Annotated in this window: 60 protein-coding genes, 1 tRNA gene and 4 pseudogenes (1 of these 65 cut by a window edge); 27 read left to right on the top strand and 38 right to left on the bottom strand. The window is 58.1% G+C overall.

Annotated features, from left to right (window positions below):
- Positions 1–1614: the 5' portion of a Cna B-type domain-containing protein gene (locus SOR61_RS05920; RefSeq protein WP_320611747.1), read on the bottom strand. 1503 nt of this gene lie to the left of the window's left edge; only the first 1614 of its 3117 coding nucleotides appear in the window; its start codon is at positions 1612–1614; the stop codon falls past the left edge of the window.
- A 288-nt stretch (positions 1615–1902) separates the two neighbouring features.
- Here SOR61_RS05920 and SOR61_RS05915 point away from each other — a divergent pair.
- A pseudogene (locus SOR61_RS05915) lies at positions 1903–2148 on the top strand (transposase); the annotation flags it as partial.
- A 104-nt stretch (positions 2149–2252) separates the two neighbouring features.
- On the opposite strand, the gene SOR61_RS05910 reads toward SOR61_RS05915, so the two are convergent.
- The 3 genes from SOR61_RS05910 to SOR61_RS05900 form a co-directional block, all read right to left on the bottom strand.
- Positions 2253–3488: a mechanosensitive ion channel gene (locus SOR61_RS05910; protein ID WP_320611746.1), complete on the bottom strand. Its 1236-nt coding sequence runs from the start codon at positions 3486–3488 to the stop codon at positions 2253–2255.
- 257 nt (positions 3489–3745) lie between these two features.
- The gene (locus SOR61_RS05905; protein ID WP_320611745.1) at positions 3746–3940 is read right to left on the bottom strand and encodes a hypothetical protein; all 195 of its coding nucleotides are present in this window, start codon (positions 3938–3940) and stop codon (positions 3746–3748) included.
- Between the two features lie 36 nt (positions 3941–3976).
- A complete protein-coding gene (locus SOR61_RS05900) occupies positions 3977–4270 on the bottom strand; it encodes an HU family DNA-binding protein (protein ID WP_320611744.1) in 294 nt (97 codons plus the stop codon).
- Positions 4271–4811: 541 nt separating this feature from the next.
- On the opposite strand from SOR61_RS05900, the gene SOR61_RS05895 reads away from it, so the two are divergent.
- The 3 genes from SOR61_RS05895 (at position 4812) to SOR61_RS05885 (ending at position 6459) form a co-directional block, all read left to right on the top strand.
- Positions 4812–5381 (top strand): 50S ribosomal protein L25/general stress protein Ctc, encoded by a 570-nt coding sequence (locus SOR61_RS05895; RefSeq protein WP_320611743.1) that lies wholly within the window; start codon positions 4812–4814, stop codon positions 5379–5381.
- Between the two features lie 78 nt (positions 5382–5459).
- Entirely contained in the window at positions 5460–6263 is an 804-nt protein-coding gene (locus SOR61_RS05890; protein WP_320611742.1) for a hypothetical protein, read from the top strand.
- Complete coding sequence (locus SOR61_RS05885) at positions 6247–6459, top strand: hypothetical protein (RefSeq protein ID WP_320611741.1); 213 nt, start codon at positions 6247–6249, stop codon at positions 6457–6459. The genes SOR61_RS05890 and SOR61_RS05885 overlap by 17 nt, the downstream gene beginning before the upstream one ends.
- Before the next feature lie 95 nt (positions 6460–6554).
- On the opposite strand, the gene SOR61_RS05880 is transcribed toward SOR61_RS05885, so the two are convergent.
- From SOR61_RS05880 to SOR61_RS05870, 3 genes are all read right to left on the bottom strand, one after another.
- Complete coding sequence (locus SOR61_RS05880) at positions 6555–7370, bottom strand: methyltransferase domain-containing protein (RefSeq protein WP_320611740.1); 816 nt, start codon at positions 7368–7370, stop codon at positions 6555–6557.
- A 54-nt stretch (positions 7371–7424) separates the two neighbouring features.
- Positions 7425–7622: a hypothetical protein gene (locus SOR61_RS05875; RefSeq protein WP_320611739.1), complete on the bottom strand. Its 198-nt coding sequence runs from the start codon at positions 7620–7622 to the stop codon at positions 7425–7427.
- A 222-nt stretch (positions 7623–7844) separates the two neighbouring features.
- Complete coding sequence (locus SOR61_RS05870) at positions 7845–8408, bottom strand: hypothetical protein (protein ID WP_320611738.1); 564 nt, start codon at positions 8406–8408, stop codon at positions 7845–7847.
- A gap of 176 nt (positions 8409–8584) precedes the next feature.
- Between SOR61_RS05870 and SOR61_RS05865 the strand changes: the two genes are divergently transcribed.
- The 3 genes and pseudogenes from SOR61_RS05865 (at position 8585) to bsh (ending at position 11510) form a co-directional block, all read left to right on the top strand.
- Positions 8585–8938 carry a BlaI/MecI/CopY family transcriptional regulator gene (locus tag SOR61_RS05865; RefSeq protein ID WP_320611737.1) on the top strand — a complete coding sequence of 118 codons (354 nt, stop codon included), beginning with the start codon at positions 8585–8587 and terminating at the stop codon, positions 8936–8938.
- 4 nt (positions 8939–8942) lie between these two features.
- Positions 8943–10307 (top strand): annotated as a pseudogene (locus SOR61_RS05860) (M56 family metallopeptidase).
- Positions 10308–10532: 225 nt separating this feature from the next.
- Positions 10533–11510, top strand: a complete 978-nt coding sequence (gene bsh, locus SOR61_RS05855) for a choloylglycine hydrolase (RefSeq protein ID WP_320611736.1) — start codon at positions 10533–10535, stop codon at positions 11508–11510.
- A 46-nt stretch (positions 11511–11556) separates the two neighbouring features.
- Here the strand turns inward: bsh and SOR61_RS05850 are convergent, their stop codons facing one another.
- The 5 genes and pseudogenes from SOR61_RS05850 to SOR61_RS05830 all read right to left on the bottom strand — a co-directional run bounded on the left by SOR61_RS05850 (position 11557) and on the right by SOR61_RS05830 (position 14186).
- A complete protein-coding gene (locus tag SOR61_RS05850) occupies positions 11557–11781 on the bottom strand; it encodes a hypothetical protein (RefSeq protein ID WP_320611735.1) in 225 nt (74 codons plus the stop codon).
- A gap of 110 nt (positions 11782–11891) precedes the next feature.
- Positions 11892–12380: pseudogene (locus SOR61_RS05845) on the bottom strand (LysR family transcriptional regulator); the annotation flags it as partial.
- Between the two features lie 119 nt (positions 12381–12499).
- Entirely contained in the window at positions 12500–12658 is a 159-nt protein-coding gene (locus SOR61_RS05840) for a hypothetical protein (RefSeq protein ID WP_320611734.1), read from the bottom strand.
- A gap of 386 nt (positions 12659–13044) precedes the next feature.
- Complete coding sequence (locus tag SOR61_RS05835; RefSeq protein ID WP_320611733.1) at positions 13045–13758, bottom strand: DUF6198 family protein; 714 nt, start codon at positions 13756–13758, stop codon at positions 13045–13047.
- Positions 13755–14186, bottom strand: a complete 432-nt coding sequence (locus tag SOR61_RS05830; RefSeq protein ID WP_320611732.1) for a MarR family transcriptional regulator — start codon at positions 14184–14186, stop codon at positions 13755–13757. Before SOR61_RS05830 ends, SOR61_RS05835 begins: the two co-directional genes overlap by 4 nt.
- Before the next feature lie 197 nt (positions 14187–14383).
- Here SOR61_RS05830 and SOR61_RS05825 point away from each other — a divergent pair, with 197 nt between their 5' ends.
- Together SOR61_RS05825 and SOR61_RS05820 are read left to right on the top strand one after the other, a co-directional pair.
- Complete coding sequence (locus tag SOR61_RS05825; protein ID WP_320611731.1) at positions 14384–14926, top strand: carbonic anhydrase; 543 nt, start codon at positions 14384–14386, stop codon at positions 14924–14926.
- 88 nt (positions 14927–15014) lie between these two features.
- Positions 15015–15345 (top strand): annotated as a pseudogene (locus tag SOR61_RS05820) (CGGC domain-containing protein).
- A gap of 74 nt (positions 15346–15419) precedes the next feature.
- Here the strand turns inward: SOR61_RS05820 and SOR61_RS05815 are convergent.
- The 9 genes from SOR61_RS05815 to SOR61_RS05775 form a co-directional block, all read right to left on the bottom strand.
- On the bottom strand, positions 15420–16811 hold the full coding sequence (locus tag SOR61_RS05815; RefSeq protein WP_320611730.1) for an MATE family efflux transporter: 1392 nt from the start codon (positions 16809–16811) through the stop codon (positions 15420–15422).
- A 170-nt stretch (positions 16812–16981) separates the two neighbouring features.
- A complete protein-coding gene (locus tag SOR61_RS05810) occupies positions 16982–17818 on the bottom strand; it encodes a MetQ/NlpA family ABC transporter substrate-binding protein (RefSeq protein WP_320611729.1) in 837 nt (278 codons plus the stop codon).
- 31 nt (positions 17819–17849) lie between these two features.
- Complete coding sequence (locus SOR61_RS05805; protein ID WP_320611728.1) at positions 17850–18530, bottom strand: methionine ABC transporter permease; 681 nt, start codon at positions 18528–18530, stop codon at positions 17850–17852.
- Positions 18523–19521 (bottom strand): ATP-binding cassette domain-containing protein, encoded by a 999-nt coding sequence (locus SOR61_RS05800; RefSeq protein ID WP_320611752.1) that lies wholly within the window; start codon positions 19519–19521, stop codon positions 18523–18525. The genes SOR61_RS05805 and SOR61_RS05800 overlap by 8 nt, the downstream gene beginning before the upstream one ends.
- A 428-nt stretch (positions 19522–19949) precedes the next feature.
- The gene (locus SOR61_RS05795) at positions 19950–20555 is read right to left on the bottom strand and encodes an ABC-2 transporter permease (RefSeq protein ID WP_320611727.1); all 606 of its coding nucleotides are present in this window, start codon (positions 20553–20555) and stop codon (positions 19950–19952) included.
- Positions 20556–20618: 63 nt separating this feature from the next.
- On the bottom strand, positions 20619–21467 hold the full coding sequence (locus tag SOR61_RS05790) for an ABC transporter ATP-binding protein (protein WP_320611726.1): 849 nt from the start codon (positions 21465–21467) through the stop codon (positions 20619–20621).
- 18 nt (positions 21468–21485) lie between these two features.
- The gene (locus SOR61_RS05785) at positions 21486–21863 is read right to left on the bottom strand and encodes a GntR family transcriptional regulator (RefSeq protein ID WP_320611725.1); all 378 of its coding nucleotides are present in this window, start codon (positions 21861–21863) and stop codon (positions 21486–21488) included.
- A 122-nt stretch (positions 21864–21985) separates the two neighbouring features.
- Complete coding sequence (locus tag SOR61_RS05780) at positions 21986–22564, bottom strand: putative ABC transporter permease (RefSeq protein ID WP_320611724.1); 579 nt, start codon at positions 22562–22564, stop codon at positions 21986–21988.
- 195 nt (positions 22565–22759) lie between these two features.
- Positions 22760–23323, bottom strand: a complete 564-nt coding sequence (locus SOR61_RS05775) for a hypothetical protein (protein ID WP_320611723.1) — start codon at positions 23321–23323, stop codon at positions 22760–22762.
- Positions 23324–23834: 511 nt separating this feature from the next.
- On the opposite strand from SOR61_RS05775, the gene SOR61_RS05770 reads away from it, so the two are divergent.
- From SOR61_RS05770 to SOR61_RS05760, 3 genes are all read left to right on the top strand, one after another.
- The gene (locus SOR61_RS05770; protein WP_320611722.1) at positions 23835–26153 is read left to right on the top strand and encodes an Ig-like domain-containing protein; all 2319 of its coding nucleotides are present in this window, start codon (positions 23835–23837) and stop codon (positions 26151–26153) included.
- Positions 26154–26457: 304 nt separating this feature from the next.
- Positions 26458–28785: a SpoIIE family protein phosphatase gene (locus tag SOR61_RS05765; protein ID WP_320611721.1), complete on the top strand. Its 2328-nt coding sequence runs from the start codon at positions 26458–26460 to the stop codon at positions 28783–28785.
- A 202-nt stretch (positions 28786–28987) separates the two neighbouring features.
- Positions 28988–29524, top strand: coding sequence for a QueT transporter family protein (locus tag SOR61_RS05760; protein ID WP_320611720.1), 537 nt, complete (start codon positions 28988–28990; stop codon positions 29522–29524).
- A 45-nt stretch (positions 29525–29569) separates the two neighbouring features.
- Here SOR61_RS05760 and SOR61_RS05755 read toward each other — a convergent pair whose 3' ends face one another.
- The 6 genes from SOR61_RS05755 to rpsF all read right to left on the bottom strand — a co-directional run bounded on the left by SOR61_RS05755 (position 29570) and on the right by rpsF (position 32558).
- The gene (locus tag SOR61_RS05755) at positions 29570–30076 is read right to left on the bottom strand and encodes a shikimate kinase (RefSeq protein ID WP_320611719.1); all 507 of its coding nucleotides are present in this window, start codon (positions 30074–30076) and stop codon (positions 29570–29572) included.
- Positions 30077–30172: 96 nt separating this feature from the next.
- The gene (locus SOR61_RS05750; protein ID WP_320611718.1) at positions 30173–30454 is read right to left on the bottom strand and encodes a translation initiation factor 2; all 282 of its coding nucleotides are present in this window, start codon (positions 30452–30454) and stop codon (positions 30173–30175) included.
- Positions 30455–30526: 72 nt separating this feature from the next.
- Entirely contained in the window at positions 30527–31336 is an 810-nt protein-coding gene (locus SOR61_RS05745) for a carbon-nitrogen hydrolase family protein (protein WP_320611717.1), read from the bottom strand.
- 117 nt (positions 31337–31453) lie between these two features.
- On the bottom strand, positions 31454–31696 hold the full coding sequence (rpsR, locus tag SOR61_RS05740; protein ID WP_021919047.1) for a 30S ribosomal protein S18: 243 nt from the start codon (positions 31694–31696) through the stop codon (positions 31454–31456).
- A 72-nt stretch (positions 31697–31768) separates the two neighbouring features.
- Positions 31769–32248 (bottom strand): single-stranded DNA-binding protein, encoded by a 480-nt coding sequence (locus tag SOR61_RS05735; RefSeq protein ID WP_320611716.1) that lies wholly within the window; start codon positions 32246–32248, stop codon positions 31769–31771.
- Between the two features lie 13 nt (positions 32249–32261).
- Complete coding sequence (gene rpsF / locus SOR61_RS05730; protein ID WP_320611715.1) at positions 32262–32558, bottom strand: 30S ribosomal protein S6; 297 nt, start codon at positions 32556–32558, stop codon at positions 32262–32264.
- 262 nt (positions 32559–32820) lie between these two features.
- Between rpsF and SOR61_RS05725 the strand changes: the two genes are divergently transcribed.
- Positions 32821–33189: a SpoVA/SpoVAEb family sporulation membrane protein gene (locus SOR61_RS05725; protein WP_320611751.1), complete on the top strand. Its 369-nt coding sequence runs from the start codon at positions 32821–32823 to the stop codon at positions 33187–33189.
- Positions 33190–33235: 46 nt separating this feature from the next.
- Here the strand turns inward: SOR61_RS05725 and SOR61_RS05720 are convergent, their stop codons facing one another.
- The 5 genes from SOR61_RS05720 to SOR61_RS05700 all read right to left on the bottom strand — a co-directional run bounded on the left by SOR61_RS05720 (position 33236) and on the right by SOR61_RS05700 (position 35751).
- Positions 33236–33547, bottom strand: a complete 312-nt coding sequence (locus SOR61_RS05720; RefSeq protein ID WP_320611714.1) for a YbjQ family protein — start codon at positions 33545–33547, stop codon at positions 33236–33238.
- A complete protein-coding gene (locus SOR61_RS05715) occupies positions 33528–33767 on the bottom strand; it encodes a hypothetical protein (RefSeq protein WP_320611713.1) in 240 nt (79 codons plus the stop codon). Before SOR61_RS05715 ends, SOR61_RS05720 begins: the two co-directional genes overlap by 20 nt.
- A gap of 42 nt (positions 33768–33809) precedes the next feature.
- Entirely contained in the window at positions 33810–34022 is a 213-nt protein-coding gene (locus tag SOR61_RS05710) for a PTS ascorbate transporter subunit IIC (protein ID WP_320611712.1), read from the bottom strand.
- 4 nt (positions 34023–34026) lie between these two features.
- On the bottom strand, positions 34027–35043 hold the full coding sequence (locus tag SOR61_RS05705) for an SPFH domain-containing protein (protein WP_320611711.1): 1017 nt from the start codon (positions 35041–35043) through the stop codon (positions 34027–34029).
- A 117-nt stretch (positions 35044–35160) separates the two neighbouring features.
- On the bottom strand, positions 35161–35751 hold the full coding sequence (locus SOR61_RS05700; RefSeq protein WP_320611710.1) for a TetR/AcrR family transcriptional regulator: 591 nt from the start codon (positions 35749–35751) through the stop codon (positions 35161–35163).
- A 96-nt stretch (positions 35752–35847) separates the two neighbouring features.
- Here SOR61_RS05700 and SOR61_RS05695 point away from each other — a divergent pair, with 96 nt between their 5' ends.
- Positions 35848–36702 (top strand): DegV family protein, encoded by an 855-nt coding sequence (locus SOR61_RS05695; RefSeq protein WP_320611709.1) that lies wholly within the window; start codon positions 35848–35850, stop codon positions 36700–36702.
- Between the two features lie 156 nt (positions 36703–36858).
- Positions 36859–37389, top strand: a complete 531-nt coding sequence (locus SOR61_RS05690; RefSeq protein ID WP_320611708.1) for a DegV family protein — start codon at positions 36859–36861, stop codon at positions 37387–37389.
- A gap of 50 nt (positions 37390–37439) precedes the next feature.
- On the opposite strand, the gene SOR61_RS05685 is transcribed toward SOR61_RS05690, so the two are convergent.
- The 6 genes from SOR61_RS05685 to SOR61_RS05660 form a co-directional block, all read right to left on the bottom strand.
- Positions 37440–38132 carry a response regulator transcription factor gene (locus tag SOR61_RS05685; protein WP_320611707.1) on the bottom strand — a complete coding sequence of 231 codons (693 nt, stop codon included), beginning with the start codon at positions 38130–38132 and terminating at the stop codon, positions 37440–37442.
- Positions 38129–39286, bottom strand: coding sequence for a HAMP domain-containing sensor histidine kinase (locus tag SOR61_RS05680; protein ID WP_320611706.1), 1158 nt, complete (start codon positions 39284–39286; stop codon positions 38129–38131). Before SOR61_RS05680 ends, SOR61_RS05685 begins: the two co-directional genes overlap by 4 nt.
- A gap of 30 nt (positions 39287–39316) precedes the next feature.
- Positions 39317–40069 carry an ABC transporter permease gene (locus tag SOR61_RS05675; RefSeq protein ID WP_320611705.1) on the bottom strand — a complete coding sequence of 251 codons (753 nt, stop codon included), beginning with the start codon at positions 40067–40069 and terminating at the stop codon, positions 39317–39319.
- 15 nt (positions 40070–40084) lie between these two features.
- Positions 40085–40816 carry an ABC transporter ATP-binding protein gene (locus SOR61_RS05670; RefSeq protein WP_320611704.1) on the bottom strand — a complete coding sequence of 244 codons (732 nt, stop codon included), beginning with the start codon at positions 40814–40816 and terminating at the stop codon, positions 40085–40087.
- 141 nt (positions 40817–40957) lie between these two features.
- Positions 40958–42106 (bottom strand): hypothetical protein, encoded by a 1149-nt coding sequence (locus SOR61_RS05665; RefSeq protein ID WP_320611703.1) that lies wholly within the window; start codon positions 42104–42106, stop codon positions 40958–40960.
- A 227-nt stretch (positions 42107–42333) separates the two neighbouring features.
- A tRNA-Leu gene (locus tag SOR61_RS05660) sits at positions 42334–42420 on the bottom strand.
- Positions 42421–42586: 166 nt separating this feature from the next.
- Between SOR61_RS05660 and SOR61_RS05655 the strand changes: the two genes are divergently transcribed.
- The 12 genes from SOR61_RS05655 to SOR61_RS05600 all read left to right on the top strand — a co-directional run bounded on the left by SOR61_RS05655 (position 42587) and on the right by SOR61_RS05600 (position 54397).
- The gene (locus SOR61_RS05655) at positions 42587–43930 is read left to right on the top strand and encodes a hypothetical protein (protein ID WP_320611702.1); all 1344 of its coding nucleotides are present in this window, start codon (positions 42587–42589) and stop codon (positions 43928–43930) included.
- Positions 43931–43985: 55 nt separating this feature from the next.
- Positions 43986–44669 carry a response regulator transcription factor gene (locus SOR61_RS05650; protein ID WP_320611701.1) on the top strand — a complete coding sequence of 228 codons (684 nt, stop codon included), beginning with the start codon at positions 43986–43988 and terminating at the stop codon, positions 44667–44669.
- Positions 44670–44693: 24 nt separating this feature from the next.
- On the top strand, positions 44694–46127 hold the full coding sequence (locus tag SOR61_RS05645; protein WP_320611700.1) for a HAMP domain-containing sensor histidine kinase: 1434 nt from the start codon (positions 44694–44696) through the stop codon (positions 46125–46127).
- Positions 46128–46203: 76 nt separating this feature from the next.
- Complete coding sequence (locus SOR61_RS05640; protein ID WP_320611699.1) at positions 46204–47199, top strand: DUF1385 domain-containing protein; 996 nt, start codon at positions 46204–46206, stop codon at positions 47197–47199.
- A 65-nt stretch (positions 47200–47264) separates the two neighbouring features.
- Positions 47265–48203 (top strand): peptide chain release factor N(5)-glutamine methyltransferase, encoded by a 939-nt coding sequence (gene prmC / locus SOR61_RS05635; RefSeq protein WP_320611698.1) that lies wholly within the window; start codon positions 47265–47267, stop codon positions 48201–48203.
- A gap of 33 nt (positions 48204–48236) precedes the next feature.
- Positions 48237–49379, top strand: coding sequence for a recombinase RecA (recA, locus tag SOR61_RS05630; RefSeq protein ID WP_320611697.1), 1143 nt, complete (start codon positions 48237–48239; stop codon positions 49377–49379).
- Positions 49369–49983 carry a regulatory protein RecX gene (locus tag SOR61_RS05625; RefSeq protein WP_320611696.1) on the top strand — a complete coding sequence of 205 codons (615 nt, stop codon included), beginning with the start codon at positions 49369–49371 and terminating at the stop codon, positions 49981–49983. Before recA ends, SOR61_RS05625 begins: the two co-directional genes overlap by 11 nt.
- A 19-nt stretch (positions 49984–50002) precedes the next feature.
- Positions 50003–51349, top strand: a complete 1347-nt coding sequence (rimO, locus tag SOR61_RS05620; protein WP_320611695.1) for a 30S ribosomal protein S12 methylthiotransferase RimO — start codon at positions 50003–50005, stop codon at positions 51347–51349.
- Positions 51346–51873 (top strand): CDP-diacylglycerol--glycerol-3-phosphate 3-phosphatidyltransferase, encoded by a 528-nt coding sequence (gene pgsA, locus SOR61_RS05615; protein WP_320611694.1) that lies wholly within the window; start codon positions 51346–51348, stop codon positions 51871–51873. The genes rimO and pgsA overlap by 4 nt, the downstream gene beginning before the upstream one ends.
- Before the next feature lie 36 nt (positions 51874–51909).
- On the top strand, positions 51910–52428 hold the full coding sequence (locus tag SOR61_RS05610; protein WP_320611693.1) for an RNA polymerase sigma factor: 519 nt from the start codon (positions 51910–51912) through the stop codon (positions 52426–52428).
- Positions 52425–53462 carry a DUF4367 domain-containing protein gene (locus SOR61_RS05605; protein WP_320611692.1) on the top strand — a complete coding sequence of 346 codons (1038 nt, stop codon included), beginning with the start codon at positions 52425–52427 and terminating at the stop codon, positions 53460–53462. Before SOR61_RS05610 ends, SOR61_RS05605 begins: the two co-directional genes overlap by 4 nt.
- A 554-nt stretch (positions 53463–54016) precedes the next feature.
- Positions 54017–54397 carry a hypothetical protein gene (locus SOR61_RS05600; RefSeq protein ID WP_320611753.1) on the top strand — a complete coding sequence of 127 codons (381 nt, stop codon included), beginning with the start codon at positions 54017–54019 and terminating at the stop codon, positions 54395–54397.
- Positions 54398–54571: the final 174 nt, after the last annotated feature.

Genomic DNA, 54571 nt, shown 5'->3' with positions numbered 1-54571 from the left:
TACATCTTCCCATTCTTTGGTTACTTTTACCTTTGTTTTATCTTGTGTGTTTTTTATTACAAGGACTCCTGTTGGATCCGTTTCATAACTAACAGTATATCCTTGCGGTATAGTTTCTTCTTCCACAGTATATACAATTTCTGTATCTGTTCCCGGTTGATATTTTCTTAAGTTTTCAAAGGTATGTGTCCATGATGTTGCTTCCGTCAATTCATGACGAGCTACTTCTGTTCCGTCTGCCTTTAGAATTGCTGTAACAGGTGACACTGTTGCTCCAATCCACCGTTTTTCTACAGTAATATTTGTTTTTACAGGTTCATTTTTAATGGTTTGCACACAAACTCCATCTGACGTAACGGTTACTTCATATTCTGTTGCGTTATCCAAGATATATCCGTCCGGGGCATCAATTTCCTTGATTTTATATTTGCCCGGAATCAATTTATTAGATAATATTTCTCCATTAGTTCCTGTAGTTAATTCAAATGTCGAATTATCAACTAATTTTGTTATCAAGAATTTAGCATTGGCAAGTTTGATTTCATTTTTATCGGCATCTACTTTAATAATTTTTATTTTGCTCGTTAAATCTCCTTGTCCCTGTCCACCTGAACCAGCTATTGAAAAACTAGATTTTTTTTCTACACTTTCACCATCAGCTTCCAACTTAGCTGTATTTTTTAATTTTAATCCCTCTCTGTAGGTCGAATTATATCTAAGTATAAAATGTCTATTTTCTATATTCCCCATATTGTATGTGAAGCTAGTTTTATCAGGCGATAATACGACTTTGTCACTTATATCTGTAGTTGAAAGTACTTTTCTGACATTACCATATTCATCCATCTCTACTTCTTCTAATTTGAAATTTCCCGCCACATACTCTATTCCCGTCATGTCGCCACTTTCTGATGTTAACTGATCAGTAATGACTACATTATTCAATATTCCTTTTCGATGGTTGATTCTAATAGTCCACCTAACATATCCTTCATTTGATAAAGTTTGTCCTACCCATTTATTAAGAATTTCATTATTTAAAGGATTTTGTGGCGTAGACGGAGCTATCGGAACAATGATGGTAAAAGGATACGAGCCTATTGCAATGGCAATCTCATGATTGCCCGGAGCATTTATAATGGTAGTATTAAAATTTGCATTCAAATACATTGACCCTTTGATATCATATCTGTCTTCAACATACTTTGTGAAAGTAACCTTGATATTTCCTCCGCCCGGGGTGCCGGGTGTAACAACTGCTTTTGCTACTACATCTGTTCCGTTTGGAGCTAAAATATCAAAATTACAAGCTGAATCGTTCGTCGGGAATCTAAACTCATCCGGTAACGTGATATTAAAATAATCGCCTTCCTTTAATTCATTTTGATAATAACTTGCATCCCAAGAAATACTTAATTTCAAAAAGTCATTCACCTTAAAACCGTCCGGTGGCACTTCCCCTGTACTTTTTGTAATAGTAAAATTAGTGATTTTAGTTTCCACCTGTTCCAACCCCGCTGCAAACACCGTTTGCGTTGGCATAAAAACTCCCAAAAGCATAACAAACACTAAGAAAAATGAAGTTAGCTTTTGTATATTACCTCTTTTCTTCATTTGCTTTCAATCTCCTTTCTCGTTTGTTGTTTCAGACTTTGGAAATAAATTTAGACTTTTATTTACAGCCAATTATGCTGTGAGCATCTGCCTAAATATAAGAAAAAATCTATTTTTTGTATTGTAGCATAAACCGGTCGGAAAAGTCTACTTTTTTGACATTTTCTCAGATTATATTTTGATTACAACTTTTGAACCTAAACACAGGTTCTTGCATTATACTTATAAAAGTGGACACATAAGAAAACAAATGTACCATTAACTTAGACACCAAAAGGAGGTATATTTATGTCCACAAGAAATCACTATGACGAGGATTTCAAACGAACCCTCGTAGAACTTTATCACAACGGTAAAACACAAGCTTCGCTCATCAAAGAATATGGGGTATCACAATCAGCGCTCATAAAATGGATTAAGCAGTATTCAACCGTAGAAACAGACAGCGGAGAAGTTCTTACAGCCAAGCAAGACAAAGAACTTCAAAAGCGTATGGCTCAGCTGGAGGAGGAAAATCAAATATTAAAAAAAGCGATTGCAACATAGTCAAGTAAATGGACACATTTTTTAAATATATTTTTGTGGAAAGGCAGAATTATCCCTGCCTTTCCATATAAAAAGCAGAATGCTGCCTTTTTTCACGAGTCTTCAGTTGCCTGCTCCTGCTGCGTGTCCGAAGAGGGAGCGGAAGCATCGCTTCCAGCGGCAGGGGAGAGAGGGAGGCGGCGTTCGATGCGCTCAAGCATATTGGCTGCAAATTTTTTGCCGCCGAATCCGAAGGAGAGGCCAAAGGCCACAGCGACGGCGCCGATCACCACGATGAATCCGGCGTTGACCAGTTCTTTGGCGATCCCCAGCTGACTCAACATCATGAAAGCGCCCACCACGAGGATGGCGGCCTTTACGATGGTGGCGCACAGGGCGCTGTATTTTTGAAGGAACTTCGAGGCGATGAGGCTCAACGCAACGGCACCCAGGATAATGATGAGGCCTGCCAGGGCGTTTGGCATATAGGCGATCACGGCCTCGCCGATCCCCGAGAGGACCTGCAGATGGAGAACATTGACCGCCTCAACCAAAAAGAACAGGATAACAACGACATTGACGATCCGGCCTGTGAGGTTCGAAACCGAGACGGCATGGGCCTTCGGCTCCAGAAGCGCAGAGACTTTCGAATCGATGCCCGAGGCAGACAGCAGTTTTTCCACGACCTGTCCGGCCAGTTTTCCAATGAAAATACCCAGGATGGCGATCACGATGCCAACTGCGATGTTGGGCATAAACTGGATGATGGTGTTCAGCATGGCGATTGCCGGCTGAGAGATGGCTGCGATGTTGAGCACGCTCAGCGCTGCGATCACCACCGGGATCAGGATCAGAACATAAATGACATACGCAACGGTGGAAGAGAGCTCTGCGGTCTCAGGCACAGAGATGCCCAACCGTTCCTGCAGTCTGTCGATCCTGGCCTTTTTTAAGACGGGGACCAGAAGCTGCCGGATCAGGTTGCTGATCCGGATCCCTACGATCAGGATGATCGCAGCGGCCAACACATTGGGAACATATCCCCAGACGTTATTTAACAGTGCCAGCAGAGGGGCGGATACGGAATGCAGGTCCAGGGAATCGAGGATTCCAGGGACAAACAGCAGAAATACCAGCAAGTAAGCCAGTTTGCCCACAAACACTCTGGTTGCCTCTGCGTCTTTGGTGTGGACGACTTTCCCGACGAATGCCTTCTTCATCAGCCGCATCACGAGAGATTTCACGATGGCGGAGACGATAAAGGCCAGGAGCAGAACGATCAGCGCTTTGATGATCGCCCAAAAGCTCATGGGAAAGAATGAAATGAAATTATCCAATAGGTCAGGCATGGGAAACACCCCTTCTCTTTCTTTGATTTTTGTTGCACCAGACTTTTGCAATCAACATATGGATCCATCAAATCACTTTTATGGAACATGATCCCCCCTCTGATAAGCGTACTGATCCATGGGTTCTGTTGGGGAGGGCGCCCCCTCCCGCAGGTGAACTGGATAGGGGAAGGCAGTGGCCTTACCATCTATATGACCACATTATCATACTGGTCATATAAAGTAAAGAAAAATCCCGGTAAAACCGCACTTCTTTGCTATGGGGCTGGACGATCAGGGCCCTGGCCCTGTGACGGTCCTTCCAACCAAAGCGGAGTTTTTTTCGAGGTGCGATGCAGTGGAACCCGTTTTTTGACTTTTGAGAAATCGACGGTGATGATATTTCCTGAGATATCAGCTACCACATTCTTCTCCAAAGCGGTGTGGCTGCCCTTCTTGTCGCTGCGTTTCATGGCCTCTCCTTCTTTCTCGGAGGAAGGGAACCATCCTTATGAGGACAATTCGTTCCCTTCGCAAACGACCTCCTTGAGTTTTTTTCCTGGTTTAAACGTTGGGACCTGTGTTGCGGGAATGGTGATTTTTTCCTTGTTTTTAGGGTTCACGCCGATTCTCGCCGCACGAGGTTTGACTTGAAAACTGCCAAACCCGGAGATGATGACTTTTTCTTTTTTTCCCAACCCCTCTGTGATCACCGCAAACAGTAGTTCCAGTACCTCTCGTACTTCGCTTTGCGTCAGATCACTTCTTTGGGACAGTTCCACGATCAAATCTCTTTTGTTCAAGACTGGACTCCTTTCCTGTTATTGATTGGCTCATTGAGATCAGACGATCCAAAGGAGAATAGCGTGGCGCTATATGACCATATTACCGTAATAGTCACATAAAGTAAAGTTTTAAGTGGACTGAAGAAACGAATCTTTTTGCCTTTCCTCCGGCTCCGGCACAGTTGGTTGGGCTGCGCCGGGGGTCTCTTCTGCTTGGGGGTGCTATACTTCGGGCGGGGAAAGGGGTTTTAAACCTGACGATTTTATGATGGAGTATAAATAAGGGTTGCTTTTTCATCAGGAGTATGATATACTGCACAAAACATAAAAAGAACCGTCTATCAAAGAAAGGCTTTTGTTATTGCGTGATACCACGCATTATAAAAGCCTTTCTTTTTTACTAATTTGGTTCTTTTTTCCATAGAGAGAAAGAACCGTCGCAGAAGAAAGGCTTTTGTTTTATTGCTGTTTGGCATGCATAGAGGCCTTTCTTTTTTTATATCGTATCCGCGCTCTGCGCGATACAGGAAATACACCCCATGTCATAAGGAGGATCACAATGGATGTTATCAAGGTAGTGAGACGAGATGCACAGGAAAAAGCAAACAAACTGCGGAAGCGTGGCATTGTGCCCTGCTGTGTCTATGGTGGGGATCTGAAGGAGTCGATTTCCATCCAGATGGAGGAACAGGATGCCAGCAGACTGTTTCGGACCAAAAGAGAGGGGAGCAAAGTAGGCCTTGACATTGACGGTCACGTTATCCTCACACAGATCAAGGAAAAGAAGCGATACCTCAGCGGTGAGGCGGAGCACGTCAGTTTTCAGGCGCTTTCAGAGGATAAGAAGGTCAACAGCATTGCGCATATCTTTTTGAAGAATACCGACCTGGTTCCGGGGAACCTGTCGCAGCTGCTGTTTGAAGTTCCGTTTTCTTCCCTCCCTGAAGATATGGTCGACACCGTTACGATCGACATTGCGGGCCTGCCGGCCGGGACCATCCTCACCGTCAAGGACATCCCGGAATTCCAGAACGAGAAGATCGACCTGCAGATCAAAGGGGACAGCGTGGTTGTACGGATCTCCGAGAGAAGACGCGCGGGGTTGCATGAGGAACAGGCACAGGAGTAATGGATCCGGAGATGCAAAGGGCCTCTGTGTCGTGCGTGCGCATGGCATAGAGGCCCTTTGGTCAGAAAGGAGTATGAGATGCAGTTGATCGGCCAGCCTATCAAGCACAATCAATTCGGTAAAGGTATCGTTACCGATTGGCAGGATACCATCATTACGGTCTGCTTTGACATTGGGGAAAAGAAATTCATTTATCCTGACGCCTTTGCAGAGTTCCTCGTTTTAAAAAATGATGGCATCCAGAAACAGATCCAGGCACTGCTGGATGATCGCGAAGCAAAAAAAGAAGAGGAGCGCACCATTTTTCGAGAAATGCAGGAGCGCAAATACCTGCTGAAAAACCTGAAGACCTCACCCCAGTCCCAGGCGGTGTTCGATGTAGAAGCTGAAAAGGCGGAGGAGGTGCTTTCTTCCTGGTCGGTGTCCACGGGATGCTATTTCAGCGGGTATTCCCGGGGCTTTCCCCGGGTCCCGGACCGGTTGACGCCGCACTCCATGTGTCTGCTGACCGTACGGGAGAAGGAGCAGCCGGAGACCGAGCGGAGAATCATTGGGGCGTTTATGGTGAAAGAGGATTTCCTGGGCATTTATTGCCGGGACGGGATGGTCCCGTCCCATCCCGACCATCGGCTGAAGCTGCCGCTGGACCAGCAGCCCCTGTTCTGGCCATACATTGCCCATGAGGTCCAGAAACAGCGATGGGGAAAGGTCGCCTTCAAATATATGTCGAAGTACATTGCGGAAAGGATCCTCTTTGACATCAAGCATCATGTGGACGAGGAAGAGGCAAAAAATGCGGAGGAATTCTATCGATACTTTTGTGAAGTGAACCGCCTGCACCTGAAAACGGAGGTGGAAAGCATCGATGAGCCTGATTTCTGAGCTTTTTTCCGGCGCCGCCCTGTGGGTCTGGGTTTGTATGGCCGTTGGCAAACTGGCGGAAATGGGGTTGACCGCTTTGCGGCAGCAGGGGATGCTTCCGGGATTCCGGGTTCCAGGGTCCATGCTTGTGATGCTGGAGTATGCCTGCTGGCTGTGTGCCGCCGCAGCGGCGCAATTGGGCGAGAAAATAGCGTGATGGGTCTTGTCCCGTCACGCTATTTCTGTGGTTGCCGATGGTTAGTACCCTCCTCTGTCGGGCCTTTTTGTGTATGGAGGACCGTGGAACGGGGCCTACTTTCTTCCCACCAGCATCTGGGACCTGCCCAGCATCATCGCCCCTGCCCGCCGGCGGGAACCAAAGGCTTCCCGGGCGGTGTCCACCAGCTGCACGTCCTGGTAGCCCCTGTCCCGAAGTTCCTGTGCGAATGCCTCCATGTCTCCGTACATCTGGGGTCTCATCTCGTCGTTCAGCGCAAAGACACCCCCTTTTTTCAGCACCCGCAAGGTCTCCATCAGCAGTGCCTGCTTGTCTGTGCCCATTATGTTGTGGTAGACATAGTTGCTCACCACAGCGTCAAAGCTCTCGTCGGGGAAAGCCAGCTTCTTTGCGTCTCCGTGCTGGAAGCGGCACCGGGTGCCCACCCCCTCGCTGGCGGCGTTTTTCTCGCAGAGAGACTGGCTGTAGTGGTAGAGTGCGCCCCAGTAGTCCATGCCCACCACCTGGGCCGACGGCCAGATCAGGGCCGCCCGAATGGACAGGGCCCCGGAGCCGCAGCCCACATCCAGCAGCCGCCCTGTTCCGTCGTAGTCCAGATGGGAGAGAACAGTCTGATGGACACGGTCCATCATACCGCCGCCGCCAAAGGCGTATTGCCATCTGATCCAGGTGATCCAGCCCAGCAGCGCCAGCAGCAGGGCCGCCGCAGCAAAAACCATCACCCCTGGCACCACCAGCCGGAACGCAGCAAAAAAGAGAACAGCCAGCAGAACAGATAGGGCCAGCAGCCCTCCTGTTATGTAGAATACGGGGGTTGACATCCAGCTCCCATAGTCTTCTCCGTGGGTGCCCAGGCGGATGGCTGCCTGTCGGGCCTGGGTTTCTTTCATGGGATCATCTCCTTATCCGTTGTACGCAGAAAAACGAAAGGGAGGACCACCGGTTCATGTGGTCTCGGTCCCGGCAGGTCCGCCCAACTTCAGGTGAATCATCTTCACCATCCCCAGGCGGTCAGAGAGTTTCATGCTGAGCTTTGTGGAAAGATGCAGTCCCTGCTGCGGGATATGCTGGTAGTAGGGAGTCTCCGACAGCACACGAACGGCCTGGCTGGCTTTTGCGGCCAGCGCCTGTGCATCGTCCACATAGAAGAACAGTTCCGCCTCCCCGTGGCGGAGGGGCGCTTATGACTGCCCGGTCTGTTTGAGAGAGAACAGAGGAACAAGGAACGGGAGCCATTCCTCTGGTCAAACCCAGAGGGATGGCTCCCGTTTTTCTATGGAGGGGCGGTCCGCGTCCTGACCCTGGTATTGGGAAGGAACAGCGGATCGGTTCGGGACCTCCGGCCCCTTTTGGGGACTGTGCGGTTACACTTTGAAGGCAATTCGGATGACCACGGCGCAGGTGGTCTCCTTCAGCAGGTCAGGCACATCCAGCAGTTCCGGGGCCCTGATCTCCTTAACAGGGCCGTTGTCAAAGTTGGCCACACCCAGAACACAGTCGGTCCCTGGGGGCGCAGGGATGGGCGGCTTCTCGGTGTAGGCGTTGAAGACGCTGTTGTTCAACGTCTGCGGCAGATCGAACTGGGCTGTGACTGTCTCGGCGGCGTCGCTCTCCAGATAAACGGTGGCGCTGTTCTCGGCATCGTCGCCGACCCCGTTTATGTTCACGGAGAAGGCCAGCTTGGTGGCCTCCTTAGGGATGGTCAGGGGTACGCTCTCGGTGCATGCTCCGTTTTCCCACAGCTCTGCCGTGGCGATGGCATGGGAGACGTCGAAGCCCAGCTGGACGTCGTATTCAGCGCGGGTCGGGGTGGGGTTCTCGCTTGGGCGATAGGTCAGACAGTCACTTTTGCGGACGTCCTGGCTGCCGCAGGCGGCCAGGGAGACCAGCAGGACAAGGCTCACAAGGGATAGAACGAGTTTCTTCATGGCAGGGTCCTCCTTTTCTGCGGTGGGCGGGAAGGGCAGGGCCGTATGGCCCGAGGGATATGCTTTATTATAAATTATACCAGGAAAACAGGAAACTGTCGAGAGAAGCCTTGACAAAAGGCTCTATATAGTGTAGACTAACATTGCTCTACAAGATGTAGATTGGAGGGCTTGCTATGAAAAGTATGGGAAAGCTGGAGGCGCGCTTTGCCGATCTCATTTGGCAAAATGAGCCCATTGCCTCCGGCCAACTGGTCAAAATGGCGGAGCGGGAACTCAACTGGAAATCCACCACCTCCTATACGGTGTTAAAGCGCCTGTGTACCCGGGGGCTTTTTCAGAACCAGGGAGGGAAGGTGACCTCGCTCCTGTCCCGGGAGGATTTTTACGCGATGCAAAGCGAGCAGTTTGTGGAGGAGACCTTTGACGGCTCCCTGCCCGCCTTTGTGGCTGCCTTCGGCAAACGAAAAGCATTGACAAAGGAGGAAGTGGAGCAGTTGCAGCGCATCATTGACGACATGCGGAGGTGAGCCTATGTTCTTGTCTGCTTTTTTATCGACCCTGCTGTATATGACGCTGACCGCCAGCCTTGCCATTGGGATGGTGTTCCTGGCCCGGATGCTTCTGGACAAGTCTCCGAAAATCATTTCCTACGCCCTGTGGGGTGTGGTGCTCTTCCGGCTGCTGTGTCCTGTGTCCTTTGCCTCAAACCTCTCCCTCTTTGGCTGGGCGGGGATCCCCACCCACTACCAAAGCCCCGGGGTGAGCTCCATGGTGTACCAGACGACGGAGTACACCTAGCCGGACGAATCCCTTTCCTGGAACGGCCAGGCGGCAGCGCCTCCGGCGCTGGACCAGACCACGGTCATTGTTTCCGGAATCTGGCTGGCAGGATTGCTTGCCATGGGCGTCTATGCGGCGGTCTCTTACCGCCGTTTGCGCAGGAAGCTGGTGACAGCATCCTTGGTCCGGGACAATATTTACCTGTCGGACGAGATCCCAACCCCCTTTGTCCTGGGCCTGTTCCGCCCCAGGATCTATCTGCCGTCCTCTTTGTCCCAGGAGGAGCAGGACTATGTGCTGCTGCACGAGCAGCACCACATCAAACGGCGGGACCCCCTGTTCAAGGGCCTGGCCTTTCTGGCTTTGGCGGTCCACTGGTTCAACCCTGTGGTCTGGGCGGCCTTTGTGGCGGCCAGCAAGGACATGGAGATGAGCTGTGACGAGGCGGTCGCCCGGAACCTGGAGAAGGAGAACATCGCGGACTATGCCGCCTGTCTGCTTCGTCTTACTGCCAGGGCCTCCATGGGGACCCGTCTCCCTCTATCCTTTGGAGAGGGAGACACCAAACAGCGGGTCCGCAACCTGGCCCGATGGACCAAGCCCGCTCTGAAAGGGGTGATCCTGACGGTGGTCCTCTGCGCTTTGCTGGGGGTATCCCTTTTTACCAACCCCAACACTGCGGTGGACCCGGAGGTCACTGACATTCTCAGGGAGACCCTGACGGAGGAGGGCTATGCCAGGGCAGGGGTATCCTTCTGCGAGGTGGTGGACTGCAAGATCCTGGGTCAGGAGACCCGGGGCAAGGAGACCACCCTCTATTTTCTGCTGGCCAATCGGAGATATCGAATGGGACAGGAGCTGGAGTCTGTGGGCGGCAGCTATGGTCCCGCTGCCATGACGGTGGAGAAAGGGGAGGATGGGTACCATCTGACCGAGTTCTGGACCCCCATGGATGGGGATCTCCGTGACTCGGGGGTTCTCAACAAGTTCCCCGCCTATCTTTGGTTAAGAGCCTTTGACAGCCGGTATGCCTGGTTCCAGGATGAGCGGATCGAGCGCCGGGCCCAGCAGTATTTTGAAACGCCGGAACCCGGTTCCCTACTGTTCAATGAATAACGAAAGACAAAACAGGCAGGATATGTCCTGCCTGTTTTGCTTGATAGGGGGTGCCTCTTGACAAAGGGCGGCCACTGTGTCAAAGTGCAGATAACGTATCATGAAGAAAACTGGGCGGGGATGCCCCAAAAGCAGACAGGGATATTCTTTCCTCCCTGCTTGCATGGGGCCCCATATTCCCCCATGACCCTGGCATACGAAGGAAAACAGAAAGAAGGGAATTCTATGTGTACAGCGCTGACCTTTTCCCAAGGAGGGCTCTACTTTGGGCGCAACATGGACTTGGAGTATCACTTTGGCGAGCGGGTGGTGATCACCCCTCGGGGGTACCGGTTGGAGACCCAGCGGGAGGGGACGCTGTCGGTCCGCTACGCCATGATCGGCATGGCCACGGTGGTGGAGGACTACCCCCTCTACGCAGAGGCGGCCAACGAGAAAGGGCTTTTCATGGCGGGATTAAATTTTCCCGGCAACGCCCGGTACGGGACCGGAGAGGGGCCCCGGGCCCTCACGCCCTATGAACTCATTCCCTTTGTGCTGGGGACCTGCGCCACTCTGGCCCAGGCCAGAGAACTGCTGGGGCAGGTGACCCTGCTGGACCATCCCTTCCGCCCAACCATGCCCCTGGCGCCCCTTCACTGGATGGTGTCCGACACATCTGGGAGCCTGGTGGTGGAGTCCACGGCAGAGGGGGTACAGCTGTATGAGAATCCCTACGGGGTGCTCACCAACAACCCGCCCTTCCCTTTCCACCGGGAGAACGTGCGGCAGTACCTCCACCTGTCGGCGGATGCCCCGGAAAACCGCTTTTCTCAGGCCCTGCCTCTCACCCCCTTTGGCCAGGGGATGGGCGCCCTTGGCCTGCCGGGGGATTTTTCCCCCGCATCCCGGTTCGTGAAGGCTCTGTTCTGTAAGATGAACAGCCAGTGCCAGGAGGACCCGGCCGCCTGTGTAACCCAAGTGTTTCACATTTTGGACGCGGTTGCTATGGTGAAGGGGGCGGTGCTGACCCCGGAGGGCAAGCCTGACGTGACCACCTATTCCTGCTGCATCCAGGCGGAGACTGGGACCTATTACTACAAGACCTATGAAAACAGCCAGATCGTCCAGGTGGACCTGACCGAGGCGCGAAGGACCGCCCCCGGCCTTACGGTCTTTCCTCTGCGCAACACCCCACAGTTTCTGGTAGAGGAAGGGCGCTGAAACAGACATCCCCAGGCAGACCCAAATGGGTCTGCCTGGGGATGTTTTACGTGTGTTCCAGGAGCCGGTCCAGGTAATGGCGGGCGGCTTTGGAAAAAACCTGCTGCTTTTTCCACACGATGTGCATATCGGCCTCCAGTTTGGGGGAGAGGGGGCGGAAGCAAAGGGGACTGTTCTCGGAGCTGTGGATGATCTGGTCCAGCCCCAGGGCGTACCCCATGCCGTCCTCCACCATGAGGGAGCCGTTAAAGAGCAGGCTGTAGGTCCCCACGATGTTGAGCTGAGACAGCTCCGCCCCGAACCACTGGGTGAGCAGGGGTAGCCTTCGCTTTGGCGGGAGAGGATCAGGGGCTCGCGGCGGAGAAGCTCGGGGGTGATGGCGTCATACTGGGACAGAGGGCTGTCTTTCCGCATGAGGACGCCCCAGGTATCCTGATGGGGCAGGGGGATGGCATGGTATTTGGTGGGGTCCACCGGGCCGAAGAGCAGACCGAAGTCGATCAGCCCCCGGTCCAGCTGTTCACAGACGTCCCGGCTGTCGCCGCTGGAGATGTGGAAGCGGACGTGGGGGAAGGTCTTTTGCAGCGCCCGGGCAGGTTCCGTGAGGAAGTGGACCCCTACGGTCTCTCCGGCGCCGATGTAGATGTCTCCGGCCAGGGCCTCGTCCTGCTGAGAGAGTTCCTGCTCGGTTTTCCGGACCAGGTCCAGAATCTCCTCCGCCCGCTTGCGCAGCAGTATCCCCTCCGGGGTCAGGGAGAGGCTGTGGCTTCCCCGGATAAAGAGGGGATGGCCCAGAGCGGCTTCCAGGTCCCGGATCTGCCGGGAGAGGGTGGGCTGGGTGATGTGGAGGACGTTGGCGGCATTGGTCATGCTGCCCTCTCGGGCGATGGTGAGAAAATAGTTCAGGACCCGCAGTTCCATAAGCTCCCTCCTGTGAGGATGATGATAGGGACAGTATAGCCAACCTTCCCTGTGGGTTCAAGGGTGGGTCAATCTTTTTTCAGCAGGCCAACAAGGGCGACAAGGACCTCTGCTGCAAAGGTACATAAACCAAGGGTATAATAGGAGGATCCCTCCCCGGCGTCCATAAAAAAGAAGCCGATCATACAGAGCAAAAAGCCAAAGAGAATGATCTTTATGGATTTCATAGAACACACCTCGCCGCAGATGTTAGATGGTCGGGGGGAGTGGGGGAAGCCCCCCTGTTCCCGGCCTTCTGTGCCGGGGGTTGGCCCATTCCTCCCGTTTCCTGTATTTTATCATAGTGGGAAAAGAAGGTCACGCCTTGGTTGATGGTCTCCGCAGCGGAGGCCGACCTGGCTGGGTCCATCCGGGAGTCTGCCGGCTAAGGCCGTCAGCATTTTCTCCAAGGGATGAGAGGGCCGCCCTCTCTCCGCTATCATGGATACAAGAAACCCGGCAGAGAGCGCAAAGCGTTCTCTGCCGGGTTTCCTCTATTGGGAAGAAAGGAGAAACACGGGGAGACAGAGGCTGAGACCGACCTCTGCTTCCCGCAGGGAGAAGAAGGCGGATGTTACCGCAGGGAATGAAAAGACCCCTTGGTCTGTTTGGACCACCGGCGGAACAGCGCCAGCGGACCGGGGGAGGCAAAGCGGGTTTGGAGGGCTTCGCCGAAGAAGAGGTTAATTTTTCTGGCAAGAAAACCCACCAGCAGGGCAGAGAGGAAGGTGCCCTCCCGGACACCGGCGAGGCTATGATAGAGCAGGAGACCCAGCAGAGCGGCGGAGACCGCCATGGTGGAATCCAGGGCGATTTTGGTTTTTCCGAAATCGGTGTGCCAGGTAAAGGAGATGGCTTTTACGGTGCACTCTCCCGGGAGCATGACCACGTTGGCGGCCATTTCCATAAAAACACCGATCCCGAGCACCAGGCAGCCCAGGAGCAGAAAAAGAAACTGGACGGGATAGGTCTGGGGATGGAGGAAGGAGAGCAGAGCCATGGAGAGGTCGATAAAGAGGGAGAACCCCAGAGAAACGGGGAGCTGGAGCCAGAAGGGCTTGGGGAACTGCTTTCTCAGGATCAGCAGCTGGATCCCGATCAGGAGAAGACTGAAATAAAGGGTGAAGAGCCCCAGGGAGGGGGAGAAGCCGATGCTGAGGGTATACGGGATGCTGGAGATGGGAGAGGTCCCCAAGTCGGCTTTGGTGATAAAGCTGATGCCAAGGGAGTTGACAAACAACCCAACGATGAAAAAGGCGTATCTGCGGCTCAATTCGGTTCGATTCACTGTAAGTCCTCCGTGTCAGTCATCCATTGGCAGGCCTGTTTCAGCCCTTCCAACAGGGGCTGGCGCAGGCTGGGGTCCAGCTTGCTCAGGAGGGCCTCTGTCTGGGATTCCAGCACCTGCCGGACCTCCTTCTGCTTCTGCCAGCCCAGCGGAGTGAGAAACACCCGGCTGGCTCGCTTGTCGCCTGGGACACTCTGGCGGTAGATGAGCCCTTTGTCCTCCATGCGGCTCAGCAGGCCGGAGAGGGTGGCGGGTTCGATCTGGCAGCCGGCGGCAATGGCCCGCTGAACGGCGCCGTCGTGAAGGCCCAGGTAATCCAGTACCTTGGGTTGTCCTGCGGTGAGGCCGGACTGAGACAGGGCAGCCATGACGCTGCGCTGGAAGAGGCTCTGGGTGACCATAAGGAGATAGTGGAAGCTGGTATCCATGGCATACCCTCCGATAGTTTGGATGCGAATGATTAGGATACTAATATTTTAGGCGCGATGAGGGAGCTTGTCAACCCCCAAAGTGACAAAGCGCCCTGGGGAAGAGACAGTTGAAAAATGGGGAGAGGAGGGGTATGATAATCATAATACCCCGGACAGGAAGAGAAGAACGGCGCTGCCCGGGGAGGAGGTGCCCTATGATCGAAGAAATTTTAGCGTATAACAAACAGTTCGTGGCGGACAAAGGCTATGAGCAGTATGCCACCAGTAAATATCCGGATAAAAAGCTGGCCATTCTCACCTGCATGGACACCCGGCTGACCGAGATGCTCCCGGCAGCGCTGGGCCTGAAGAACGGCGACGCCAAGATCATCAAGAACGCCGGGGGCGTGGTGGCCACCCCCTTTGGCAGCGTGATCCGCAGCCTGCTGGTGGCCATCATTGAGCTGGGCGTGGAGGAAGTCATGGTCATCGGCCATACGGACTGCGGTGTGCAGCACATCGACAGCGAGATGATGATCGGCCACATGAAGGCCCGTGGGGTCCCCCAGGAGTCCATTGACCTCATGCGCTACTGCGGCATTGACTTTGAGAAGTGGCTGTCGGGGTTTGACACGGTGGAGCAGTCCGTGGAGGATACGGTGGACCTGATCCGCAACCATCCCCTCATCCCTGCGGACGTGAAGATCGGCGGCTATATGATCGACACGGAGACCGGCGAGCTCCATGTGGTCTGCTGAGAGAAGGCGGTTCTCACAGAGCGTGCCTCTGTAGAAATAGGGGGGCAGAGGACTGCCCCCCACAACAAAAGGAAAGGTGAGGAAACATATGAAGGTTGGAATTCTCCGGTGCACCCAGACCGAGGACTACTGTCCCGGCACCACCTGCTTCAAGCTGGCCCAGACGGGCAAGGGAGCCTTTGAAGCGGTGGGAGAGCCCATTGAGGTGATCGGGTTTGTGAACTGCGGGATGTCCCGGCAAGAAGGCCCTGCTGCGGGCCAGAGAGATGGTGAAGCGGGGGGCGGAGGCCATTGTGTTTGCCTCCTGCATCCAGAAGGGGACGCCCCTGGGCTTCCCCTGTCCCCAAGCCCAGCAGATGCGGGATATGATCGCTAAGGACCTGGGCGAGGACATCAAGATCCTGGACTACACCCATTGAGCAAGACGAAAAAGCCTCCTTTCCCAGTTGGGAAAGGAGGCTTTTTGTTTGCGAAGCGATAGAAGCGGTGGCGCTCATGCCTGGGAGGCAGAGCGGGTCATGGTCTGCTCTGCCCGGCGGAGGGTTTTCCGCAGGATGATGATGCACAGGCACATGTCCACCAGCTCGGAGATGGGGAAGGCCAGCCACACCAGGGTCAGGATGCCGGTCTGGGACAGGAGCCAGGCGGTGGGCAGAAGCACCAGAAGCTGACGGCAGGCGGAGACCAGAAGGCTGTGGAGGGGATTGCCGATGGCCTGGAAGACGGAGGTGGCGATGATATCAAAGCCAGCCAGCACGAAGTGCAGGCCGATGATCCGCAGGGCGGGGGTCCCGATGGCCAGCATGTTCTCCGAGGCGTCGAAGAAGGAGAGGAGGGTACCGGGGATGAGCTCAAAGGCGGCCAGACCAACCGCCATGATGGACATGGAGGTGAGGATGGCCAGCTTGATGGTCCGCTTCACCCGGTCGGGCTTTCTGGCGCCGAAGTTATAGGCGATGATGGGGACCATGCCGTTGTTCAGGCCGAACACGGGCATGAAGATAAAGCTCTGGAGCTTGAAGTAAGCGCCGAACACGGCGGTGGCCGTGGTGGTAAAGGAGATCAGGATGCGGTTGAGGCCAAAGACCATGACAGAGCCGATGCTCAGCATGACGATGGAGGGGATGGCGATGCGGTAGATCCCCTTGACAGTGGGGCCGTGCCAGCGGACCTGGCGCAGGGAGAAGTGGATCTCCGGGTTTTTCTTCAGGTTCATGAGGATGGCAGCCAGGGCGGCCACGCACTGTCCGCAGACCGTGGCCACAGCGGCGCCCATGACCTCCAGCCGGGGCGCGCCAAAGAGGCCGAAGATCAGGATGGGGTCCAGGATGATGTTGATCACGGCGCCGATGAGCTGGGTGCACATGGACAGGTGGGTCCGGCCGGTGGACTGGAGCAGACGCTCAAAGGTGAACTGACAGAAAATGCCGATGGAGCAGCCCAGGCAGACCGAGGCGTAGCCGGTGCCGTAATCTACGATCTCAGGGACATTGGTCTGAAGCAGGAAGAAGGGGCGGGAGAAGAAGATGCCCAAGAGGGCGAACACCACGAAGGAACAAAGCGCCAGGAAGATGGCGGTGTTGGCGGTGCGGTCCACCCGGTCCTGTTCTTTGGCGCCCAGAGAGCGGGAGAGCAGGGCGTTCATACCCACGGCGGTGCCGGCGCCCACGGCGATCATCAGGTTTTGCAGGGGGAAGGCCAAAGAGACCGCAGAGAGGGCGTTTTCGCTCAGGCGGGAGACGAAGACACTGTCCACGATGTTGTAAAAGGCCTGCACCAGCATTGAGATCATCATGGGGATGGCCATCCCGGCCAGGAGCTTCCCCACGGGCTGCACGCCCATTTTGTTCTCTTTGGGGGCGAGGGAGGGGGTTTTGTTCTGCATGGGAATCCTTCCTTACTGATACATTTAAAATAAGAAAATACAATTGCCCATATACTCTACTCGTGAGGAAATGATCTGTCAATGGTGGAATTGGACAAAAAAAGGAGAAACCCGTAGGTTTCTCCTTTTTTTGCGGTAGAATCCGAAGAAAAATGCAATTTTCTGGAAAATCAGAACATGGCAACCACGGAGCCCTTGTAGGTGGTGTCGATAAATTCCTTCACCTTTTCGGTCTGGAGGGCAGCCACCAGAGCCTTGATGGCCTCGTTGTTCTCGTTGCCTTCCTTTACGGCGATGATGTTGGTGTAAGCCTTTGCAGCGTCAGACTGGGGGTCCTCAGAGGCCAGAGCGTCGGTCTTGGGGTCCAGGCCGCCCTGGATGGCGAAGTTGGAGTTGATGATGGACAGGTCCACATCCTCCCGGGTCTGAGCCAGCATAGCGGCGTCCAGCTCCTTGAACTTCAGGTTCTTGGGGTTGGAGGTGATGTCGTTGGGGGTGGCGTTCAGGCCGGCGTCGGGGTTGATCTCGATGAGCTTCAGATCCTGGAGCAGCAGCAGAGCGCGGCCCTCGTTGGTGGCGTCGTTGGGCACAGCGATGGTGGCGCCGTCGGGGATGTTGTTCAGGTCGGTGGTCTTACCGGCGTAGATGCCCATGGGCTCGTAGTGGATGTTGCCGGCGTTCACCAGATGGGTGCCCTTGGAGGCGTTGGAGTCTTCCATGTAGGTGATGTGCTGGAAGAAGTTAGCGTCCAGCTCACCGTCTTCCACGGCGGTGTTGGGGATGACGTAGTCAGAGTACTCGGTGACCTCCAGGTTGATGCCCTGCTTTGCCAGGTCGTCCTTCACCACAGCCAGGATCTCAGCGTGGGGGGTGGGGGTTGCGCCAACCTTCAGGGTGACGGTTTCGCCGGCGGTGTCTCCGGACTTGTCTGCGTCGTTGCTGGAACCGCAGGCAGCCAGGGAGAGGACCATGGTGAGGGCGAAGACGAGAGCCAAGAGTTTTTTCATGAGTCGTTTCCTCCTTGAAGTAAGATGAAATTTATCTCAGACGCTTGTCCATCTTGGTGGACAGCACACTGAACACGGTTTGGATGATCTGGACCATCACGATAATGAGGATGACGGTGACCAGCATCATAGAGGATACCGATCTTTGGTAACCATAGCGGACGGCCAGGTCACCCAGACCGCCTGCGCCCACGGCGCCTGCGATGGCGGTGTAGGCCAGGATGGTGATGATGGAGATGGAGGCCCCCAGGATGAGGGAGGGGCGGGCCTCGGGCAGGTAGACCTTACGGATGATCTGTCCAGTGGAGGCACCCATGGACTGGGCAGCTTCTACCACACCGGCGTCCACTTCTGCCAAAGAGGTCTCGATCATACGGGCCACAAAGGGAGCGGCAGAGACCACCAGGGGGACGATGGCGCCGGGAACACCCAGCTTGGTGCCGACGATGAGCTTGGTGAAGTCCATGATGGCCACCATGAGGATGAGGAAGGGGATGGAGCGGCCGATGTTCACGATCCACCCCAGAATGCGGTTGAACCACTTGAGGGGCAGGATACCATGGGGGCTGGTGATACTCAGCAGCACCCCCAGGGGCAGGCCGATGACATAGGCGAAGACAGTGGAGATGCCCACCATCAGCAGGGTATCACGGGTGCCTTCCAGCAGAAGGGTTCCGTACTCGGCCCAGAAGAGAGAAATGGATTCAGCCATGGGGCACCTCCTCTACGGTAATGTCGGGTTGGTTCTGGATGTAACGCAGGGCTTTGACGGCGTCGCTGTCTGCCGTGGGCAGGCCCAAAAGCATGGTGCCGAAGGCTTTGCCGTCGATGTTCCGGGTGTCGGCACCCAGGATGTTGACCTTAACCCCGCAGTCAATGGCCAGGGAGGCGATGAGGGGCTCGTAAGAGGAGCCGCCGTTGAAGGCGATGCGGATCACCCGGGAGGGGGGGAGACGGTCGATCTGCACGCCGTTGGGATAGACCAGACGGCGGCCGATGTCGGTTTTGGGGTGGGAGAAGATGTCGGCCACGAGACCCTGCTCGGCTACCACGCCGCTGTCCAGGATGGCCACCCGGTGGCAGATCTCTTCGATGACGTTCATCTGGTGGGTGATGACCACTACCGTGACTCCCAGCTTGGCGTTAAGCTTTTTGAGCAGCTCCAGGATGGAGAGGGTGGTGGTGGGGTCCAGGGCGGAGGTAGCCTCGTCGCACAGCAGGACCTTGGGGTTGGTGGCCAGGGCTCGGGCGATGGCCACCCGCTGCTTCTGGCCGCCGGACATCTGGGCGGGGTAGGCTTTCTCCCGGTCTTCCAGGCCCACCAGGGCCAGCAGTTCCCGGGCCCGCTTTACTGCGTCGGCCCGCTTGGTGCCGATGAGCTCCAGGGGGAAGCAGATGTTATCCAGGGCGTTGCGCTGCATGAGCAGGTTAAAGCTCTGGAAAATCATGCCGATGGACTGGCGGGCCTTGCGCAGCTGGGCCTTGTAGAGCTTGGTGAGGTCCTGACCGTTCACGATGACCTTGCCGGAGGTGGGACGCTCCAGCAGGTTCATGCACCGGACCAGGGTGGACTTGCCCGCGCCGGACAGACCGATGATGCCGAAGATCTCCCCTTCCTGGATATCCAGGTTGATGTTTTTCAGGGCATGGATGGCGGTTGGCCCCGCCCCGAAGGTCTTATTCAGTTTTTGGATTTGGATGATGGACTGACTCACACAGCATCCCTCTTTTCCTTCTCTAAGTTGCAAAAAACCGTCCCTGATGCGACGCATCAAGGACGGCTGAATTGACCGTGGTACCACCTTGGTTCACCCGCTTCTCACGAAGCTGGGCCTTAGAGAGTGCAGACACACTCCTGCGCGATGACGGGCGCACCCGTCGCAGCCTAAGGGACGGGATCCGTCCGGTCGGTGCGCGACTCCGAGACCATCTTCTCCGCGGCCTTCCGTGTCCCTTTCCACCAACCGGGACTCTCTGCGCCGTATCTCCACGGGTACTCTTCTCTTCATTGTCTTTGGTGTGTTTGGTTGTTGCACTATAATCTACGCTAAATGGAGGGAAAAGTCAAGGGGCCAGGCAGAAAAATTTTTACAGCGTGGGGGAGGGGATACATGCGAGCGGAGGGATGTTGTCAGCGGCGATGGCAGTAGAGCTTGATAGAGAGGGGGATGGAGGCCAGGCAGAGGGCCAGGCCGATCAGGGGCAGGAAGGCGGCCAGGCTGGCCAGGGTGGGGAGTAGCTCAGAGAAGAGGGCGGTGAGCCCGCCCACCAGGATGGCGATGACCACCAGCAGGAGAATCCCCATCATCCGGGCCTTTTCTACCCCGTTGCGAAACAGGATGGGGAGGAAGACGGCCTGGAGGAGCAGGAAGAGCCCCACCATCATGAGCAGGGCCGTGGCGTCTGCCGGGGCGAAGGGCTGGCCGGAGGGGAGGAAAAAGCGGCCGATGAGATAGACCACCCCGGCGCACGCGGCAATGAGCCAGCCCATGCAGTAGCGGCTGAGGACCAGGTCCCGGGGCGCGTAGGGCAGCATGGCAGCCAGGGTATCCCATTTGGCCCGCTCATCGTAGGCCATGAGGGAGAAGGGGATCATCAGTCCCCCGTAGATGAAGAAGAAACCGCCGAAGAAGAAGTCGCCCCGTTGAGGGATGAGACAGAACAGGATGACCAGGAGCAGCATGAATTTCATTTCACGGACTAAAACACGAAAATCTTTATAGAGAAGACCTTTCATGGAAGATCACTCCTTTCTTGGGGAGGGGAAATGGGATGAAAGCTTGACGCGGAGGAGGGTAGATCACGATTCTTCTTCCTGGGCTAAAAACAGGATGATGTCCTCCAGGGTGGTGCGCTGGGTGGAGAAGGTACTGGGGATGCGGCTGCGCCGCACCAGGGCCCGGGACCCGTAGGGCCCGTGCTTTACCCCGGCGATGGCCTCCGGGTCCAGCTCTTCCAACTGCTGGCGGGGGAGGGAAAGGATGCGGTACTCCTCCAGAAGGCGGTCCTTTTCCTCAAAGAGCAGTAATGTTCCGTGGTGGAGGAAAGCAATGTAATCGCAGATCTTTTCCAGGTCGCTGACGATGTGAGAGGAGAGGATCACGGTGTGGTTTTCCTCTCGGGTGAACTCGTTGAACACATCCAGGATCTCGTCCCTTACCATGGGGTCCAGGCCGCTGGTTGCCTCGTCCAGCAGGAGAAGCTTGGCGTGGTGGGACAAGGCCACCGCGATGGCCAGCTTCATTTTGGTGCCCCGGGAGAAGGTCTTGAAGGCCTTTCCCAGGGGGATGCGAAACCGGGAGAGGTAGGCATCGTATTGGGCCTGGTCCCAGTTGCGGTAGGTATAGCCCATGATCTTTCCCAGCTCATGGGCAGTCACCGCTTCGGGGAAGCAGGCCTCGTCCAGCACCACGCCGATGTCCTGCTTGGTCTGGAGGAAGCCGGGGCTCTGGCTGTCGGTGCCCAGGAGGAGGGTGGAGCCGCCGTCCCGGGGCAGAGCGTTCATCAGGAGTTTCAGGGTGGTGGACTTACCGGCTCCGTTTTCTCCCACCAGGCCCAGGATACAGCCGGTGGGAAGGGAAAAGGTCAGATGGTCCAGGGTAAAGCCATCGTAGGACTTGGTCAGTCCTTGACAAATCACAGCGTCCATGGAAGGCGCTCCTTTCTGTTAGGGGATGTCCTGGGCGAGTAGCCGGAGCATTTCCATGAGGTCGTCCAGAGAGAGTCCGCAGGACTCTGCCAGGGAGAGAATTTCCTGCATGTGGGTTTCGATCTGGGTGAGGTAGGCTTCCCGCACCAGCTGGGTGTTTTTTTCAGCCACATAGCTGCCCTTGGCGGGAATGGTGTAGAGGTAGCCCTCCTTTTCCAGCTCTTCGTAGGCCCGCTTGGTGGTGATGACGCTCACCCGGAGATCTTTGGCCAGGCTGCGGATGGAGGGCAGGGGACTGCCGGAGGGCAGCTGGCCGGAGAGGATCTCATTTTTGATCTGGGTGGCGATCTGTTCGTAAATGGGCTTGTCGGTGTCGTTTCTGATGAGAATGTTCATTGGTACCATCCATTCTGTTCATATACGGTATGTACAGTATACCCAGTATAAGGCCCCATGTCAAGGGGGCGGGCAGAAAAAATCCTGCCCCCGGCCCAAGGGCCGACGGCAGGAGAGCGGGGTTACAGTACCCCGGCGGTTTTCAGGATGAAGTGGATCAGGTCCACGCCGCCCACCACTGCCAGAACGGTGGTGAGGATGGTGGTGGTCCGATCAGACAGGGCGCGGACGCCCTTTTCCAGCAGGGGCTGCAGGATGTACAGGAAGAACAGGCCGCCCAGACCAAAGCGAATGGAGGGAGAGAGGGCGATCCGAGCCTGGAAGTTATACTTGTAGTCGGCATAAGTCTGCCAGGGCCAAGAACCCATGATGGATTCGCAGAGATAGGAGGCGGCCAGCTCCAGTAGGGTGGCGGAGATCATACAGCCCAGGAACACCACAGGGAGCATGAGCAGCTTGGTTTTCAGAGGCTTTCCTTTGATGAGACGGTAGAAGAGCAGGAGAAAGAGCAGGGCGCCTACGCCATACACCGGGCAGTAGGGGCCAAAGAGGACGCCTCGGTTGCTGAATCCCCAGCGGTAGACGACGGTTTCCAGGAAAACCTCGTAGCACCAGCCAAAGACCGAGTAAAAGACGAAGAAGAGAAAGAGGTGTTTCAAGGGTGTTTTTGCGCGGGTGGGGGTGGCGGCAGAAGCAGACATAGAGACATCCTTTCATAAAAAACGGTGGGTGGAGGGGACAGGGATTTGCCTTTCTGACTATACGGGAAAAGGGGGCATCCGTCAAGAAAAATTGCACAGGAAAGGGGCGGGGGGATGGAGGAAACTGGTAGGAACGCCAAGGGGTATCTGGTCGACAGTTCTGCGCCGCCCAGCAGACAGGGGCAGCCCCTTGTTTTAAGGCCTTTCCATACCAGTCGTTTCATAAAATTCATCCGTGAATTTTATTTTGTCGTAAGGGAAATCTGCTTGAATACGTTTGATGTATTCAAAGGGATGTTCCATGGGAGAAACACTCAATTTTGTTTGAATATCATGTAATACGGCTGTGACTTCGGGTTTGGCGTCATATTCGACATTCTCCGGTGCGTGAATAAACTCTATAAATTGCTGCTTGTTCCATAGGATCACTTGCTGCATGGCATTTGCATTTTTTGTGGCTAAGACCAAACTTAGAAAATCATAAAAGTTTTTCGCCAAAGGATAGACATAGTGATCACACCCCGTATCAGGGTTCACGGCAAAGACCATTTCGTCAAAACCCTGGATAAAGCAATAATGGATGCCATTGTCCCAGGCGATGATGTTGGCGCCGATGGGAGTGCAGAAATATTGTTGATCTTCTTCACGGGATAAACCGACCCAGGAAGTATCAAGATTGAGTGTTAGAAATTGTTCATAGAGCATGTGATTCAATGATTTTCTTCCTTTCCGTTTGAAAAGTAGGGATTTAATAGCCATGATAGAATGGTTCCCGAACAAAGTCGGTTCTGTCTGCGAACCGCTCTATTCCCTTGCAGCGAAAGCAGAGGTGGAGAGTGAAAAGGCCATAATTTTAGAGAGGTAGGGAAATAAAGTTTTCCATGGAAAAAACTCTTGCGTATTTGAAACTATTATGCTCTAAAAAGTCAAACCAGTCTATCATCATTTGGTTTATAAAACAATAAACATGAAGTTGAAACGTTAATGGCCGGCGAGGAGAAAGAACAGCGGATCGTAACTTTGGGAATGCCCTGAAGGAGCGCACGAAGGTGCGTTTAGACTGCCAGCACCAACGGGATGGTGGTGTGCAAGTGCTGTTGTTTTGTACCGGAAAGGAAAAGAACGCCAAGGGTTTTCCTGAGGGAGAAGGTTGACGATATTTGCAGTGGTGTGGTACAATACATTAAATATTACGAAAGATTACAAATTGGTAAAGTTTTCCTTTTGCGGGAGCGGAGTGTTTCCCGCAGTTTGGGAAGGAGGAACCCCAATGGAAACCAAGCAGATCACACTGCGCAGTCAAACGGTACGCTGCCTGCACTGCGGGGAGTACTATTCCGTTACATATAAATATTGTCCCTTCTGCGACGCTGGCCGCCAGGAAGAAGAGCGGCGCCAGGCTGAAAAGAAGCAGAAGAAGAAAAACCTTGTGAACTCCCTCTTCGGCGCTCCTGCCAAGGGCGAGAAGAACGGCAAGGGGGAAAAGAGACCCCGGCCCGACCGCTCCGCCCAGGAAAAGCGGGAGGAGAGCGCTGGCCGCCGGGAGAGAAGCCCGGAGTATAAGGAGCATCGGGAGCGGAAGGAACCTTCCGTCTCTTCTGCTGCCCCTGCCCGGAAGAAGGAATCCCCCCGGACTGAGCCCGCCCCGGTGAAGGAGACGGCCAGCCAGCGGGACTGGAAGCACCGCCGCAAGACCAGCGAGCTCAACGAGGAAGAGAAGGCCGCTCGTCTGGCCGAGCGGGCTGCCCGCGCCGCCCAGCGGAAGCGGGAGCGGGACCGGGCCGCCCGAGAGGCTGCCCTGGCCGCCGGACCCAAGGTGGAGGCCGGGCCGGTCTTTGAAGAAGATACCGTGCCGGAGACCTTTGGCTTTACCACGGAAGAGTCCGTGGGGAGCGCCGATCCTGCGGCCTATGCCCAGACCCCGGTGTCGGCGGAGGGACCGGTGATGGTCTCGGAGCCTGCGGGCACGGAGCTGCAGGACATCCCTGTGTTCATTCCCGAGGAGATGAAGCAGGAGGCCGCCCAGGCCAATGCGGCCCAGGACCAGGCAGATGCCAATGTCTGGGCCGAGATGAAAGAACTGGAAATGGCAGACCTCACGGAGGCAGGAGGAGAGATCCAGACCCTGCCCGAGGTGCCTGAGATCCCCACAGAGATCGAAGTAGAGGGGGCGCTGGTGGAAGAAGCGGCGCCCTCTGCGGAGCCTGCCCAGCCGGCGGCGCAGCAGACCGTTCCCGCCGGGGAGGCTGCCTCTGCGGACGCAGCCCCCGCTGCGGCGGCCCCCGCCCAGGAGACCCCGGCGGTGGAGACCGACGAGGACCTGGACGCCCTGCTCAAAGAGATCCGCGGCCTGCTGGTGGAGAGCCCGGTGCCCCAGCTGGGACAGGAGGAGCTGACCAAGCCCGCAGAGCCCGAACCCGAGACCCAGGTGGACCCTGCCGACGGCGCACCCCTGGAGGCAGACCCCACCGCAGCGGCCCCCATCCAGACCGGGGAGGAGCCCCTGCCCCAGCCGGAGGAGATCGTCTACTCCCCTGTGGATGAAGAGCCCGCCCCTGTGGAGGAGGCCCAGGAGAACTGGGTGGAAGATGAGATGCCCACCCAGGTGTTCCCTGCCCAGGACCAGCTGAGCGCAGAGGACCAGAGCCCCATGGCAGAGCGCTACGAAGAGCCGGCAGAGGAGCCCACCCGGGTGATGGAGACGGAAGCTGTGCAGGCGGTGTATGAGGAAGCGGACGAGACGGTGGTCTATGACGATCCCTATGAAGAGTCCTATGGGGAGCCGTACGCCTACGAGGACGACGACCAGTCCGCCGCCGAAGAAACCGCTGCGGACCAGGCCGCCACCCAGGTATGGGATGCGGCCCCGGTGCAGGAGGAAGAGCGCACCCAGGCCAAGCAGCGCAAGAAAGCCCCCAAGGAGCGCAGATCCAAGGAGAAGAAAAAGAGCCGGGTGAATCCCTTCCTCATTATCCTCTCCCTGGTGATCGTCGTTGCCGCCGGGTTTATTGTGGTCAAGACTGTGGTCCCTGTGTTCCAGAGCGGCATCCTCAGCCAGCAGAAGGAAGAGGAGACCCAGGCACCCAAGGACACCGCAGAGATCTTTACCCTGGACAACACCGACTTGAATTTCAGTGAAAAGGGAGCCAAGCACACGCTGGCACCCACCTTTGCCCCGGAGGGGAGCACAGCGACCCTCACCTGGACCACCAGCGATGAGAAGGTGGCCACAGTGGATGCGAATGGTGTGGTCACCACCGTGGGGCCGGGTACCGCCACCATCACCGCCTCCATGGAGAACGGACAGAAGGCCGAGTGTGTGGTTCGCTGCACCTGGACCGACGAGACCCCCCAGCCCACGGGAGATCCTGTGCTGAGCAGCACGGACGTGACCCTGGACGGGGAAGGTAAGACCATCAAGCTGCAGGTGAACAACGCCACCGGCGCTGTGACCTGGGAGAGCCAGGACGCCACCATTGCCAAGGTGGCGGAGGACGGCACTGTCACTGCGGTGGGCAAGGGCAAGACCACCGTGGTGGCCAAGATGGGAGACAAGACCTTTAAGTGTGAGATCCGCTGCATCTGGTGATCCCGGCAGAACATTATAGAGAAACCATTCCCCCTGGGAAGCGCAGAAGGCGCTTCCCAGGGGGAATTTTTTTGTGCGGAGAGGGCGGGGGGCCTTTTTCTTTTGCCCGGGTCCCCTTCTTTCGCCTGACCGATTTCCGGGAAGAATCCCCCATGGGGGCGAAGAAGGGGAGAGGGGGCGGTTTTCTGGAGAAAGGCTCCAACTTTCCCCATGCACCGTCCGACAGCCTTTTTTGAGGGGGATGCGTATAATCGGGACAAACGAGGCATAAACAAACAAGTTAGGCAGATCGGGAGGGATCATCATGGCAACAAAGGAGAAAGCAAGGGGACCGCTGCTCCGGTTCCCCCGGCGGGACACTGTGAACCTGTCCCGGCGGGCGCTCATGGGAATGGCGGAGTCCGGCGTGGGCTTTCTGTTGGGAGCGGTGCTGGCGGGGGCGGAGATTTTTGGCCAGTATGCCCCCTTCGGCGTGGCGGCGGTGGCGGCGGCCGGGTCGGGGGTCACCGGCTTCTGCACCCTGGCGGGGAGCTGCCTGGGATACCTGTGCCTGGAGGGGATGACCGACGGGATGCGGTATGCGGCCTCTGCCATCCTGACCTATTCGGTGGCCTTTGCCTTTTACGACGCCCGGTTCTACCAACGGGCCTGGTTTATGCCGGGGATCGCCTGCCTGCTCAGCGCCCTCACCGGGATCATCTGCCGGGCGGGGGAGGGCTGGTACGGGGAGGACATGGTGTACTTCGTCACCGAGATCCTTTTTGCAGCGGCGGCGGCCTACTGCTATCGGGTGGTCTTTACCCAGTGGCCCCGGATGCTGGACCAGCCACAGACCATCACCTCACGCCAGTGGGCGGGGCTTTTGATGCTGGGGGGCACGGTGCTCATGTCCCTGGGGCGGGTGGAAATTTTGGAGACCTTCTCCATGGGCCGCCTGCTGGCCGCCGTGGGCGTCATGGCGGCAGCCCGGCGGGGGCCCGGGGAAGGGATCCTGGCGGGGGCCTGCGGCGGTGTGGCCCTGGACTTGTCCTCGGGAGAGGAGCCCTTTTACAGTATGATCTTCTCCATTGCGGGTCTGGCCTGTGGCCTGTGCCGGGAGAAGAGCAAGATCCTGGCGGCGCTGGTGTATGTGCTGGCCAGCGGGGTGGTGGTGCTGTGGAACTGGGACGGCGGCGTCCGCATGGGGATGCCCATGGAGGCCCTGGTGGGGGCCATTGTCTTTTTACTGCTGCCGCTGCGGCCGACGAAGGAGACTGCGCTCCCGGCGGCTCTGCCCCGGCAGGGGGAGGAGCCGGACGGAAGAGGGGAGCGGGTCGCCCGAAGGATGGGAGAAATGGCTGCCGCCTTCCATACCCTATATGACAGCCTTCGGGAGACCTTGCGCCCAGAGGATACCAATACGGAAAACCCGGCGGAGCTCTTTACCCGGACGGCGGACAAGGTCTGTGTGAAGTGCCCGTTGCGCAGCGTCTGCTGGCAGAAGGAGTACGAGGCCACCCGGGGGTATTCGAACGACGCCACCGGTCCGATTATGGAGCGGGGGCGGGCGTTGGCCACGGATTTTCCCGGGCAATTTTCCACACGCTGTGTACACTTTCCGGAATTTTTAGGGGAACTAAACCGGGAGCTGACGGCCTTTCTCCGGCGGCGGCAGACCCTGCGCCGCACCTGGGAGACACGAGCGGCCCTGTGCAGTCAGTATGCCCGGATGGACCAGCTGATGCAGGGGGCAGCGGCGGAACTGTCGGCGGGACTCACCCCGGATCTGCCCCGTCAGGAGAAACTGCGGAAGCTGCTGCGAAGTATGAATGTGGAAGGCGGGGTGGTCTATTATGACAGGGATGGGCACCTCCGGGTAGAGGTGCCTGCCACGGAAGAATTGAAGCGTCCCTCTGCCCGGCGGGAACTGGCCGAAGTGTTGGGCACCCCCCTGCGGGAGGGGGAGGAGGCCAATGGCCACCTGCTGTTTGCCCAGGCGGAGCCCTTCCGCGCCCTGGCGGCGGTGGCGGGTGCCCCGAGAAAGGGGGAGCACGTCAGCGGCGACACAGGGATCTGGTTTCGCCGGGAGGACGGTATGCTGTTTTTATTGCTGTGCGATGGCATGGGCAGCGGCCCGGAAGCGCGGCAGGAGAGCAGCCAGGCGGCGAAATTGATCGAGAGTTTTCTGCGGGCAGGCATGGAGCCGGATCAGGTGCTGGAAACGGTGGGCTCTGCGCTGGCCCTGCGGGGCGAAGCGGGAGGAAGCACCACCGTGGATCTGTTGTCGGTGGACCTGTTCAGCGGCCGGTGCTGTGTCCATAAGCAGGGCGCCGCCCCCACCTATGTGCGGCGGGGACGGCAGATCAAGTGTGCCGTAGGCCAGTCCCTGCCGGCAGGGATCGTCACAGGCCAACAGGCTAAGCCGGACCTGCACAAATTCCGGGGGGAGCAGGGGGACTGGGTGCTCATGCTCACCGACGGGATCCTCTGCGGCCGGGAGGACCATTGGCTGCGAGAGCTTCTGGCGGGATACCAGGGAACCAGCCCGGGAGAGCTGGCAGAGAAGGTACTGAAGGAGAGTCAGGCCCGCCACCGCGGCGAGGACGACGGCACGGTCATTGCCGTGCTGCTGGAAAAGGGAAAGGAGCGGTAAGGATCACAAGGAAACGGACAAAGGGAAGGAGGGCCCGTGTGGGGCGCTCCTTCCCTTTGCTGGCAAAAGAGGGTTTTCTTTTTGGGCAAGCTGTGATACACTGAGGTCGACTGGTTTCCACACCCGGTCCAACCGGCGGCCTCTGCCGCCGCTGCATGGCTCGCGCACCATGCTCTAAATACGAAAATGGAGGCAAAGATCAATGCGCTCAAACACTCATCTGCTGGCCCTGAATGGGGTCATTGCGGCGGCCTATGCGGCCCTGACCCTGGTGGCGTCCGCCATGAACCTGGCCTATGGCCCGGTTCAGTTCCGTTTTTCCGAAGCCCTGACGGTTCTGCCCTTTCTGTTTCCCGGCACAGCGCCGGGCCTTTTTGTGGGGTGCCTTGTGGCCAATCTCCTGAGCCCCTATGGGCCGCTGGATATCGTGATCGGTTCTCTGGCCACCCTTTTGGGGGCGCTGCTCACCCAGAAGACCAACCACCGCTGGCTGGCGCCTCTGCCGCCGGTGCTGTGCAATATGGTCCTGGTGGGCGGGATGCTGGCCTGGTACGAGGTGGGCTTCACCGCCGGCTTCCCTGCGGTTTTTGTCCTGAACGCCCTGTGGGTGGGGCTGGGCCAGGCGGCGGTCTGCTACCTGCTGGGCGGCCTGCTGCTCAAAGGGATGCCCAATCTGCCCTATTTCCGGCGTATGATCCCGGAACGCCGCGGCGGTGCCAAGCCCGCAGCCGTAAAATAAAAAGAAAAAACCAGAACCCCTTGCGCGGTGGGGTTCTGGTTTTTGTTATTTCTCGGATGCGCGGAGCGCCTCAAGGACCTGAGCCAGGGCGCCTTCGATATCCTGGCCTCCGCAGTCGATGGTGAGGTCAGCGTAGCCCTCGTAGAGAGGGATGCGCTCGTCATAGAGCATTTTCAGGGTCTGGCCGGGCCGGAGGACCACTCCCCGATTTTTAAGGCTGCCCAGCCGCCGGGAGAGGGAGGGGTAGTCCAGCTTCAGATAGACCACGGGGCCCAGCTCCTTCAGGTGGGCCATGGCCCGGGGTTCATAGACTACGCTGCCCCCGGTGGCGATAACTGCCCCCTGGGTTTGCAGGTCGGCGCAGACCTGCCCTTCGATGGCCAGAAAACCGTCGATTCCGTGCTCTGCGATGAGGTCCCGCAGGAGTTTTTTCTCCTGGGACTGGATGAGCAGGTCGGTGTCCAGAAAGCGCAGGCCAAGGGCCTTGGCCAGCAGGACGCCCAGGGTGCTTTTGCCTACCCCGGGCATTCCGATGAGCGTAATGTTGTTCATGGCGTTTCCCTCTTTCTGTTTGGGATAGGGCCCGGACCGGAGGGCCGGGCCAGCGAACAGGGTAAAAAGGACAGCCTGAGGATACCACCGGAAGGATCAAAAGGGAAGAGGGAAACCGGGCGCCAGCAGCCAGAGGGCAGAGGCCAGCAGGGCCCCGCCCAGGGCAAAGAGCAGGGGCGGCAGGAACCGGCAGCGTCTGCCTCTGGGGGAGACGCGCAGCAGGTAGGCGTCCGCCACCTCCTGGGCGCACTGGAGGACCTGTTCTTCCGGGGGACCTTCCCGGGGGGCATCCTCCCGCAGGAGGAAAATTGCCTGTTCAAAGAGATCGGGGTCTGGGGATTTGACCACAATGACCCGGCGGGCCATACCTTTTACCATGGAAACCACTCCTTCCGTTTCTCACAGTATGGGCAAAGAGCAGAGAGAATATACGGAAGAGAGGGTACGGGGTCATTTCAGAGAGGCGTGATAGAGCTCCGGACGGCGGAAGTTGAGATAGTTCAGGAAGGCATCCGGGGAGGTGGTGTCGGCCATGTCTACGGGGACGAAGAGCATGGTCTCCTCCTGGGTGTCGGCCTGGGCCAGGATGCGTCCGGTGGGATGGAAGGCGCTGCTCTGGCCACAGTAGCGGAAGCGCTTTTCTGTGCCCACGTAGTTGACGTAGAGGGTGTAGGCGCAGTTTTCCATGGCCCGGGCCCGCATGTAGACCGGGTGGTAATCCTCATAGGGGGTCATGTTGGCGCTGCACATGCACAGCAGCTTGGCCCCGTCCAGGGCCAGGGTGCGGGCGGTCTCGGGGAACTCCCCGTCGTAGCACACCAGGATGCCCATGCGGCCGAAGGACGTGTCAAAGGCTTTCAGCTCCTGCCCGGCGGTGAACATCTTTTCCTCGCCGCCGAAGAAATGGGTCTTGTGAGAGACCCCGGCGATGCTGCCGTCCCGGTCGATCATAACGATGGAGTTGTAGGGCTTGCCCCCGTCGGGGTTGGCCACGGGCATCCCCATGACCACGCCCATGGAGAGGGCTTTGGCTTTCTCCCGGAGCCGGGCCAGGGCCTGCCCCTGGGCGAGGTCCTCGGTGAGCTCGGCCAGCCGGTCTTTGATCAGGTAGCCGGTGAGGAACATTTCCGGGAAGAGGATGAGGGAGGCTCCCTGGGCGTGGGCGGTCTCCATGGCGGTCAGAGCCCGGCGGAGATTTTCCTCCTTCTCGTAGGGGAGGGAAAGGGTCTGGACAATGCAGGCGGTGAAGGGTGCGGACATGGGACATCTCCTTTCAGTGGGGGGAAGGGCCTTCCCTGGTACAGCATAGAAAAAAGGCGCGCTGCCAACCGAAGGTTTGCAGCGCGTCTGAAGTTGCAAGCAGCGAAAACCGCGTACTTAGTCAGTGACGTAGGGCAGCAGAGCGATCTGACGAGCGCGCTTGATGGCCTCGGTCAGCTGACGCTGATGCATAGCGCAGGTACCGGTGGTTCTGCGGGGCAGAATCTTGGAGCGCTCAGAAAGGAACCGGCGCAGCTTAGCGGAATCCTTATAATCGATGTGCTCGACCTTATCGACACAGAAAGTACAAACCTTACGGCGTTTCCGTCCGCCGCGAGGGCGTTCTCTATCCATAGCCATGATAGCAAACCTCCTTAAAAAAAGATAAAAAGTGGTCGTCGCAGCCGGGGGCTGCGAGATGGGCGAGTCTGCTTAGAAGGGCAGTTCGCCGTCGTCGTCGGTCAGGTCAGCGAACTGATCCACGACGGGTGCGGCGGAATAGCCGCTGGGTTGTGCGTAGCTGCCGCCGGCAGGGGCGCCATATCCGCCTCTGGCAGGTGCGGGGGCGTAGCCGCCGCCTTCTGCCTCCTTGCGGGAGTCGGCGAAGTAGACGTTGTCGGCCACCACTTCAGTGGCGTAGCGGCGGTTGCCTTCCCGGTCGGTGTACTCCCGGGTCTGGAGCTTGCCCTCTACGATGGCCATACGGCCCTTGGAGAGGAAGCGGGAGACGAACTCCCCGGTCTGCCGCCAGGCAACGACGTTGATAAAATCTGCTTTCCGCTCGCCGGTCTCCCGGTCCTTAAAGTCCCGGTCCACGGCCAGACGGAAGGAAGCCACCGCCACACCGCTCTGGGTATGCCGGAGTTCAGGGTCAGCCACCAGGCGGCCCTGGAGGAAGATCTTGTTTAACAAGTCTTGATCCCCCTTACTCGTCCTTGCAGATGATCATGGAGCGCATGACGCCTTCGGTGATCTTCAGCACGCGGTCCAGCTCTGCGGGCAGCTCAGGAGCGGCGGTGAAGGTCATGAGGACATAGTGGCCCTCGGTGAGGTCGTTGATGGGATAAGCCAGACGGCGCTTGCCCCAGTCGTCGATTGCAGCCACGGTACCCTGGGTCTCGACCAGAGTCTTGAACTTCTCGATCATTGCTGCAATGGCGTCGTCACCCAGTGCGGGGTCCATGATGTAGACCACTTCATAGTTTGCGTTTACCTTTGCCATGTTCGTTGCACCTCCTTATGGACATTTGGCCGGCAATCCCTGTTGCCGGCAAGGATATGCCTGCCCTAAAGACAGGCCCTATTATTATATCGAAAACGGCAGGTTTGTCAAGGGTTTTCCGGGGATTCAGGCATAATCTTTTCCTCCCCGGGGAAACCTGCAGGGGAGGTGATCCCATGGATCTGGAGAAATTGACCAGTGAAGACTACAACGCCTATGTCAAAGGAAAAGCCAGACCCTCCCCCATGGGGAAGAATCTGGTCTGGGCCTTTCTGGTGGGGGGCGGGATCTGTGTAGCAGGGCAGGCCCCCTGCTGGACGGGTATCGCCGCCTGGGGCTGGACGAGCGAAGCGCAGCCATGGCGGTGTCCATCACCCTCATCGGAATCACAGCGCTGCTTACGGGCATCGGGATCTTTGATAAGATCGCCAAGCACGCCGGGGCGGGGACCCTGGTCCCCATCACCGGCTTTGCCAACGCCGTGGCGGCGCCAGCCATGGAGTACCGCAGCGAGGGCCTGGTGACGGGAACGGCAGCCAAGCTGTTTACAGTGGCGGGCCCGGTGCTGGTGTACGGCATCTCCGCCAGTGTGGTCTGGGGCCTTGTTTTGTGGCTGAGCCAGCGCGGATAAAAACATCCGGACAGGGGACCTCCCCTGTCCGGATGTTTTGTCTGTCTCAGCGGACCTTGACGGCGGTGCCGTAGGCCATGACTTCTGCGGCCCCCTGCACCACAGCAGAGGAAGCGTAGCGGATGTTTACCACGGCGTCAGCTCCCAGCGCTTCGGCCTCTTCCACCATTCGTTTGGTGGCCAGGGCCCGGGCGTCGTTCATCATCTCGGTGTAGGACTTGAGCTCACCGCCCACCAGGGTCTTGAAGCCCTGGGAGATGTCCCGGCCGATGTTCTTGGACTGGATGGTGCTGCCCTTGACCAGGCCCAGCATCTCCAGTTCCTTTCCGGCAATGTAATCAGTATTGACTAAGATCATCTTCTTCACCTCCGTTGATTTCTTTCATGCGGGATCGGGCAGCCAGCAGGATCCCTGCGGCGCCGGCCAGCAGGAAGATCCCCGGGATCAGCAGAAGGAAGAGGGGGATTCCCAGTCCCTGCTGGACCCGAAAGGAGAAAACGGCATAACCGGCGACCAGCAGCAGTACTGCCAGCACAGACAGCCAGACCCCGGCTTTCTTTTTTTGTCGAATGGTCATAATGGAACACGCTCCTTGAACGATATGGGGAAAGGAAGCGGATCATTCCAAGTCCAGCTCCGGAGGGACATCGATCTCATCTGAGACATACTTCCCGTTTTTCTTCCGTTGCCGGACGCACTCGGTCAGCAGATACTCGATCTGCCCGTTGACGGAGCGGAAGTCGTCCTCTGCCCAGGCGGCAATGGCGGCGTAAAGTTTGGCAGAAAGGCGCAGAGGGATTTGTTTTTTTCCGTCCTTTTTGCGTTCGGGCATAGATTTAGTAGAGACTGCCGGTATTGACCACAGGCTGGGCATCGTGGCTGCCGCACAGAACCACCAGCAGATTGGAGACCATGGCGGCCTTCCGTTCTTCGTCCAGTTCGATCATACCGCTTTCTCCCAGTCGTTCCAGGGCCATTTCCACCGTGCCCACGGCGCCTTCCACGATCATTTTCCGGGCGTCGATGATGGCGGAAGCCTGCTGGCGCTGGAGCATGACGGCGGCGATCTCCGAGGCGTAGGCCAGGTAGGTGATGCGGGCTTCCAGGATCTCCAGACCGGCCTCCCGGACCTTGGAGTGGATCTCGTCCCGGATGCGGGCGGCCACCACTTCGCTGGACCCGCGGAGACTGCCTTCGTCGGCCACGCCGTCGCCGGTGGTGTCGATGCCGGGGGCGACATCGTAAGGATAGAGGCGGACGATGTTGCGCAGGGAACTGTCACACTGCAGCGAGAGGAACTCCTTGTAGTTGTCCACATCAAAGACTGCCTTGGCGGTGTCGGTGACCCGCCAGGTGACGGCAATGCCGATCTCCACGGGGTTGCCCAGACAGTCGTGGATCTTCTGGCGGGTGTTGTTGGGGGTCATGATCTTCAGCGAGAGCTTTTTGGAGACCATCTCCTTGGTGAGGTTGGCGTTGCTGCCTGCGCCGATGGCGGCCAGCAGCTTGGAGCCTTTGTCCCCTTCCACGTCCCCGCTCTGGCTGAGCTTGGTCTTGGCGGCGGGATTGACCGCGATGCAGAAGGGATTCACAAAGTAGAATCCCTCCCCTTTCAGGGTACCGATGTACTTGCCGAAGAGGGTGAGGACCAGGGCTTCCTGGGGTCCCAGGACTTTCAGTCCGGCCAGAAAGATCCATCCCAGGGCAAGCACGATGATGCAGACGACCATGGGGGCGAAGAGATCATTCATGGCGAAGAAGACCGTGCCCAGGATGGCGACTGCATACAGAAGGATCACCAGCAGGAGTACGGCCATGCCGTTTTTCCTTTGGGTGAGGATGATTTCGTTCATACGACGACCTCCCTTATCTTCTCTTTTTTGATATCAAAATAATATCATGAAGATTTCTTTTCGTCAAGCGGGAAAAGAAAAAATGACTGCGCAGCTGCGCAGTCATTTTGCCTGGGGTCAGGGGGTGGCCCGGGCCAGCCGGAGGAACATCTGAAAGTCCTTTTCATAGGCGTCCAGCAGGGAGTAAGCCCCGCCTTTCACCAGCCAGTCCAGAAAGAGCCCCCGGATCTGCCGCATGATAAGGTTGGCCAGATAGGAGGCCTCCAGGTCCTGGGGCAGGTCCCCTTGCTCTATGGCCTGGGAGATCAGGGCAAGGATCTTCTGGCCGTAGGCCCAGTCCATGTCCCGGCGGGCGGCGTCGGGATGGTCCAGCAGCACGTGATAGTACTGGGAGAGCACCGGCCCGATCTCGTCCTGTACATAGCAGACGTACCGGCGGAGCAGATGGTCCAGGGCGGTGAGAGGGGGCAGGTCCTGGACCGAGTCCAGGAAGGGCTGGGTGAGGAGCCAGTCGATCTTTTGAGAGGCCACCAGGACCATGTCGTCCTTGGAGCCGAACTGATGGTAGAAGGAACCGGTGGACACCCCGGCCACCCGGCAGACGTCCTGGACGGTAATGGACTCATAGCGTTTTTCTTTGGTGAGCTGGATCACGGCGTCCAGCAGTTTCTGCTGGGTTTCCCGAGAGCGGTGATAGCTTCGCTTCAAGGGGATCACCTCCTGAAAAAGGACGGGCTTGTTATGAGGGGGAGAATATGATATAATAAAAATTAGAACACCATTCTGATTTTGGAGAATATCATCGTGAAAAAAACAGCAATCGTAGCCGATACCAACAGCGGGCTGAACGCCCGCCAGGCAGAGGAGCTGGGGATCGCCCTGCTGCCCATGCCTTTTTTTGTCGACGGAGAAGCTTGCCTGGAAGGGCAGGATTACACCACCGAAGCGTTCTTTGAAAAGCTGCGCAGCGGGTCGGAGGTCTCCACGTCTCAGCCGTCGCTGGCCAGCCTTTCCGAGCTTTGGGAGCACCTGCTGGAGACCCATGACCAGGTGCTGCATATGCCTATGAGCACCGCCCTCAGCAGCTCCTGCGAGATGGCCCAGGCCCTGGCCCGGGACTATAACGGCCGGGTCCTGGTGGTGGATGACCACCGGATCTCTGTGACGCTGCTGCAGTCCATCCGCAACGCCAAGGCCATGCTGGACCAGGGAAAGGCGGCGGAAGAGGTGCAGGCCATCCTGGAGGAGGAAAAGGAAGCCTCCAGCATTTACGTTGCGGTGAACACCCTGGAATACCTGAAAAAGAGCGGCCGGGTGACCGCAGCCGGGGCAGCCATGGCGTCCGTGCTGCAAATCAAGCCCGTCTTGACCATTCAGGGGGGCAAGCTGGATGCCTTTAAAAAGGCCCGGGGCATGTCCCACGCCAAGAAGGCCATGCTGGCGGCGCTGCAGGACGACCTGACCCATCGCTTTGCCGGAGAAGATATGGCCGTGTTTGCGGTCTATTCCGGCGAGCCCGCCCTGGGCGAGCGCTGGCTGGAAGAGGTCCGGGCAGCCTTCCCCCAGCGGGAGGTAGAGCTGGCCTCCCTGCCCCTGAGCATCTGCTGCCATGTAGGGGACGGGGCGCTGGCCGTGGCCTGCGCCCGGGTCCGGAAGTGAACCGGATATACTGACCTTATCATACCATTGTATGGAAACTGTGGCAACGAAAACTTGTCAACCCGGAATGGGTATGGTATATTTGACGAAGAAGCATCCCAAGCCGACCATATATGTGCCGACGATATGCGTGGAAATGAGTAAGGGGTAATTGCCTTGAAGACAGCCATTGTAACCGATACCAACAGCGGGATCTCCGCCCGGCAGGCCGAGGAAATGGGGATTTATTTGATCCCTATGCCGTTTTTTGTGGATGGGGAGACCTATCTGGAGGGCCAGGACTGCACGGCGGAGGACTTCTTTCAGAAGATGAAGCGGGGGGCCGAGATCTCAACCTCCCAGCCCTCCCCCTCGGAGATCACCGCGCTGTGGGAGCGTCTGCTGGCCAGCCACGACGCTGTGCTCCATTTTCCCATGACCTCAGGGCTGAGCGGCTCCTGCCAGACGGCCAAGGCGTTGGCCAGAGAGTATGGCGGCCGGGTCCTGGTGGTGGATGACCACCGGATCTCCGTTACCCTCATGCAGTCCATCCAGAACGCCCGGATCCTGCTGCGCCAGGGAAAGACCGCGGAAGAGGTCCAGGCGGCCTTCCCCTCCCATCAGGTGGGGATCATCTCTCTCCCCTTGAGCATCTGCTGCCACACAGGGGAAGGGGCGCTGGGCGTGGCCTGCGCCAGAGAATATTAAAACGAAACAGATCCCACGGTGCCGTATGCTGCGGCGCCGTGGGATCTTTGTTATCCCCGGAAGCGATAGCCCACGCCCCAGACGGTCTCGATGTACTGGGTGCGGTCGGGGTCGATCTCGATCTTGTCCCGGATGTGTTTGATGTGGACGGTGACAGTGGAGACGTCACCATAGGCGTCCATGCCCCACACGTTGTCAAAGAGGCGATCTTTGGAAAAGACGGTGTCAGGATGCTCGGCCAGGAAGAGCAGCAGGTCATACTCCTTGCTGGTCATGTTCTTCTCCTGGCTGTTCACCCATACCCTGCGGCTGTCCCGGTCGATCTCCAGGCCACGCACCTTCAGGATCTCCGGCCGGGGCTTTTCCCGGCTGCCCACCAGGCGCTCGTAGCGCTGGATATGCCCCTTGACCCGGGCCACCAGCTCGCTGGGGCTGAAGGGCTTGGTCATGTAGTCGTCGGCGCCCAGCCCCAGTCCCCGGACCTTGTCGATGTCGTCGGCCAGGGCAGAGATGATGATGACAGGGGTGTCCTTCACTTCCCGCAGGCGGCGGCAGACTTCGAAACCGCTGAGACCAGGAAGCATGACGTCCACAATGACCAGGGCAAAGTCCTGGGAGAGGGCCAGCTGCAGGCCTTCGGTCCCGTTTTCGCACAGAGTGCACTGGAACCCGCCGTTGATCTCCAGGTAGTCCCGTTCCAGTTCAGCGACGCTCCGGTCGTCCTCAATGATAAGAATGTTCATGACGGAAGTTTATCCTCCTTTTGCAGGGGGAGATAGACAAACGTGCGGGTGCCTTCTCCAACCTGGCTGGTGAGCCAGATTTTCCCGTGATGGCTTTCGATAATGCTGCGGCAGATGGCCAGCCCCAGTCCGCTGCCGGGGACCGAGCTGGACCGGGCGGTGTTCTCCCGGAAAAAGCTGTCAAAGACATGGCGGAGGGCTTCGGAGCTGATGCCCTTCCCGTTGTCGGCGATCTGGATGACCAGGCCGCCCTCGTAGGGCTCGGCGGTGAGCGAGATGGTCCCGCCGGGACGGCTGTACTTGATGGCGTTGGAAATGAGGTTGTCCGTGACCCGCTTGATCTTGTTGCGGTCGGCGGTGACCACAAAGGGGCCCGGTGGGATCTGGGCGGTGAATTGCAGGCCGTTGTGGGCGGCGTCATCCTGGTACTCCTGGCACAGGTCGGCGAGCAGGGCGGAAAGCTCCACATACTCGAAGTGGTACTGCATCCGGCCCAGTTCATACTCGGAAAAGTCGCTCATGTTTCGCACCAGCCGCTCCATAAGCTGGGACTTGTTGTAGATGATGTCCAGGTAATGGGCCTGCTTTTCAGGGGTGTTGGCGATGCCGTCCCGGATGCCCTCCACATACCCCTTGATGGCGGTGATGGGGGTGCGCAGGTCGTGGGAGAGGTTGGCCAGGAGCAGACCCCGCTCCTGCTGGGCCTGGGCTTCCGCCGCGGCGGCAGACTTGAGGCGCTGCCGGACGCTTTCCAGGGACTGACAAAGTTCATCCAGCTCCCGTTCGGGGCAGGAGAGGATCTGGAAGTCCAGCTCTCCCTCCCGGAGGTTGTCCGCCGCCTGGCGGAGGGTCTGGAGGGTGGAGGTGACCCGGGAGGTGAGGCGGGTGCTGATCCAGATGCAGACGCAGGCCACAGCAAGGCAGAGCAGGATGCTCTCCATGATCAGATAGGGGATGACACGGCTGGCGCCGATGAGGTCGCCGCCGAAGAGAAAGGAGAGTCCTCGGAGGAGGACTTCCTCGCCGTGGGGCACACGGGCGGCAAAGAGGAGCAGGACCAGGATGGTGATGGCCAGACCGATCACCAGAGAGAGGGCCAGCATCAGCAGGCCGGCCTGAAACAGACGGGTGCGGAGAGAGGTTTTACGACGCATGGTAAAAGGACCTCCTTCAGAGTATGGGGGTCAGGCTTCGGTCCGGTCGAAGAGCCAGAAGCCGCAGGAACCGAACACCAGGGCATAGCCGGCCAGCAGTCCGATGCGGGAGAGCAGGGAGGCAAAGGGAAGGGTGATGCCGATCCACAGGTTATGCCACCGCAGGTATCCGGTAAAGCTCAGACCTCCCACTGCGGGGAGGTAGGTACCCATGAGGATCAAAGCTGCGTAAAGCACCAGGCAGAGCAGCACGGTGAGACCGGTGTTCCGGATGAGCTGGTTGATCAGGCAGAAAAAGAGGATCAGCACGGCCAGGGGGATCAGGTCCAGCAGCAGAGAGAGGATGCCGGTGACCAGGCCATACGTTCCGCCGCCCAGGGCCAGCTGGGTCAGCGCAGAGACCAGGCAGAGGACCGCTGCGTCAAAGAGACAGACCACGAACACAGCGGCGGCTTTGGAGAAGAAGAGCTTTCCCTTGCCGATGGGCCGCATGAGGGAAAAGCGGATGGTGTGGTCCGTGTGCTCCGCAGCAAAAAGGTCGCAGGTCCCCATGATGGCGATGAGGGGGAGGAAGAGGAGCAGAAGGAAGGGGAGGTTGGCGTTCAGAAGGCTGCCCAGGACGATGTGGGAGGAGACAGCGCCGTGGGTGAGGTAATTGATGGCCAGCAGGCGCAGGGCGCTGGCCGCGCAGATGAGACAGCCGAGGATCAGAAAGACCAGATATTTTTTCCGCTTCCGCAGCTTGAAGAGTTCGTTTTGCAGGCTTGCCAGGAAATATTTCATAGTGCAGCTTCCTCCTTACAGGACCACGGACCCTTTTTTGTCCCGCACTTTTGCCAGGAAGAAATCTTCCATGGAGGGGTTCAGGCGCAGGGCCTCCTCCTTGGTGTCAAAGGAGAGCATTTCTCCGTTGTAGAGCACCAGGACATGAGAGCACATTTTTTCGATCTCTGAGGCCAGGTGGCTGGCCACCAGGAAGGTGACGTTCTGCTCCTGGGCCAGGCGCATGATGATGGTTCGGATCTCCACGGTGGCCTCGATATCCAGGGCGTTGGTGGGCTCGTCCAGGATGAGTAGCTCCGGCTGGGAGAGCAGGGCCAGGGCCAGTCCCATCCGCTGCTTCATGCCCAGGGAGAAGCGGCCGCAGCGTTCGTTGCGGTAGGGGAAGAGCCCCACCAGCTCCAGGACCTGATCGATGCGGTCTTTCTTGAGGTCGGAGTAGTACCGGGCCGCCATGCGGAGGTGGTCCCGGGCGGAGAGGTTCTCAAAGAGGGCGGGCTGTTCGATGAGAGAGCCCACCTTTTTCAGGGCGGCCTCCCGGTGCAGGGCGTTTTCTCCGAAGAGGGAGATGGTGCCCTCTGTGGGGGTGACAAGGCCGGTGATGGCCTTCATGATGGTGGTCTTGCCGGAGCCGTTGGGGCCCAGCAGCCCCACGATCTGCCCGCGCTGGACGGAAAAGGAAATGTTTCGCACCCCGCGTCCGTTGCGGTAGAGTTTGGTGAGGTGGTTTAGGGAGAGGACCGGTTCCAAGAGAACACTCCTTTCTGGAAAAGGGAAAAAGGAAAAGAGGGCGGGACGACCCCGAAGGCCGCTGGCCTCCGGGGTTCGTCCGGTTTTTCGGTTGTCAGGATCAAGAGAGAGAGGAATCTATGCGAAGACTGGGCAGCGGACTTACCGCTTCACCCGGTCGCCCACATCCAGGGGCAGCACCTGCGTGGTGCCGTAGTTGGACACGGCCAGATCCATGGCTATGTCCATGGTATGGGACTGGTTTCTGGTGTCCACCGAGCGGAAGGCGGCCTTGGCAGAGAGGGAGGTGAGTCTGCCGCCCTTGTCTACGCCGAAGATGCAGGAGATGTTGTCCAGGGTGATGTCTTTTCCTGCGTAATACTCCAGGTAGTCGTAGGCCAGTTCCGGATGGGCGTCCAGCAGGGCCATGCCGTCGGCGTAATAGTCATAGCTGCCGTCGTTATGGACCAGGATGATGCCGGAGCCCTTTTCCTCCAGCACGTCGAAGTAGGGGGCAGACAGGTCGTTCTCATCAAGGAAAGCCCGGTACTGCTCCAGCAGTGTCTGGTTCTTTTCGTACCAGGCGTCGTCGAAACCGTAGAGGAAGTGCTCCCTGAAGTCGTCAGAGAGCTTGGTGCCGGTGGCTTTCTCGTACATGTTGAACTCGAAGATGCTGACATCCTCGTAGGTGACGGAGGAGATCGTGCCGGTCTGGGTGAGGTTGCAGGCAAAGAGGGAGAGGCCGGCGTTCACCAGAGAGGGGACCTGGCTCTTGGAGATCTCGATCTTGTAAAGGGTGCTGCCGTTTTCCGTGCCCACTTCCACGAAGTTGTTTTTCAGGTCGCCCATGACGGTGTCGGCTGCGACCTCCAGGAAGTTCATCAAGCGGTTGGACATCTCGTCTCCTTCCGAGACGCCGAAGAGGGAGCCGGAGATGGAGGAGTTGGGGACGTTGGAGTATTTGGAGACGTCATAGAATTTGGAGTCTGCGCTGTAGGAGGTACGCACCCCGTCTTTGGAGGTGGCGTAGAGATCGGTCACGGTTTTGCTTCCCTGCACGGTCTTTTCATGGGTATAGAGGTCGCCGTTGGCCAGGGCCAGTTCGTTGGAGAAGGTCACCATTTCCTTGCCGTCAAAGGACAGGGAGCCGGTACCGGTGATGGTAAAGTTGGTGTCCTCCAGGGCCAGGGAGCGCAGAGAATCCTTCAGTTTTGTATAGCCGTTGACACTGCCGAAGGCTGCGGTGGCGGATATGGCCAGGATAAGCAGACCGGCAGACAGGCAGGCGATGAGCCGCTTTCTTCTTTGCATAGGGGAACCCTCCTTGAACGGGATCGATGGGGACAGCCGCGGCGGAGCACGGCATTTTGATCTTAACTGAGGCTATTATACCGTATAATCGTAAAAAAAGAATGGGTAATCTCTTAAGAATTCATTAAAAATATGCCGTATGGCGAAAAGCCTTCCCGCCGGGCCGGCGGGGAGGGGGAAAGAACGGGGGCAATAAAAAATCCCGAATGCGGAAGCATTCGGGATTTTGGTGCCGGTGGCCGGACTCGAACCGGCACGGTGTCGCCACCGGTGGATTTTGAGTCCACTACGTCTACCAATTCCATCACACCGGCAGGATTGGGCGCAACTAATTATACAACAGATCGAAAAGGAGCGCAAGGTTTTTCTTCCGTAAAATTAAAAGAAAGCCATAGGAAAACAGGGGCAACTGTGGTATGATAAATGGAAAAGGTTCCGCACCCAGAAACCAGGGAACCGGGAAAGGGGGAAGGGCCCGTCATGGGACGAAAGCTGATGCTGCTCCTTGGGCTGGTGGTTTGTCTGCTTGGCCTGAGCGGCTGCGTATTTGGCAGCGTAGATGAGATGTATGCCCTGCCCAAGTCTTCGGAGGCTTATGTGAAGCTCCAGAGCAAGATCAACGAAACCAAGGGCAGCGCAGAATATATTGCGCCTTTGAGCGGGGACAACCGTCAGACCATCCAGCTGGTGGATGTGGACGGGGACGGGACCCAGGAGGCAGTGGCCTTCTTCCGGGACACCACCCAGGAAGACCCGCTGAACATTGTGATTTTCAAACAGGATGACCAGGGAGAGTACAAGGTATACGCCAGGATCGCAGGCATGGGCAACGAGATCGAGTCCATCGACTACCTGGACCTGACCGAGGCCAAGGGGCGCGACATCCTGGTCAGCTGGCAGGTGAGCGCCTCGGTGCACACCCTGGTGGGCTATACCCTGGCTGATGGTCAGCCGGTGGAGATCATGCGCAGCGGATACGGCCGGTACCTTACAGCGGATATGGACGGCGACGAGCGGTCGGAGGTGATCCTGGCCCAGTCGGAGAGCAGCAGCGCATCCCAGTGGAGGATCGAGTACTACGACGGCAAGGACGGGGGTATGGAACTGGTCTCCTCTGCGCCGCTGTCAGAAGGGGCCACGGATATCAGCGCCTGGACCACAGGGGAGCTGAAGGGCGGCGTTCCGGCGCTGTTTGTGACCTCCTATCTGGGCAAGGATGTGCTGGTGGCGGACGTGTTCTCCATGGGGGAGCACGGCCTGAAGAACATTGGACTGGAAGAGGGAGAGCGGTCCAGCAAAAACCTCTTCCACTACTATGCGGGGGTCCATCCTGCGGACATCAACGGGGACGGCCTGCTGGAGGTCCCCTGCGAGATGCGGGTGGCCGCCTATGGAGACAGCTCTGTGGACGGGTTCTGGTGGCTCAAGTGGAAGAACTACCTGCCCGACGGCAGCAGCAAGACGGTGATGACCACCTACCACGGCGGGGACGGCTGGTATCTGGAGATCCCCAGCGCCTGGACCGGGGTGTTTTCCATGAACCGGCAGGAGAGCTCCACCACCGGGGTGCGCAGCGTGACCTTTGCAAGGGGCGTGCCGGACGAGGAGAGCGGAAAGCAGCCTGAGCCTTTCCTGGTGATCCGCAGCCTGGCCGGCGGCGACCGGGCGGCCCTGGCCCAGAAGGAGGAAGGCATCCTGCTGTATGAGGACAGCTCCGTTTTGTACACGGGAGAGATCCTCAAGAGCAGCTGGGACTGCGGCCTGAACGAGGAGAGTCTGAAAGCAGCCTTCCACGTGGTGGGCGAGAAGCGGACCGGAAAATAGAGGACCAGCCGCCCGGCGGCAGGCTGGACCAAGAAACAGAAAGAGGAGCAAAACCATGAAGAAAATTCTGGTATTGGAAGACGAGGCCAATATTCGCAGCTTTGTTGTCATCAACCTGAACCGAGCAGGGTATGAGACCATCGAGGCGGGCACCGGCGAGGAGGCCCTGGAGCAGCTGCGGCTGAACCCGGATGTGCGGGTGGCGCTGCTGGACATCATGCTGCCGGATATGGACGGCTTTGAGGTGTGCCGCCGGATCCGGGCGGGCAACTCGAAGATCGGCATCATCATGCTCACCGCCCGGACCCAGGAGATGGATAAGGTGACCGGCTTTATGACCGGGGCGGACGACTATGTGACCAAGCCCTTCTCCCCGGCGGAGCTCACCGCCCGCATCGACGCTCTGTACCGCCGCATCGGCGGGGAAATGATGGACGACGGAGAGATCCAGCAGCCCCCCTTCGTGCTCAACACCCGGAAGCGCACCCTGGAGAAGAACGGCCAGCGGGTGAAGCTCACCCAGGTGGAGTACGCCATCATGAAGATGTTTATGGAGAACCCGGGCAAGGCCCTGTCCCGGGAGGAGATTTTGAAGTTCGTCTGGGGCGAGAACTACATGGGCGAATTGAAGATCGTGGATGTGAACATCCGCCGCCTTCGTGTGAAGATCGAGGACGAACCCACCAGCCCCGTGTTTATCACGACCATCTGGGGCTATGGCTACAAGTGGGAATTTTAAGGAAACGTTGAAGAAGGGACAGACATGGTTTCGTTTTTGAAGGTAAAAGGGATTCGCCAGCGCTGGCTGCTCAACAGCGTCAGCATCCTGGTCATGATTTTGCTGGCTGTGGTCATCGCGTTTTCCGTGGTGATCAAGAACTATTATGACAGCAGCATTCTTTCCGACCTGGAGAACAAGGCCCGCACCGCCGCCAGCTATTTTGGCAGCTACGCCGGCAACTACGCCAAGGATGGAGACTATTTTACCGCCGCCCAGGACTATGTCAGCTCCTTTGACGAAGGCACCCGGATCGAGCTGCAGGTGCTCACAACGAGCGGCGTTGTCATTTACTCCTCCAACGGCCTGACCCTGTCCGGCACCGTGCCGGGCACGGAGGACATCACCCATCTCCAGGCCAAGCAGGCCATCTCTTCCTGGGAGGGGATCTCCCCCCAGACCGGCGAACGGATCACCGCAGTGTCCGCCCCCCTCTCCTACAACGGGGAGCTGGTGGGCATCATGCGTTACGTGACCTCCATGCGTCTGGTGGACCGGCAGGTGTTCATGCTGACCCTGGTGGCTGTGTCCATGTCGGTGGTCATCCTGGTGCTGGTGTATATCTCCAACATCTATTTTGTCCGCTCCATCGTGGGACCGGTGGAGAACATCACTGGCATCGCCCAGCGGATCGCCGCAGGAAGCTACGGCATCCAGGTGGAAAAGAAGTTTGACGACGAGGTGGGTGACCTAACCGACGCCATCAATGACATGTCCATGCGGATCAAACACGCCGAGAGCATGAAGTCGGAGTTTATCTCCTCCGTTTCCCACGAGCTGCGTACTCCCCTTACCGCCATCACCGGCTGGGCAGAGACCATCATGAATGGAGAGGCCCGGGACGAGAAGGATGTGCGCAAGGGCATGGGCATCATCGCCAGCGAGGCCCGGCGTCTGTCCGGCATGGTGGAGGAACTGCTGGAGTTCTCCCGGATCGAGGACGGGCGGTTTACCCTGGCCATCGAACCCATAGATATCAAGGCGGAACTGGAAGACGCCGTGTATACCTATCATGAGTTTTTGGCGGCGGAAGGGATCGCTGTATACCATAAGGACTGCGAAGAGGAGTTCGAACCCATCCCCGGTGACCCGGACCGGCTGCGGCAGGTGTTCTGCAACCTGCTGGACAACGCCGCCAAGCACGGCGGCGCCGGCAAGCGGATCGACACGGCCATCTACCCTGACGGCAAGGACGTGGTGATCACCGTCCGGGACTACGGCCCCGGTATCCCGCCGGAGGAACTGCCCAACGTGAAGTATAAGTTCTACAAGGGCAGTTCCACGGCCCGTGGCAGCGGCATCGGCCTTGCCGTGTGCGAGGAGATCGTCTCCCGCCACAACGGCCAGCTCATCATCCGCAACGCGGAGGATGAGGCAGGGGGCTGCCTGGTGGAGGTCCGCCTGCCTACTGGAACATAAGTTCGAGAAAAGCCTTGCAATGAAAAACAAGGTTTGTTACAATTTCTGCGGAATGCAGCAAACAACAGGAGATACTATGAAAGACAAACAAACAAGCGGCGCAGCCGAAAGCTGCGCCTTCCGCACGACCATCGGCGGCCAGGCGCTCATTGAGGGCATCCTCATGCGAGGGCCCCAGAAGCAGGCCATCGTGGTGCGCAATCAGGAAGGGGAGTTAGAGGTCAAGGAAGAGGAACTGAAACTCATCAAGGACCGCCACCCCACCCTGGGCCTCCCCTTTATCCGGGGCGTGGTGAACTTTGGTGACTCCCTGGTGAAGGGGATCAAGGCCCTCATGTGGTCGGCGGAGTTTTACCCCGAGGAGGAAGAGGAGGAGCCCTCCCGCTTTGAGCAGTGGATCGAAAAACGATTCGGCAGCGAAGCGGCCATGAAGTGGGTGCTGGGCTTTTCTGTGGCGGTGGGTCTGGTGTTCGCCATCGCCCTGTTCATTATCCTGCCCACTCTGGCCACCTCTGCGCTGCTCTACTTCTTCCCGGAGGCCCCCATGTGGCTGCGCAACCTGCTGGAGGGCGTGGCCAAGCTGGTGATCTTTTTCGCCTACCTGGTGCTCTGCTCCCGGCTCAAGGATATCCACCGGACCTTTTGCTACCACGGGGCGGAGCATAAGACCATCTTCTGCTACGAGCGGGGCCTGGAGCTGACGGTGGAAAACGCCCGGGCCATGCCCCGGCACCATCCCCGCTGCGGCACCAGCTTTCTGTTCGTGGTGATCGTGGTGGCGGTGCTGGCCTCCTGCGTGGTGTTTGCCCTGCCGGGCATCCGGGATGTGGCCACCAATCCGCTGGTGCGCATCCTGCTGCACCTGCTGCTCCTGCCGGTGGTGGTGGGCATCACCTATGAGTTCAACCGGCTGGTGGGCCGCCACGATAACCTGGTGACCCGGGTGCTGTCTGCCCCGGGGATGTGGATGCAGAACTTTACCACCTTCGAGCCGGATGACTCCATGCTGGAGGTGGCCATCGAGGCCTTGAACCGGGTCCTGCCCCAGGAAAAGGGCGCAGACGCCTGGTAAACAGAGAGAGTCCCGGGAAGAGAACCGGGTGAAAATTTGTAAGATTGTGAGTGGAGTGGGAACTTGTGACGATCACCTATCAGGACTTATATTTAAAGGCACGCAACGCCCTGAGCGGGGCGGGGATCGAGGGGGCCCAGCTGGAGGCCCGGGAGATCCTCTGCGCGGCAGCGGGGAAGTCCCCGGAGCAGCTGTACCGGGACCTGTCCCTGTACACCACGGAGGCCATTGCGGAAAAGACGGAAGCGCTGCTGGCCCGGCGTCTGGCGGGGGAACCGGTGGCGTATATCGTGGGGGAGTGGTCCTTCTGCGGGCTGCCCTTCTACGTTTCGCCGGCTGCTCTCATCCCCCGGATCGACACGGAGATGCTGGCCCAGCTGGTGATGAACCGGCTGAAAGAGTATGAGGGTCACACCCGGGTGCTGGACCTGTGCGCGGGCAGCGGCTGCATCGGCCTCACGGCGGCGGCTTATCTGAAAAATACCCGGGCGGTCCTGGTGGACCTGTCCGACGGGGCGCTGGACCTGTGCAAGCGAAACATCCGCCGGCACAAGCTCACAGGCCGGGCGGTGTATCTGAAGGGAGACGCCCTCCAGGCCCCCAGCCACGCCCTGGGACAGTTTGACGTGCTGGTGAGCAATCCCCCTTACATTCCCTCCGGGGACTTCCCGTCTCTGGATGCCTCGGTGAAGGACTTTGAACCCCTCATGGCGCTGGACGGAGGGGAGGACGGCCTGGACTTCTACCGGGCCATCACCAAGCTGTGGATGCCGGCCTTGAAGCCCGGCGGGCATCTGCTCTATGAAGTGGGCATCGGCCAGGCGGAAAAGGTGGCCTGGCTCCTGGTGAAGGCGGGGTATGAGAACATCCGCATCACCCGGGACACCGGCGGGATCGACCGGGTAGTGGAGGGCCAGCGGCCCAAGGAATGGGAGGCCCCCGACCTGCTCCACACCGTTCCGGGGGAGGAACCCCCGGCGGAAGAGACTCCGGAACCCCAGTAAACAAAAGCGCGCCCACTGGCGCGGGAGGTTAGCATGGCAGAAAAAAAGAAAATGATCGAGTCGGCCTCGCCGGCTTCGGATAAGAAAAAAGCCCTGGAAACCGCCATGGCCCAGATTGAAAAGGCCTATGGCAAAGGCTCCATCATGCGCCTGGGGGACAACTCCCGGGTAATGGTGGAGGGCATCCCCACCGGCTCTCTGGCCCTGGACCTGGCGCTGGGGATCGGCGGGGTACCTCGGGGCCGGATCATTGAGATCTACGGCCCGGAGTCTTCGGGTAAGACCACCCTGGCCCTGCACATTGCGGCGGAGGCCCAGAAGCGGGGCGGCGAAGTGGCCTTCATCGACGCAGAGCACGCCCTGGACCCCACCTACGCCAAGGCCCTGGGCGTAGACATCGACAATATGCTCATCGCCCAGCCGGACACCGGCGAGCAGGGTCTGGAGATCTGCGAGGCTCTGGTGCGCTCCGGCGCCCTGGATGTCATCGTGGTGGACTCGGTGGCCGCCCTGGTGCCCCGGGCGGAGATCGAGGGCGACATGGGCGACGCCCATGTGGGCCTGCTGGCCCGGCTCATGAGCCAGGCCCTGCGGAAGCTGGCCGGCTCCATCTCCAAGACCAACTGCGTGGTGATCTTCATCAACCAGCTCCGGGAAAAGGTGGGCGTCATGTACGGTAACCCCGAGGTGACCACCGGCGGCCGGGCATTGAAGTTCTATTCCTCTGTGCGCATTGACGTGCGCCGGGTGGAGGCCATCAAGGCCGGAGGCGAGATCATCGGCAACCGCACCCGGGCCAAGGTGGTGAAGAACAAGGTGGCCCCTCCCTTCCGGGAAGCGGAGTTTGACATCATGTACGGGGAAGGCATCTCCAAGTACGGGGAGATGGTGGACCTGGCAGTGAAGCTGGACATCCTGCAGCGGAGCGGTTCCTGGTTCTCTATGGGCGAGGAACGGATCGGCCAGGGCCGGGACGCTGCCAAGCAGTACTTAAAGGACAACCCGGAGGTCTGCGACCGGGTAGAGGCGGAGATCCGCCAGAACGCTTACAAGCTCCTGAGCGCCCCCGCCCAGGCGGCGGCCCGCGCCTCGGGACGCATCCCCGCTGCGCCCGCTCCGGCGGCGGTCCCCCGGGGCGTGGACGTGAGCGCAGACGACTTTGACGATGAAGATTGAGAACCTGCTGCCCCCTGTCCGGCCGGGAAAACCCTGGACGGTTTCCCTGGAAGGGGGCAGTGTTCTTTCTGTACCGGAGGCCGTGGTGGCCCAGTATGCCCTGTACACCGGGATGGAGCTGGAGGAAGACCAGCTGACAGCGGTGGAGGAGGGAGCTAAGATGGCGGCTCTCCGGGAGAAGGCCGTCTCTCTGCTCACCGGCCGCCTGCTGTCCGAAGGGCAGCTGCGGGAGAAACTGCGGACCCGGGGGGCTACCCCCCGGCAGGCAGAAGAAGTTGCGGCCTGGGCCCGGGAGATCGGCCTGTTAAACGACGAAGCCTATGCCAAAGCTCTGGTCCGGCACGGCCAGGACAAGGGCTACGGGCTGTATAAAATCAAAGAGATGCTGTACCGCCGGCAGGTCCCCCGCCAGTACTGGGAGGAGGCTCTGGCAGAGCTGGAGGCACCGGACGAGTGGATCGACCGCTATCTGGCGGAGAAGGTCCGGGACCCGGACGACCCCAGACAGATTCGGAAAGCCTCAGACGCCCTGGTGCGCCGGGGCTTTTCGTGGCATCAGGTATCCGACGGCATTTCCCGCCTGCGGCGGGAGTGGGAGCCCTGAGGGGCAAAGGAGGAAAACAGTGAAAGTAGGATTTATTTCCCTTGGCTGCGCCAAGAATCAGGTAAACTGTGAGCAGATGATCTGGCAGACCTACGAGGCCGGGCACGAGGTGGCCCTGGGCCCGGACGGCTGCGACACGGTGGTGGTGAACACCTGCGGCTTCCTGCAGGAGGCCCGGGACGAAGCCCTGGAAGAGATCAACAAGCTGGTGGCCATGAAGAAGGCGGGCCAGCTGGAGCGGATCATCGTGAGCGGCTGCATGGCCCAGTGGTGGAAGGACCGCATGGCAGACCTGTGTCCGGAGGTAGACGGCTTCCTGGGGGTGAGCGGATATGAGGACATCCCCCAGGTGCTGGAGCAGGCGGCGGCCGGGGAACGGCCCTTCCATTACGGAGACATTGACGCACCGGTGCCCGAGACCGACCGGGTGGTGTGCACCTCGGACTACTGGGCCTGGCTGCGGATCGCAGAGGGGTGCGACAACCGGTGCGCCTACTGCGTCATTCCCTTTATCCGCGGGAGATTCCGCAGCCGTCCGGAGGAGAAGATCCTGGAGGAGGCAGAAAACCTGGCCCAGGCCGGGATGAAGGAGCTCATTGTGGTGGCCCAGGACATCACCCGGTACGGGCTGGACCTGTACGGGGAGCGGACCCTGGCCAAGCTGCTGCCCAAGCTGTGCGCCATTCCCGGCATCCAGTGGGTGCGGCTGCACTACCTGTACCCGGACGAGATTACCGACGAGCTCATCGACGTGATCGCCCGGGAACCCAAGATCGTGAAGTATCTGGATATTCCCATCCAGCACATCAGCGACCGTATGCTGAAAGCCATGCATCGGCGGGGCACCGGGGAAGAGATCCGGTCCCTGTTCCGTAAGCTCCGGGAGAAGATCCCCGGGGTGGTGCTGCGGACCAGCCTCATTACCGGCTTCCCCGGGGAGACCGAGGAGGAGTTTGAGGAGCTGTGCGAGTTCCTGCTGGAGTATAAACTGGAGCGGGCCGGGGTCTTTGCTTTCTCTCCCGAGGAGGGAAGCGTGGCGGCCAAGATGCCTGACCAGGTGGACGAGGACGTGAAGCGCCGCCGTCTGGAGCTGCTGACCGACCTGCAAATGCGCATCGTGGACCAGTACTGCGAGAGTAAGGTGGGCCAGGTGATCCCCGTGCTGTGCGAGGGGTACGACGACGAGACCGAGCTCTTCTACGGCCGCAGCGATGCGGACTCTCCCGGTATTGACGGGGTGGTCCACTTTGAAGGGGAAGAAGGGGGCGTGCGCCCCGGGGACTTCTACCAGGTGAAGGTCACCGGAACCTACGACGGAGAACTCATTGGGGTCCTGTACGAAAACGAGGAGGGAAGCAAGCAATGAACACCGCAAACAAGCTCACCCTGGTCCGGGTGGTGATGATCCCCCTGTTTATCGTGCTGCTGTACTGGGACTTTACCGGGCACCTGCTGGCTGCGCTGGCTGTGTTTATCCTGGCCAGCGTCACCGACTTTGTGGACGGATATGTGGCCCGGCACTACAATCAGATCACGGACTTTGGCAAGTTCATGGACCCCCTGGCGGATAAACTGCTGGTGATGTCTGCCATGGTGTGGTTTGTGGAGGTGGGCTGGATGCCTGCCTGGGCCTTCTTTATCGTCATCGCCCGGGAACTGGCGGTCACCGGCCTGCGGCTGGTGGCAGTGGAGCAGGGCCGGGTGATCGCTGCGGGCAAGTCCGGCAAGGTCAAGACCGCCTCTACCATGGTGTGCATCTGCCTGCTCCTGGCCTTCCCCAACCCTACGCTGATTCTGGTGTGTGTGTGCGTCATCCTGGTGACCACGGTGTATTCCGGCATTGAGTACTTTGTGCAGAACCGGGACGTGCTGCTCAGCGGCGACCTGTAACCGAAAACATCCTGCGCCCAGGAGAGGGAGGTCCCCATGCTGATCTATCTGCAAATGGTTGACGCACCGGAGGACCGCTCCAAGTTTGAGCAGCTCTACCACCGCTACGGTGGCTGGATGCTGGGGGCCGCCCGGAAGATCCTGCGCAACGACCGGGACGCGGAGGACGCGGTCCATGACGCGTGGCTGACCATTCTTGAAAATTTACATAAAATCTCCTCGGTGGACTGTCCAAAAACCCGGGCCTATCTCGTTACTATAGTTGAGAGCAAGGCCATCGACCTGTATCGGAAGAAGCAGCGGCAGGAGACGGGAGAACTGCTGGAGCACCAGCAGGGCCTTACTGTGGACTACCGGGGGGAGGACGGGCTCGCCCGGTGTATCCTGGCCCTGCCCGCCCGCTACCGGGAAGTGATCCTGCTCAAGTATCACCAGGGATATTCCACGAAAGAGATCGCCAAACTGCTGGGGATCTCCCCGGCGGCTGCCCATAAGCTGGTGCAGCGGGCCCGGGATCGGCTGGAAGCCCTGTGCAGAGAGGAGGGAGTTTTGTGATTTCCGAAGAGCGGCTGCGTCAGGCAGCCGAGAAGGCCGGGGAGGCGCTGGCAGACAGCCTGCCCGATCCGGAGACCTGCCGGGAGACGGGGTCCCCCGCCTTCCAGATGCGAATGGAGAAACTCCTGCGCCGTGCCCGGTGGAGGAGATGGAGCAAGGGCCTGCAGAAGGTCGCCATCCTTGCGCTGGTGCTGCTGGCAGCTGGTGCAGGCGTATTTTCTCTGAACGCCAAGGCGGACGAATGGGTCCGTGGTTGGGTAAAAGAAGAAGACGGATCTTCTATACACTACTACTTTGTTGGCGATGTGAAAGAAGAAGATATCGTCCACTATACCATTGAGCTGCCAGAGGGATATTCGCTGACGTGGGGGGACATATGCAAAGATGACGGGTCTTTTTTGTATGAAAATGACGAAGGCGTCTATATTGCGTTTGAATATGACTATGAAACGATCCGTTCCACCGGTGATATGTTTTTAAGCACCACAGACGATGAGGAAAAAAAGGAAGTTACGGTCAACGGTATTAAGGCAGATTTGTATTTGGCAACTAAGCCGCAAAATAACAGCACGATTATTTGGGCTGACCCAACCACGAAAGCTATTATTGAGGTGACTGCCTTCATGGGAGAAGAAGAATTGATCCAGTTGGCAGAAAGCGTCAGGCCGATCAGGGTACCTCTGTATGACATAGACCTTCCGGAGGGGTATGTTCTGCGGGAGAGAACCAGCGAAGAGGCAGCGGAAACGGAGTTTTATCAAAACGACCAGGGCCAGTGGCTCACGTTCCGTCGGGAGAAGCTGGCTTGGCACGATGGGGTTGGAACAGCGCAAAGAATCGGCGAGTCAGAGGGAAAAAAGGTCACGGTCCATGGCCTTTCGGCAGAACTCTATTCTTCCTGGCAAAAAGAAAACGCCTACCAAACCATTGCCTGGAACGACCCGCTGACCGGGGTTCGGCTCACGCTGACCGCCGCCCCCATGGAGGAGGAAGCGCTGATCCGGCTGGCAGAAAGCGTGACGGCAAAAAAATAAAAAAATTTAAAATTGGGTGTCCAATTTGGCCCTCCTGTTTCGTTACTATCAGCAAAGAGCGAAACAGGAGGGGTTTTTTGTGAAAAAGATGGCGTTGGCTATGCTGCTGGTCCTGGTGTGGACGGCAGGGCTTTTGGCGGAGGCAGCAGGGCCTTCGTATACTGTAAAGGATTCACCAGAACTGAGGTTTGAGGGAAATATGGCAATATGTAAGGCTCTCGTAAGAGCAAATAACTCAACGTCGTACATTACAGCTACCATGAAACTTTGGTCCAAAGGGGTGCCGATCAGGACTTGGAAGCAATCCGGAAAAGTCTCGCTTTCCTTTTCGCAGAAAGCAGGAGTGGTCCCAGGCGGCACCTATACACTGACGATAGACGCTGTTGTTGGGGGGGTGAAACAACCACAGAGATCGACAACAAGAATCTGTCCCCGATAGAAAAGGGGACAGGAGAGGAAAGGATGTGATAGAAAACAAGCAATCGTTAGCAGTCGTTCATGTCAGTATGAAGAAACGGAGGATTACGCAAGAAGCGTAAAGAAAGGAGCACAACATGAAAAAACGTATGGTAACGTTGGCCTTGGCGCTTTGTGTGTCTATGTCACTGGCAATTCCAGTAACTGCTGCAAATACATTGTCGGAACCGTTGAACAGTTCGGTTGTCTATGCGGCGAAGATGAGCGAAAATAAGGATCGTCCTTTTTATGTAAACAGAGATATTCAGGGGAATGTTCAGGGTCCCAGCGACTTCGCAGTGACTACAGATGGAACCTATATCCTGAATACAGCAAGCAACGCTATCTTTAAGGTGACAGAAAATCAAAAAGCAGAAATGATTGCTTTGGATGATTTCGGCATACTCGATATTATCCTTGATAATTTCTTCATAGATTTTGTATGCGTCTTTCTCATCCGTTCCATTCTTTTCAGGTAAGGTATTCTGCTCACTCCAAGGAGAGGGGTCAGGGGAAAGGATAGGAATGGAATCGGTATTTAATCCATCTTTATTTCTTTCTTCTTTTTTTGATAGATCAGTTTTTTGTATATCTTTATTTAATTGCATTGGATTTTCCGATGTCGGATTATCCGCTTTCGGTTTTTCCAATAT

Origin of the sequence: Evtepia sp. (assembly GCF_034090835.1) — a bacterium.
Lineage (GTDB): Bacteria > Bacillota > Clostridia > Oscillospirales > Oscillospiraceae > Evtepia.
Note: the sequence above shows the minus strand (reverse complement) of the source record. Positions and strands in the feature narration are given on the sequence as shown.

What these genes read in the sequence shown, in the direction of transcription:
- SOR61_RS05910 (WP_320611746.1), bottom strand. Translation starts at nt 3,488, where the DNA reads ATGCCTGACCTATTGGATAATTTCATTTCATTCTTTCCCATGAGCTTT.
- SOR61_RS05905 (WP_320611745.1), bottom strand. Translation starts at nt 3,940, where the DNA reads ATGAAACGCAGCGACAAGAAGGGCAGCCACACCGCTTTGGAGAAGAAT.
- SOR61_RS05895 (WP_320611743.1), top strand. Translation starts at nt 4,812, where the DNA reads ATGGATGTTATCAAGGTAGTGAGACGAGATGCACAGGAAAAAGCAAAC.
- SOR61_RS05890 (WP_320611742.1), top strand. Translation starts at nt 5,460, where the DNA reads ATGCAGTTGATCGGCCAGCCTATCAAGCACAATCAATTCGGTAAAGGT.
- SOR61_RS05885 (WP_320611741.1), top strand. Translation starts at nt 6,247, where the DNA reads ATGAGCCTGATTTCTGAGCTTTTTTCCGGCGCCGCCCTGTGGGTCTGG.
- SOR61_RS05880 (WP_320611740.1), bottom strand. Translation starts at nt 7,370, where the DNA reads ATGAAAGAAACCCAGGCCCGACAGGCAGCCATCCGCCTGGGCACCCAC.
- SOR61_RS05870 (WP_320611738.1), bottom strand. Translation starts at nt 8,408, where the DNA reads ATGAAGAAACTCGTTCTATCCCTTGTGAGCCTTGTCCTGCTGGTCTCC.
- SOR61_RS05865 (WP_320611737.1), top strand. Translation starts at nt 8,585, where the DNA reads ATGAAAAGTATGGGAAAGCTGGAGGCGCGCTTTGCCGATCTCATTTGG.
- bsh (WP_320611736.1), top strand. Translation starts at nt 10,533, where the DNA reads ATGTGTACAGCGCTGACCTTTTCCCAAGGAGGGCTCTACTTTGGGCGC.
- SOR61_RS05840 (WP_320611734.1), bottom strand. Translation starts at nt 12,658, where the DNA reads ATGAAATCCATAAAGATCATTCTCTTTGGCTTTTTGCTCTGTATGATC.
- SOR61_RS05830 (WP_320611732.1), bottom strand. Translation starts at nt 14,186, where the DNA reads ATGGATACCAGCTTCCACTATCTCCTTATGGTCACCCAGAGCCTCTTC.
- SOR61_RS05825 (WP_320611731.1), top strand. Translation starts at nt 14,384, where the DNA reads ATGATCGAAGAAATTTTAGCGTATAACAAACAGTTCGTGGCGGACAAA.
- SOR61_RS05815 (WP_320611730.1), bottom strand. Translation starts at nt 16,811, where the DNA reads ATGCAGAACAAAACCCCCTCCCTCGCCCCCAAAGAGAACAAAATGGGC.
- SOR61_RS05810 (WP_320611729.1), bottom strand. Translation starts at nt 17,818, where the DNA reads ATGAAAAAACTCTTGGCTCTCGTCTTCGCCCTCACCATGGTCCTCTCC.
- SOR61_RS05805 (WP_320611728.1), bottom strand. Translation starts at nt 18,530, where the DNA reads ATGGCTGAATCCATTTCTCTCTTCTGGGCCGAGTACGGAACCCTTCTG.
- SOR61_RS05795 (WP_320611727.1), bottom strand. Translation starts at nt 20,555, where the DNA reads ATGAAAGGTCTTCTCTATAAAGATTTTCGTGTTTTAGTCCGTGAAATG.
- SOR61_RS05790 (WP_320611726.1), bottom strand. Translation starts at nt 21,467, where the DNA reads ATGGACGCTGTGATTTGTCAAGGACTGACCAAGTCCTACGATGGCTTT.
- SOR61_RS05785 (WP_320611725.1), bottom strand. Translation starts at nt 21,863, where the DNA reads ATGAACATTCTCATCAGAAACGACACCGACAAGCCCATTTACGAACAG.
- SOR61_RS05780 (WP_320611724.1), bottom strand. Translation starts at nt 22,564, where the DNA reads ATGTCTGCTTCTGCCGCCACCCCCACCCGCGCAAAAACACCCTTGAAA.
- SOR61_RS05775 (WP_320611723.1), bottom strand. Translation starts at nt 23,323, where the DNA reads ATGGCTATTAAATCCCTACTTTTCAAACGGAAAGGAAGAAAATCATTG.
- SOR61_RS05770 (WP_320611722.1), top strand. Translation starts at nt 23,835, where the DNA reads ATGGAAACCAAGCAGATCACACTGCGCAGTCAAACGGTACGCTGCCTG.
- SOR61_RS05765 (WP_320611721.1), top strand. Translation starts at nt 26,458, where the DNA reads ATGGCAACAAAGGAGAAAGCAAGGGGACCGCTGCTCCGGTTCCCCCGG.
- SOR61_RS05760 (WP_320611720.1), top strand. Translation starts at nt 28,988, where the DNA reads ATGCGCTCAAACACTCATCTGCTGGCCCTGAATGGGGTCATTGCGGCG.
- SOR61_RS05755 (WP_320611719.1), bottom strand. Translation starts at nt 30,076, where the DNA reads ATGAACAACATTACGCTCATCGGAATGCCCGGGGTAGGCAAAAGCACC.
- SOR61_RS05750 (WP_320611718.1), bottom strand. Translation starts at nt 30,454, where the DNA reads ATGGTAAAAGGTATGGCCCGCCGGGTCATTGTGGTCAAATCCCCAGAC.
- SOR61_RS05745 (WP_320611717.1), bottom strand. Translation starts at nt 31,336, where the DNA reads ATGTCCGCACCCTTCACCGCCTGCATTGTCCAGACCCTTTCCCTCCCC.
- rpsR (WP_021919047.1), bottom strand. Translation starts at nt 31,696, where the DNA reads ATGGCTATGGATAGAGAACGCCCTCGCGGCGGACGGAAACGCCGTAAG.
- rpsF (WP_320611715.1), bottom strand. Translation starts at nt 32,558, where the DNA reads ATGGCAAAGGTAAACGCAAACTATGAAGTGGTCTACATCATGGACCCC.
- SOR61_RS05720 (WP_320611714.1), bottom strand. Translation starts at nt 33,547, where the DNA reads ATGATCTTAGTCAATACTGATTACATTGCCGGAAAGGAACTGGAGATG.
- SOR61_RS05715 (WP_320611713.1), bottom strand. Translation starts at nt 33,767, where the DNA reads ATGACCATTCGACAAAAAAAGAAAGCCGGGGTCTGGCTGTCTGTGCTG.
- SOR61_RS05710 (WP_320611712.1), bottom strand. Translation starts at nt 34,022, where the DNA reads ATGCCCGAACGCAAAAAGGACGGAAAAAAACAAATCCCTCTGCGCCTT.
- SOR61_RS05705 (WP_320611711.1), bottom strand. Translation starts at nt 35,043, where the DNA reads ATGAACGAAATCATCCTCACCCAAAGGAAAAACGGCATGGCCGTACTC.
- SOR61_RS05685 (WP_320611707.1), bottom strand. Translation starts at nt 38,132, where the DNA reads ATGAACATTCTTATCATTGAGGACGACCGGAGCGTCGCTGAACTGGAA.
- SOR61_RS05680 (WP_320611706.1), bottom strand. Translation starts at nt 39,286, where the DNA reads ATGCGTCGTAAAACCTCTCTCCGCACCCGTCTGTTTCAGGCCGGCCTG.
- SOR61_RS05675 (WP_320611705.1), bottom strand. Translation starts at nt 40,069, where the DNA reads ATGAAATATTTCCTGGCAAGCCTGCAAAACGAACTCTTCAAGCTGCGG.
- SOR61_RS05665 (WP_320611703.1), bottom strand. Translation starts at nt 42,106, where the DNA reads ATGCAAAGAAGAAAGCGGCTCATCGCCTGCCTGTCTGCCGGTCTGCTT.
- SOR61_RS05655 (WP_320611702.1), top strand. Translation starts at nt 42,587, where the DNA reads ATGGGACGAAAGCTGATGCTGCTCCTTGGGCTGGTGGTTTGTCTGCTT.
- SOR61_RS05650 (WP_320611701.1), top strand. Translation starts at nt 43,986, where the DNA reads ATGAAGAAAATTCTGGTATTGGAAGACGAGGCCAATATTCGCAGCTTT.
- SOR61_RS05645 (WP_320611700.1), top strand. Translation starts at nt 44,694, where the DNA reads ATGGTTTCGTTTTTGAAGGTAAAAGGGATTCGCCAGCGCTGGCTGCTC.
- SOR61_RS05640 (WP_320611699.1), top strand. Translation starts at nt 46,204, where the DNA reads ATGAAAGACAAACAAACAAGCGGCGCAGCCGAAAGCTGCGCCTTCCGC.
- recA (WP_320611697.1), top strand. Translation starts at nt 48,237, where the DNA reads ATGGCAGAAAAAAAGAAAATGATCGAGTCGGCCTCGCCGGCTTCGGAT.
- SOR61_RS05625 (WP_320611696.1), top strand. Translation starts at nt 49,369, where the DNA reads ATGAAGATTGAGAACCTGCTGCCCCCTGTCCGGCCGGGAAAACCCTGG.
- pgsA (WP_320611694.1), top strand. Translation starts at nt 51,346, where the DNA reads ATGAACACCGCAAACAAGCTCACCCTGGTCCGGGTGGTGATGATCCCC.
- SOR61_RS05610 (WP_320611693.1), top strand. Translation starts at nt 51,910, where the DNA reads ATGCTGATCTATCTGCAAATGGTTGACGCACCGGAGGACCGCTCCAAG.
- SOR61_RS05600 (WP_320611753.1), top strand. Translation starts at nt 54,017, where the DNA reads ATGAAAAAACGTATGGTAACGTTGGCCTTGGCGCTTTGTGTGTCTATG.